The 45430-nt window shown below is 63.3% G+C and carries 43 protein-coding genes and 1 pseudogene; 18 read left to right on the forward strand and 26 right to left on the reverse strand.

What is annotated here, in order from left to right; translation table 11 throughout:
• Window positions 1–263: 263 nt before the first annotated feature.
• The gene (locus A3M7_RS0134270; RefSeq protein ID WP_027543953.1) at window positions 264–1298 is read right to left on the reverse strand and encodes an IS110 family transposase; all 1035 of its coding nucleotides are present in this window, start codon (window positions 1296–1298) and stop codon (window positions 264–266) included.
• Between the two features lie 207 nt (window positions 1299–1505).
• A complete protein-coding gene (locus tag A3M7_RS0134275; RefSeq protein ID WP_027547960.1) occupies window positions 1506–1940 on the reverse strand; it encodes a potassium channel family protein in 435 nt (144 codons plus the stop codon).
• Between the two features lie 68 nt (window positions 1941–2008).
• Between A3M7_RS0134275 and A3M7_RS0134280 the strand changes: the two genes are divergently transcribed.
• Window positions 2009–3352 carry a DUF2254 domain-containing protein gene (locus A3M7_RS0134280; protein WP_027547961.1) on the forward strand — a complete coding sequence of 448 codons (1344 nt, stop codon included), beginning with the start codon at window positions 2009–2011 and terminating at the stop codon, window positions 3350–3352.
• A 136-nt stretch (window positions 3353–3488) separates the two neighbouring features.
• Here the strand turns inward: A3M7_RS0134280 and A3M7_RS51395 are convergent, their stop codons facing one another.
• Window positions 3489–3878, reverse strand: coding sequence for a hypothetical protein (locus A3M7_RS51395; RefSeq protein WP_198033865.1), 390 nt, complete (start codon window positions 3876–3878; stop codon window positions 3489–3491).
• A 636-nt stretch (window positions 3879–4514) separates the two neighbouring features.
• Here A3M7_RS51395 and A3M7_RS0134290 point away from each other — a divergent pair.
• The 3 genes from A3M7_RS0134290 (at window position 4515) to A3M7_RS0134300 (ending at window position 9254) form a co-directional block, all read left to right on the forward strand.
• Window positions 4515–5660 (forward strand): fructose-1,6-bisphosphatase, encoded by a 1146-nt coding sequence (locus tag A3M7_RS0134290; RefSeq protein WP_027547962.1) that lies wholly within the window; start codon window positions 4515–4517, stop codon window positions 5658–5660.
• Window positions 5661–5750: 90 nt separating this feature from the next.
• Window positions 5751–6938: a 6-phosphofructokinase gene (locus tag A3M7_RS0134295; RefSeq protein ID WP_027547963.1), complete on the forward strand. Its 1188-nt coding sequence runs from the start codon at window positions 5751–5753 to the stop codon at window positions 6936–6938.
• A 639-nt stretch (window positions 6939–7577) separates the two neighbouring features.
• The gene (locus A3M7_RS0134300) at window positions 7578–9254 is read left to right on the forward strand and encodes a Spy/CpxP family protein refolding chaperone (protein WP_245284379.1); all 1677 of its coding nucleotides are present in this window, start codon (window positions 7578–7580) and stop codon (window positions 9252–9254) included.
• A gap of 129 nt (window positions 9255–9383) precedes the next feature.
• Here the strand turns inward: A3M7_RS0134300 and A3M7_RS0134305 are convergent, their stop codons facing one another.
• On the reverse strand, window positions 9384–11105 hold the full coding sequence (locus A3M7_RS0134305; protein ID WP_027547965.1) for a SulP family inorganic anion transporter: 1722 nt from the start codon (window positions 11103–11105) through the stop codon (window positions 9384–9386).
• A 111-nt stretch (window positions 11106–11216) separates the two neighbouring features.
• On the opposite strand from A3M7_RS0134305, the gene A3M7_RS51125 reads away from it, so the two are divergent.
• Window positions 11217–11471, forward strand: a complete 255-nt coding sequence (locus A3M7_RS51125; protein ID WP_256374906.1) for a Spy/CpxP family protein refolding chaperone — start codon at window positions 11217–11219, stop codon at window positions 11469–11471.
• Window positions 11472–11609: 138 nt separating this feature from the next.
• On the opposite strand, the gene A3M7_RS0134315 is transcribed toward A3M7_RS51125, so the two are convergent.
• From A3M7_RS0134315 to A3M7_RS0134320, 3 genes are all read right to left on the reverse strand, one after another.
• The gene (locus A3M7_RS0134315; protein WP_027547966.1) at window positions 11610–11870 is read right to left on the reverse strand and encodes a hypothetical protein; all 261 of its coding nucleotides are present in this window, start codon (window positions 11868–11870) and stop codon (window positions 11610–11612) included.
• A 46-nt stretch (window positions 11871–11916) separates the two neighbouring features.
• On the reverse strand, window positions 11917–12120 hold the full coding sequence (locus A3M7_RS49150) for a hypothetical protein (RefSeq protein WP_156937063.1): 204 nt from the start codon (window positions 12118–12120) through the stop codon (window positions 11917–11919).
• A gap of 380 nt (window positions 12121–12500) precedes the next feature.
• Window positions 12501–13367 carry a L,D-transpeptidase gene (locus A3M7_RS0134320; RefSeq protein ID WP_027547967.1) on the reverse strand — a complete coding sequence of 289 codons (867 nt, stop codon included), beginning with the start codon at window positions 13365–13367 and terminating at the stop codon, window positions 12501–12503.
• 370 nt (window positions 13368–13737) lie between these two features.
• On the opposite strand from A3M7_RS0134320, the gene A3M7_RS0134325 reads away from it, so the two are divergent.
• The 3 genes from A3M7_RS0134325 to A3M7_RS0134340 all read left to right on the forward strand — a co-directional run bounded on the left by A3M7_RS0134325 (window position 13738) and on the right by A3M7_RS0134340 (window position 17604).
• Window positions 13738–13935: a hypothetical protein gene (locus A3M7_RS0134325; RefSeq protein WP_027547968.1), complete on the forward strand. Its 198-nt coding sequence runs from the start codon at window positions 13738–13740 to the stop codon at window positions 13933–13935.
• Window positions 13936–15058: 1123 nt separating this feature from the next.
• Window positions 15059–16198, forward strand: coding sequence for a substrate-binding protein (locus A3M7_RS0134335; protein WP_027547969.1), 1140 nt, complete (start codon window positions 15059–15061; stop codon window positions 16196–16198).
• A gap of 26 nt (window positions 16199–16224) precedes the next feature.
• A complete protein-coding gene (locus tag A3M7_RS0134340) occupies window positions 16225–17604 on the forward strand; it encodes an adenylate/guanylate cyclase domain-containing protein (RefSeq protein ID WP_245284381.1) in 1380 nt (459 codons plus the stop codon).
• Window positions 17605–17757: 153 nt separating this feature from the next.
• Here A3M7_RS0134340 and A3M7_RS0134345 read toward each other — a convergent pair whose 3' ends face one another.
• The 9 genes from A3M7_RS0134345 to A3M7_RS0134385 all read right to left on the reverse strand — a co-directional run bounded on the left by A3M7_RS0134345 (window position 17758) and on the right by A3M7_RS0134385 (window position 27448).
• The gene (locus tag A3M7_RS0134345; RefSeq protein ID WP_027547970.1) at window positions 17758–18621 is read right to left on the reverse strand and encodes a sugar phosphate isomerase/epimerase; all 864 of its coding nucleotides are present in this window, start codon (window positions 18619–18621) and stop codon (window positions 17758–17760) included.
• Window positions 18621–19811, reverse strand: a complete 1191-nt coding sequence (locus A3M7_RS0134350) for a dihydrodipicolinate synthase family protein (RefSeq protein ID WP_027547971.1) — start codon at window positions 19809–19811, stop codon at window positions 18621–18623. Before A3M7_RS0134350 ends, A3M7_RS0134345 begins: the two co-directional genes overlap by 1 nt.
• Window positions 19812–19946: 135 nt before the next feature.
• On the reverse strand, window positions 19947–21098 hold the full coding sequence (locus A3M7_RS0134355) for a Gfo/Idh/MocA family protein (protein WP_027547972.1): 1152 nt from the start codon (window positions 21096–21098) through the stop codon (window positions 19947–19949).
• Window positions 21095–22492, reverse strand: coding sequence for a hypothetical protein (locus tag A3M7_RS0134360; protein WP_027547973.1), 1398 nt, complete (start codon window positions 22490–22492; stop codon window positions 21095–21097). The genes A3M7_RS0134355 and A3M7_RS0134360 overlap by 4 nt, the downstream gene beginning before the upstream one ends.
• 6 nt (window positions 22493–22498) lie before the next feature.
• Window positions 22499–23344, reverse strand: a complete 846-nt coding sequence (locus A3M7_RS0134365) for an ABC transporter ATP-binding protein (RefSeq protein WP_027547974.1) — start codon at window positions 23342–23344, stop codon at window positions 22499–22501.
• A 151-nt stretch (window positions 23345–23495) separates the two neighbouring features.
• Complete coding sequence (locus tag A3M7_RS0134370) at window positions 23496–24488, reverse strand: ABC transporter substrate-binding protein (RefSeq protein WP_027547975.1); 993 nt, start codon at window positions 24486–24488, stop codon at window positions 23496–23498.
• 56 nt (window positions 24489–24544) lie between these two features.
• Window positions 24545–25354, reverse strand: coding sequence for an ABC transporter permease (locus A3M7_RS0134375; RefSeq protein WP_027547976.1), 810 nt, complete (start codon window positions 25352–25354; stop codon window positions 24545–24547).
• Window positions 25355–25692: 338 nt separating this feature from the next.
• A complete protein-coding gene (locus tag A3M7_RS0134380) occupies window positions 25693–26352 on the reverse strand; it encodes a TetR/AcrR family transcriptional regulator (protein ID WP_027547977.1) in 660 nt (219 codons plus the stop codon).
• Between the two features lie 247 nt (window positions 26353–26599).
• Window positions 26600–27448: a VOC family protein gene (locus A3M7_RS0134385; protein WP_027547978.1), complete on the reverse strand. Its 849-nt coding sequence runs from the start codon at window positions 27446–27448 to the stop codon at window positions 26600–26602.
• A 224-nt stretch (window positions 27449–27672) separates the two neighbouring features.
• Here A3M7_RS0134385 and A3M7_RS0134390 point away from each other — a divergent pair, with 224 nt between their 5' ends.
• Entirely contained in the window at window positions 27673–28566 is an 894-nt protein-coding gene (locus A3M7_RS0134390; protein WP_027547979.1) for a sugar kinase, read from the forward strand.
• Window positions 28567–28584: 18 nt separating this feature from the next.
• On the forward strand, window positions 28585–29493 hold the full coding sequence (locus tag A3M7_RS0134395; RefSeq protein WP_027547980.1) for a ribokinase: 909 nt from the start codon (window positions 28585–28587) through the stop codon (window positions 29491–29493).
• Between the two features lie 160 nt (window positions 29494–29653).
• Here the strand turns inward: A3M7_RS0134395 and A3M7_RS0134400 are convergent, their stop codons facing one another.
• The gene (locus A3M7_RS0134400) at window positions 29654–30874 is read right to left on the reverse strand and encodes an NAD(P)/FAD-dependent oxidoreductase (protein ID WP_027547981.1); all 1221 of its coding nucleotides are present in this window, start codon (window positions 30872–30874) and stop codon (window positions 29654–29656) included.
• 226 nt (window positions 30875–31100) lie between these two features.
• Between A3M7_RS0134400 and A3M7_RS0134405 the strand changes: the two genes are divergently transcribed.
• Together A3M7_RS0134405 and A3M7_RS0134410 are read left to right on the forward strand one after the other, a co-directional pair.
• Window positions 31101–31895, forward strand: a complete 795-nt coding sequence (locus tag A3M7_RS0134405; protein ID WP_027547982.1) for an enoyl-CoA hydratase/isomerase family protein — start codon at window positions 31101–31103, stop codon at window positions 31893–31895.
• The gene (locus A3M7_RS0134410; protein ID WP_027547983.1) at window positions 31892–32500 is read left to right on the forward strand and encodes a histidine phosphatase family protein; all 609 of its coding nucleotides are present in this window, start codon (window positions 31892–31894) and stop codon (window positions 32498–32500) included. Before A3M7_RS0134405 ends, A3M7_RS0134410 begins: the two co-directional genes overlap by 4 nt.
• On the opposite strand, the gene A3M7_RS0134415 is transcribed toward A3M7_RS0134410, so the two are convergent.
• From A3M7_RS0134415 to A3M7_RS0134430, 4 genes are all read right to left on the reverse strand, one after another.
• Window positions 32460–33800 (reverse strand): TRAP transporter large permease, encoded by a 1341-nt coding sequence (locus tag A3M7_RS0134415; RefSeq protein WP_027547984.1) that lies wholly within the window; start codon window positions 33798–33800, stop codon window positions 32460–32462. The two genes, A3M7_RS0134410 and A3M7_RS0134415, sit on opposite strands and share 41 nt — an antisense overlap.
• On the reverse strand, window positions 33797–34375 hold the full coding sequence (locus A3M7_RS0134420) for a TRAP transporter small permease (protein ID WP_027547985.1): 579 nt from the start codon (window positions 34373–34375) through the stop codon (window positions 33797–33799). Before A3M7_RS0134420 ends, A3M7_RS0134415 begins: the two co-directional genes overlap by 4 nt.
• 153 nt (window positions 34376–34528) lie before the next feature.
• Entirely contained in the window at window positions 34529–35536 is a 1008-nt protein-coding gene (locus A3M7_RS0134425) for a TRAP transporter substrate-binding protein (protein WP_027547986.1), read from the reverse strand.
• 61 nt (window positions 35537–35597) lie between these two features.
• Entirely contained in the window at window positions 35598–37316 is a 1719-nt protein-coding gene (locus A3M7_RS0134430) for an IlvD/Edd family dehydratase (protein ID WP_027547987.1), read from the reverse strand.
• A gap of 173 nt (window positions 37317–37489) precedes the next feature.
• Between A3M7_RS0134430 and A3M7_RS0134435 the strand changes: the two genes are divergently transcribed.
• Window positions 37490–38170 carry a GntR family transcriptional regulator gene (locus A3M7_RS0134435; RefSeq protein ID WP_027547988.1) on the forward strand — a complete coding sequence of 227 codons (681 nt, stop codon included), beginning with the start codon at window positions 37490–37492 and terminating at the stop codon, window positions 38168–38170.
• Window positions 38171–38196: 26 nt separating this feature from the next.
• On the opposite strand, the gene A3M7_RS0134440 is transcribed toward A3M7_RS0134435, so the two are convergent.
• On the reverse strand, window positions 38197–38583 hold the full coding sequence (locus A3M7_RS0134440) for a hypothetical protein (RefSeq protein ID WP_198033866.1): 387 nt from the start codon (window positions 38581–38583) through the stop codon (window positions 38197–38199).
• 72 nt (window positions 38584–38655) lie between these two features.
• The gene (locus tag A3M7_RS0134445; protein WP_027547990.1) at window positions 38656–38919 is read right to left on the reverse strand and encodes a GlsB/YeaQ/YmgE family stress response membrane protein; all 264 of its coding nucleotides are present in this window, start codon (window positions 38917–38919) and stop codon (window positions 38656–38658) included.
• Window positions 38920–39112: 193 nt separating this feature from the next.
• On the opposite strand from A3M7_RS0134445, the pseudogene A3M7_RS50835 reads away from it, so the two are divergent.
• The 3 genes and pseudogenes from A3M7_RS50835 to A3M7_RS50845 all read left to right on the forward strand — a co-directional run.
• Window positions 39113–39292 (forward strand): annotated as a pseudogene (locus tag A3M7_RS50835) (transglutaminase N-terminal domain-containing protein); the annotation flags it as partial.
• Between the two features lie 269 nt (window positions 39293–39561).
• Window positions 39562–39798, forward strand: a complete 237-nt coding sequence (locus tag A3M7_RS50840; RefSeq protein WP_245284382.1) for a transglutaminase family protein — start codon at window positions 39562–39564, stop codon at window positions 39796–39798.
• Window positions 39799–39804: 6 nt separating this feature from the next.
• Complete coding sequence (locus A3M7_RS50845; RefSeq protein WP_245284383.1) at window positions 39805–40017, forward strand: hypothetical protein; 213 nt, start codon at window positions 39805–39807, stop codon at window positions 40015–40017.
• A gap of 46 nt (window positions 40018–40063) precedes the next feature.
• Here A3M7_RS50845 and A3M7_RS0134455 read toward each other — a convergent pair whose 3' ends face one another.
• Complete coding sequence (locus A3M7_RS0134455) at window positions 40064–40804, reverse strand: hypothetical protein (RefSeq protein ID WP_245284384.1); 741 nt, start codon at window positions 40802–40804, stop codon at window positions 40064–40066.
• Between the two features lie 619 nt (window positions 40805–41423).
• Window positions 41424–42248, reverse strand: a complete 825-nt coding sequence (locus A3M7_RS0134460) for an NAD(P)-dependent oxidoreductase (RefSeq protein ID WP_027547992.1) — start codon at window positions 42246–42248, stop codon at window positions 41424–41426.
• A 91-nt stretch (window positions 42249–42339) separates the two neighbouring features.
• Here A3M7_RS0134460 and A3M7_RS0134465 point away from each other — a divergent pair, with 91 nt between their 5' ends.
• On the forward strand, window positions 42340–43308 hold the full coding sequence (locus tag A3M7_RS0134465) for an SMP-30/gluconolactonase/LRE family protein (RefSeq protein WP_027547993.1): 969 nt from the start codon (window positions 42340–42342) through the stop codon (window positions 43306–43308).
• Window positions 43309–43496: 188 nt separating this feature from the next.
• On the opposite strand, the gene A3M7_RS0134470 is transcribed toward A3M7_RS0134465, so the two are convergent.
• Window positions 43497–44927, reverse strand: coding sequence for an aldehyde dehydrogenase family protein (locus A3M7_RS0134470; protein WP_027547994.1), 1431 nt, complete (start codon window positions 44925–44927; stop codon window positions 43497–43499).
• Between the two features lie 303 nt (window positions 44928–45230).
• Between A3M7_RS0134470 and A3M7_RS47580 the strand changes: the two genes are divergently transcribed.
• Window positions 45231–45430, forward strand: a 200-nt coding sequence (locus A3M7_RS47580) for a helix-turn-helix domain-containing protein (protein WP_156937065.1), incomplete at its 3' end; no start/stop codon positions are given.

Here is a 45430-nt window from a genome sequence, read left to right on the forward strand (position 1 = left end):
TACTCATCTGTGGACGCCCCGCGAGATGCAAGCGATTTTTGAAGAAGATCGGCACGTAGTCGGATGCTGCCATCTGTCCGGCCTCTGATGGTGCAGCGATGAAGCTGCGGGCCCGTATGGGAGTTCGCAGACCGGAACCAAATCATAAAAGCGTGCTCTGGGCACGATGAGTACGCCTGGTTCTTCCGGCCTCGTCTCGCCGACTGTTGCGCCATACTCTCCTTCGACCGACTACACCTCCGACGACCTCAGGTCCGCCAGGATCACGCCTTGGCTGCGACCGGAGCCCTGTAATTCTCCTGCTTGATAAGTAGCGCCCAGACGATCCGCGCCATCTTGTTGGCGAGGGCGACTGTTACCAGCATGCGTGGTTTGCGAGCCAGCATCTGTTCGAGCCACGAACCCCTTGGCGCACCGCGTTTGCTTGCCTGTTGCACAACCGCGCTGCTGCCGATGATGAGGAGGCGCCTAAGCGTGCGTTCGCCCATCTTGGATGTCGCACCGAGCTTCTGCTTGCCGCCTGTCGATCTTTGAAGAGGCGTGAGACCGAGCCATGCCGCGAAGTCACGGCCTTTGGAAAAGGTCTCGGCCGGCGGTGCTAGAGCGGCGATCGCGGTGGCGGAGATTGGGCCAATGCCAGGAATGGTCATCAGCCTGCGCGATACCTCGTCTTCGCGAGCGCGCCGAGCGATCTCCTGGTCGAGATATGCGATCTTGCCATTCAACTCGGCGAGCAGGTCTAGCATCACTCGTAACATGGGGCGGGCCGCTTCGGGAAGTGAACTGGCCATAGCTTCTTCTTCGATGTGGTCGGTAAGTTTCGCCACATGTGATGGCCCCTTGGGCGCGATCCAACCATACTCCGTGAGGTGTCCTCGGATCGCGTTGATGAGCTGGGTTCGTTGCCGCACTAACAGGTCACGGGTTCGAAATACCAAGCCCGCAGCCTGTTGCTCCTCGCTCTTTACGGCAACGAACCGCATGCTCGGCCGCTGCGCGGCTTCGCAGATCGCCTCAGCATCAATCGCGTCGTTCTTTTGTCGCTTCACAAATGGCTTTACATACGCGGGAGGGATCAGCCGAACGCTATGGCCAAGCTGCGCGAGCTGCCGAGCCCAGTGATGAGCTCCTCCACATGCCTCTAAGGCTACTGTGCAGATCGGCTGAGCCGCGAAGAAATCCAGCAACTTTCCCCGGCTGATCCGTTTGCTGAATAAAGTCCGTCCTTTCCCATCCGCGCCATGAACGTGGAAAACATGCTTGGCGATATCCAGACCGATTATGCTAACCTCTGCCACGGACGCCTCCCTTAAGTGGTGCTAAACACCTCCACTTTGGCACATCGATGCCGTCGGCGGGGCGTCCACCCCATCATAAAGCGAGCTTGATTGGTGCAGGCTTGCCCAATGTCCGCTATGCCCTGGTAGCGATCAAATCCCGCACCGCCGCGAAACGACGCGATGGGCCATGAGCAGACATCGGATCGTCAGTTCACCTGAAATGCGCTATCCGGAGTCCGCGATGTCGGAACTAATCTTCATTGTTTTTTGCAGTACTTCAAAAATGACAGCCGTCGACCACCCAAACATTAGAGCACCGTTCATCGCCGTTATGGGACCAAGCAGCTTCCAGTCCTCCACCGGGGTCACGTCGCCATAGCCAAGTGTCGCGTAATTTACGAATGCGAAATACACGAGGTTTGTGCCGGCAGGCGCAGCGTCCACAATCGAGTAGGCCAGTGACCAAACAAACACTTCGAGAACATGCGCCCCCATTAAGACCGAAACGGTTGCGATCATAGTGAAGATTAGGAGCAGGGACGGATGGGGACTTTTTGTAGCCGATGCTCGTGCCGCGCTCACCACCGCGGTCATCACCATCGCATGGATTGTAATGTTACAAACACTGACGATGCCGCCTATCAGAAATTGGATTAGCATGACTAACGCCACCTTGGTAAGTTGGCAGAAGACCCGAATTGGCATACGCCAGCTTGAAAATGTGAGCAATGCCGCGTTATGCTTCCGAGGGGCTGCGGAACGAAATTGGTCCAACCGCAGGCAAATTGAAGGCGCGCGGTCTGATGCCTCTCTGGTTGGTCCCAATGATATACGCTGCTGCGAGTTTCTTCATTGGGATTACCCTGCCGCGACTTGAGCAGGCATACTTTCCATACCATTCCGGCATTTCCGTTGCCTCGGCTCAGGCATTCCTTTCGGCTGTCGCTTCCGGCATGATCACGCTCACCGGTATCGTGTTTACAGTCGGCTTGGTCATGGTGCAGTTCAGTGCCATTGCATACTCACCGAGGCTCGTTCTCCTTTTAGCTCGCGACCCAAGGCTATTTCATTCGCTAGGTGTGTTCATCGCCACGTTCACCTATTCTCTTTCAGTTCTGCTCCATGTCGATCGCAATGGGTCCGGGGTCGTGCCGCTGCTCTCCGGCTTCGCGGTCGCGGGGTTGCTTTTGCTCAGCATGCTTCTATTTTCCGCGCTGATGAAGGGCTTGAGCGACCTCCAGATCACTAACGTGCTTCACGTAATCGGCGATACAGGTCGCGAGGGCATACGCGAGATGTTTGATCACCTCGATGAGAAAACGAAAAATCGATCAAACCGCGCACAAGAGACGTACAATGTCTCTGACTTGGGTCCGGTTGTCCAAACGTTAAGGTATTTCGCCGCGCCGCGCACGATTGTTAAGTTCGATATCGACGACTTGGTTCGCCAGGCTCAAAAGGCGGCAGCCGTCATCGTGATGGCATGCGGGGTCGGCGATACCCTCGTCGAAAATACACGGCTGTTGCAGGTTCATGGGGCTAAAATTGCGCTGCCCGAAAGCGACCTCATGCGGACCATCCACTTTGGGTTTGAACGGACGTCCGAGCAGGACCCGAAATATCCCATCCGGCTTCTGGTTGATATTGCCATCAAGGCGCTGTCGCCGGCGATCAACGATCCGACTACGGCGGTCCAAGCTATCGACCAGATCGAGGATTTGTTGCGTCGGCTGGGAGGGCACGATTTGGACGCGGGGTATGCCCGCGATGCGGACGGCGTTTTGCGACTCATTTTCCCGATGCCATGGGAGGACTATCTGGTGTTGGCATTCGATGAAATTCGCCACTACGGTGCGGATTCGGTGCAGGTGATGCGCCGCCTGAGGTCGGCGCTCGTGGGGTTGGTCGATTCGGTGACGGCCGACAACAGGATCAAGGCGGTGCAGCAATATATCAAGCAACTCGATTCGACTGTCGATCGCTCAGATCTCGCTACGGATGATCAGGAAACGGCGCGCCAGGAGGATCGGCAGGGACTCGGCCTATCGCGCCGACAAAGAACTTCGTCTTGATCAGAGATGTCCGGTCCCGGGTCAAAAGTGTCGGTTTGACCCCAACGCCAGCCACTTCCGGTCTTCCGCGAACAACGGACATACCGCTGCGTCGCGATGATGGACGCTTTGGGCCCGAAGCTGACGTAGGAGAGCTTCATTGATGCTCGTCAAGGAACCGACCTACTGGACGTGACCATATTGGAATGGCTTCAGCCGCACCGATAAAGAAGTGGCCGTCGCTTCCAAACGATGGAAACACTCGCAACTCCGCATTCCCGCCCACTGCTGTAAACGCCTCGTGCATTCGTTTCGCCAAGTCCGGGCCAAAGTATGTGTCGTTCTCCGCGTAAATCCACAGCATTGGGATGCGGGACGTCTTGCCGAAACTGCGCGTTGCTTCGACGAGCTTGTCGGGCGCGCAATTGTTGTTCGGCTTACCATCAACTCGTCCGCCTCGACCTGCCGCAAAGGTAATGATCGCTTGCACCGACGACGGGTTCAGGCTGGGCGATGGCTCCCCATCCGCCACCGGATTGGCCAACAACGATGGCCTTCCCCGGCGCAACTGCCGCTTCCTTCCGCATGAAGTCGATCACCCACTGATCAAGGGTCGCAATCATCAGTCCCGGCCCGCGGAAATTGGGCTTGTCACAACTCCCAACGTCCGCGAAGTAGAGGCCAAATAGGCCTCGCTCCGGCTGGTCGGTTGACACGGAACCGTATCTCACCGGGGAGACTACGAAGTAACCCTGTCGTGCAAACCAAGGCGCCGCGTCGCGGTACTCGATTGCTGGGAAGAAAGGCCGCTGCTGTGGGTCGCCAGAAATGCCGTGATTCATGACGAGGAGAGTATATGGGCCTCCGCCGACCACCACGGTCATCACCAAGGCATGAATTGTGATGTTACAAATACTAACGATCCCGCCTACCAGAAATTGGATCAGCATGACTGTCCCTGCGAAATCGGGTGTGGTCCCAAAACTAGCATAGCGGTGCAGCGCAGCAAATAGTGACGCATGGTCCTAAGGCAAAACTCTGCATGATCCCGGCAACCGGATGAACGGGGTGCGTGGAACCTATCGGAGCGACGGACGTTTTTGTCCGCGAATGAGCAGCGCCGTGCCGGCGCAGCAAGCGCCGAGGCTTGAGGCGCTGAGCTGCGCCGATCGGAGATTTGCTCATGAGACTCACTCTTTCAGTCATCAAAGCTGACGTTGGCTCCGTTGGCGGGCATACGAAACCGTCTTCACGCATGATGGCGACTGTCGAGGGCGAGGTTGCCAAGGCGATCTGCAATGGTCTGCTGATCGACGGTTTCATCTGCCACACCGGCGACGACATTGCGATCATCATGACGCACACACGGGGCGAAGGAAGCTCCGAGGTCCATCAACTCGCCTGGAAGACGTTCCTCGCGGCCACCTCGGTCGCGAAAACATCCGGGCTCTATGGCGCTGGCCAGGATCTTCTCGCCGACGCGCCTTCCGGGAACATTCGCGGCGCCGGCCCAGGCGTCGCCGAGCTCAGCTTCGACCACAGCCTCTCCGGCGTGCGACCCGCGGAGTCCTTCATGGTGTTCGCGGCCGACAAATGCGGCCCCGGCGCCTACAACCTGCCGCTCTATCTCGCCTTTGCCGACCCCATGTACTGCGCTGGGCTGATGCTGCCTCCGATGATCAAGGGATTCCGTTTCCATCTCATCGACATGGACAACACGGCCGGCGACAGCCTGCTCGAGCTCGACGCACCCGCCGACAGCTACCACATTGCCGCCCTGCTTCGCGACAACGAGCGCTTCGGCATCGATCGCATCATTTCTCGAACCCATGGCGAGGTCGTCGTGGCCGTTTCGGCACAGCGCCTCCACGCGATCGCAGGCAAGTACACCGGCAAGGATGATCCAGTCGCGATCGTCAGGAACCAGGGGATTTTCCCAGCTCCGGAGGAAATACTCTCGCCGTTCGCCAAAGCGCACTTCGTGGGCGGCGATGCACGCGGCTCGCATGTGATGCCGCTCATGCCGGTGCCACTCAACACGCCCGTGACCGGCATGTACTGCCTGCCGATCGTTTCTTGCGTCGGCTTTTCGATCGACAGCGAAGGCCGCTTTGCCGAGTCCTACACCGATTTCTTCGACAACCCGGCATGGGATGAGGTCCGCCGGCGCGCCCAGCGCAAGGCCATCGAGATGCGCAGCCAGGGCTGGTCTGGCGCCGCCATGCTACCCTATTCCGAACTGGAATATGGCGGCTTCCGCGACACCGTGTCCGGACTGCTGAAGCGTTTTCGACTGCGCGACGACCGCAAGCCGGAAGCGGCCGAGTAGCGACCGCCTCCATTCAGAAGCGGGAGCGACGTTCACCGTTCAATCGACAGATGCAGGCGCTATGACGACATGCCGATCCGGGAGGTGGACATGGCAAAAAAACGCATCGGCATTCTCACGGGCGGCGGCGACGTCGCCGGCCTCAATGCAGTCATCAAGAGCGTGACCTATCGCGGCAGTGAGGACGACATCGAGGTTGTCGGTCTGCGCCGTGGTTGGGAGGCCCTCACGCACCTGAACCTCGACGACCCAAACAGCAGGTCCCACTACGTCATCCCGCTGAACCGTGAAAACACTCGAACCATCGACCGGCGCGGCGGCACCGTGCTGCACTCGAGCCGCGTCAATCCCTCCAAGATAAAAAAGCTGCCCGATCATCTCGTCGGCAATGAAGTCCCGGTCTCGCTGAGCACGAACGGCGGCATCGCGACAAAGACATGGGACCTCACCAGCCGGGTGCTCGCCAACCTTTCGGGGCTTGGCATCGAACACCTGATCGCCATCGGCGGCGACGACACGCTCAGTTATGCGGCCAAGCTCAACGAACTCGGCGTCAAGATCATCGCCATCCCGAAGACGATGGACAATGACGTCCGCAACACCGAGTACTGCATCGGCTTCTCGACCGCGATCACCCGCGCCAGCGATGCCATCCAGCGGCAGAGAACCACCGTCGGGTCGCACGAGCGAATTGGCATTTTCCGCGTCTTTGGCCGCGATGCCGGATTTACGGCACTCTACACCGCGTATGCGACCTCGATACGGTGCGTCATACCGGAGTATAAGGTCGACCTCGACAAGCTGATCCAGTTGCTCATCGAGGACAAGCGCGCCAATCCAAGCAACTACGCGCTGATCGTGCTCAGCGAGGGAGCTCAGTGGGAAGGCTACAAGCTGCAGGAATACGGCGAGCCTGACGCCTACGGTCACCGCAAGAAGGCCAACGTGGCGGAATCGCTTGCCGACGAGATCAAGCGGCGCACCGGCGAGGAGACGATCACCTCCGATCTCACCTACGATTTGCGATCGGGCGATCCGGACTTCATCGACAAGCTTGTGGCCCTGACTTTCGGTAACATGGCCTACGATGCCATGCTGGAAAGCAAGACCGGCCTCATGTCGGCGCTGGTCGAGGGCCGCTACGACCTCGTGCCCATCCCTGACGCCAAGCTCGGTCCGCGCAAATTGGACGTTGCGAGCAGCTACAACACGGAGCGCTACCGCCCGATCTACGCCAACAAGCAGGGGCTGCCGATCTTTCTTAACCGCGCGTCTTAGCGTGCCGGACCGGGCGAGCCAGCAGTAAGTCCGACCAATGTCCGTTCTGCCGCAGAAAGCGGAAGTCAATTCGGAGGGCTCACGCTGACGGCCGCCAAGCTGGTCGAACCCGCCCTGGACGAGTTCTATGCCATGAGCGGCGAGCAGAAGGCGCGCTTCAACGCACTGCAACAGGTCGCAAGCCCGTGAGGGCAGCGCTCGTGACCACCGTCCTGTGCCGTTCGATGTAGGTGCGCAGCACCTCGTCCAATTGCCCCTGCCCGCAATTGGCTCAAGCTGGACAGCCGCTTGAGGTCGACTGGGCGCTGGAGCAGTTCGCCACGACCCTGACGCAGGATTTCTCCTGACGCTGCCTGCGTCGGAAGATCGCAATGCCGGCGGCGGCCAACAACGAACGATTCCGCCCCCCGCGCGTTGAGAGTCGTGGGCGGTTTCGAGCTGGGAGCGACGATCATGCGTCCCCGTGGCGTTTGCGTGACGGCATTCTTGGTTGGCGTCTCGATGCTGGCGACGAGCGTTGGCGCGTCCGCCCAGGGACCCGGACACGGAAGAGGTGGACCAGCGGGGCCGGCCGCAGCGCCGGCGGCTCGGCCGGCAGCACCACCACCTGCCATGGCCCGTCCGGCGGCGCCGCCAGCCATGGCGCGTCCCGCCGCGCCGGCATTCCATCCCCCGGCCATGCCGCAGCGACCGGCCATGGCGCCGCATCCGGCGCCGCACTTCGCCGCACCGCCGCCGCGCCCGACTCCCCACTTCGCTGCACCGCCGCAGCGGGCTGCCCCGCACATAGCGGCACCCCGGCCTGAATTTCATCGGGCGCCGGCAGCGCCGCAACGTCCGGCCATGGCACCGCGGCCGGCGCCGCATATCGCCGGCCCCTCCCGTCCAGGCGCAGCACCGGCCGTAAGCGAGCGGCTGTCGCGACGGGAGCAGATCGATCAGCGCGCGCAGCAGCATCAGCAACAGATCCAGCAGCGCCAGCAGATGGTACAGCAGCGGCAGCGCGAGATGCTGTCGCGCCAGACCGCGGACCGCCAGACCCGCATCGATCGCCTGCAGCAGCGCGTGCAGCAATTGCAATCGCAGAAGCCGGAAGGCGCGCGGGCGCAACGCGAGCAGCAACGGATGCTCCAGACGCAGAACCGCCTGCTGCAGCGCGAGCAGCGCACGCAGCAAGTTGATCTGGCGCGCCAGCAGCGGCTGGGACTGCAGGCTCCCACTGCAACCGCAGCGGCGGCCGCCGCGCGCGCCGCCGACCGCGGGCGGTTTGCCGCGCGCTTCCGCGAGCAGACCACTGCGCAGACCCAAGCGGCCCTCGTCGCCCGCCAGAGCGGCTGGTATCCCCGGCAGGCCTGGCGACACCGCCATCCCGCGGTGTTCGTGGCGTGGCTTGGGCCCGTGTTCTGGCCGTACGCCTACTCCGACATTTTTGACTACACATTCTGGTCCTACGCGTACGAGCCCGGCTATTGGGCGTACGCCTATGACGACTTCGTCGACACTGTGTTCTGGGGTGGCGACAGCCCCTATTCCGCCTATGCCAGCATCGACCCGTATGACTATCCGCAAGCCGGCGGCGGCTCCCGCGCGCGCCCGCGCGCCAGTGTGAGCCCGCAAACGCTGCAGCAATTGTGCGGCACACCGGACAAGGGCGTCACCGCCTGGCCGCTTGCCGATATCGCGCGGGCGGTGCGGCCGACGCCGGAGCAACGCGCGCTGCTCGACGAATTGAAGACCGCGGCGACCAGCGCTGCCGGTGTGTTCAAGGACTCCTGCGCGGAGACTTATGCGCTGACTCCGCCCGGCCGGTTGCGGGCGATGATGAACCGCGTCAACGCGACGCTGGAAGCGGTCAAGATCGTGCGGCCGGCGCTGGAGAATTTCTACAACTCGCTTAGTGACGAGCAGCAGGCCCGCTTCAACGCGCTCGGCCCCAATGTCGCCGACCGCTCGCCGCAGCAGCAGGAAGCCGGTGCCCAGGAAGCCCGTGCGGAGAGCTGCGGCGATCCGAAGTCCGGCCTGACCCAGTTGCCGATCCAAAGGATCGAGGCCGTGCTCCACCCCGCGGGCAAGCAGAAGGAAGCGCTCGACCGTCTCAGCGAAGCGACGACGAAGGGCGTTGAGGGCCTGCAGGCGGCCTGCCCGAACGATGTGCCGCTGACGCCGGTCGGACGGCTGGAGGCGATGCAACGCCGGCTCGAGGCCATGCTGACGGCCGCCAAGCTGGTCGAACCTGCCCTGGACGAGTTCTATGCCACGCTGAGCAGCGAGCAGAAGGCGCGCTTCAACACGCTGCAGCAGGTGGCAGGCCCTTGAGCGCGGCGCGTCCTGTGCCGCTCGAGGTGCGCACCGTCACTGATTGCGCGCTTTGCAAAAAGCATATTCGCATTAGGGCCGGAATCGGAAGTCAATCGGCGTTTGTATTCAAGCCCGGCATGCCAATTCCTAACGTTTGGCCTGGTCCTCCCAGTCCACCCACTCCACATCATTGATTTCCAGGTAACTGGAAACGGCTGCGCCAATGGTTGGGAAAAAATATTGCTCGCCAAGCTGCGAGAACAGTCCAAATCTCTTCAGCTTGTCCTTGACTGGATCTTTCAGTTCGGCAAAGCAGAACTCGATACCCTGCGCGTGCAGCGCCTCGTCCAATTCGGCGACTGTATCGCCGGCGGAAACGTCCACGCTGGTGACAGGCTCCGCCGCAACGACCAGCCAGCGTACCGGCGTCGGCGATTTCGCCACGGCGTCCAGTACGCGCTCTTTGAAGAATTCGGCGTTGGCGAAGAACAGCGGCGCATCCCACCGAAACAGGACCAGCCCGGGGATTTGGCGTGCATCCGGATATCTTGTGATGTCGTGATAACCTTTGACGCCATGGGCGCGACCCAACACGGCGGAGTGTGGGCGCCAACCGTCCCACAAGAACTCGGCGATGGCGATTGCTATTGCCAGACCAATTCCTGGAATCACTCCGAGCACCGCCACGCCGACAAAGCAGACCATCGATAGCCAAAACTCCCACTGCTGAATCCGATAGATTCGCTTGAGGTCGGTGACCTCGAACAAGCCGATCGCGGCGGCGATTACGACGGCCGCCAATGCAGCGGTGGGCAGATGCTGAAGCAGGTTTGGTGCCACCAGCAGAAGGACGGCGATGGCAAGCGCGCCGACGACGCTGGTTAGCTGGGTACGGGCGCCGGCGGCTTCTGCAACGGGAGTGCGCGAAGCGCTGCTGCTGATCGGGAAGCCCTGAAAAAAGCCGGTTGCCAGATTGGCCGCGCCAAGCCCCACCATCTCCTGGTTGGGATCGACATGAGTGCCCAATCGTGCGGAGTAGGCGCGCGAAAGCACGCTGGTGTCAGCGAACGATACCAGCGCGATTGCGCAGCCGCCGACCAGTACCGGGACGATATCGCCGTAGGTGATCCAGGGGATCGCGAAACCCGGCAGGCCCTGCGGAAGAGGACCCAAAACCGCCACGCCGAAACGAGTCCCAAGATCAAGCACGCCGACGATGGCGGTCGCCCCAACTACTGCAATCAGAATGCCCGGCAGCCGCTTGTTGTTCTGGAGCAGCAGGATGACCATCAGCGTGCCGAGCCCAATCCCGAATGCGACCCAGTTTGTCTTTCCTTCAAGGATTGCAGCGGCGATCGCCCATAGGCTTCGTAAAGGTCCTTCGCTCCCGATCGAGAAGCCGAAGAGCTTTGGCAGTTGGCTGATCAAAACGGTCAATGCAATTCCGTTCATATAGCCGTACCTTATCGGCTTGGAGAGCAGCTCGGTGACGAAACCCAGGCGCGCGATGCCGGCTAGAATGCATACCGTCCCCGAAACGATCGCCATCATCGCAGCGAGCGTTGCGGCGCGAAGAGGATCGCCAACAGACAGTGGGGCGACGACGCCAAGGATGACAGCTGCCAGCGCCGAGTCAGGGCCCAGCACGAGGATGCGGCTGGGGCCAAACAACGCGTAGACCAACAGCGGTACGATCGTTGCGTACAGACCGGCAATGCCAGGCAAGCCCGATGCTGTCGCGTAGGCAATTCCAACCGGGACCAGCATCGTCGCCAGAACGAGTCCGGCGAAGATATCGCGCGGAAGCCACGCCGCCTCATATCGGCGGAGGGTTTCGATTGCCGGCAGCCAGTCGGTCCAATGCTTCATTGGCGGTCACTTCCAGACCCGGCCGGGCTCGTTGGCCACGCTCACGCATTGGCCGCGCTTGGCCCAGCCAGAACCCAGTCTAGGCTGCTGCGTCCCCCGGCAGGTGGAAAAATGTCACATCTCCGCTCATTCGCGCCAATTTTGCCAGGTCCGCGGCATGTCCGTTCTGGAGTCATTCGCGACCGGGTCGAGCCAGCAGGAAGTCCGACCAATGTCCGTTCTGCCGCTGAAAGCGGAAGTCAATTCAGAGGGGCCATGCTGAGGGCCGCCAAGCTGGTCGAGCCCGCCCTGGACGAGTTCTACGCCATGCTGAGCAGCGAGCAGAAGGCGCGCTTCAACACGCTGCAACAGGTCGCAGGGCCGTGAGGGCGGCGTCGCATTCTCTCGTTGCAATTGCGCAGCGGCCGAACGACGTGGGGTGACGTAATCGCTCTGTCGCAACGCTCGACGAGAACACGCGTGTCCGGGCCGCGGTTCCCTCTGAGAAGCGCGGTGGCACGGGATTCAGCCGGCAGCCTCGTTCTGACCGCACGCTGCGGAAATCGTCTTCTGCCCAGCCTCGTTCGTGGTTGTGATCGCTTGCGACCGCTCCATCTCGTCCGAGCCTGTGGCGTTGCATTGCTGGAAGTATGAAGACAACTCGAGATCGGCCAGGTGATCCCAGTATTCTGCTTCTGCGAGCAGCTTCCATTTGTTCATGCTGTTGTATGCTGCCTGTTGACGGCACAGCGAACCCATCGCACGCAAGCGTTGCACCTTCTCCACTGCGAACCTCCTTCGCGCTTGTTTGCTTACAGGCGCATTTGTGTTGTCACAGCTTTGCAGATTGAATTGACGAGTGATAGTCCGGTGTTTGACGGTCAATCGATGACAGCGCAATCGTCTGACTTTTCAGCGAATAGTCGGGCTGAACGACGCCGGCATCGGCGGCAGCAAAAGACGCGGCGCGGCAAAACTCGCTGGCCTTGCCACGCCGATCACAACAATGGCCCCGACGATTGCTCGTCGGGGCCATTCAAGATCATCAGGCAGGGGTACATCCGCCGGGCCTGATGATCGTTGATGCACCGATTACCACATCCGATCTGGCACAGAGTGTGGCGAGGCTGCGGCATCGGGGTGATGACATTCTGCTTGAAAGCCGATGGCTGTCCACCTCTCGTTGGTGGTACTCCTATCAGTTCGCCGTCGGATGCGTCGCACGGACCGATTTCCGGCCAAATCCAACGGGGCACAGCACCGACGTGGCGTGCTTCTTATCTCGTTAACCACATGTCCGGCATTCGGCCGAGAGCCGCCCAATGCGGCGGAGGGCCGAAGATCCGAGATGGGCCAGAAGCTGCGACTTGAATTGCCTGCTTGTCCTCAGTTGCAGGCCGAGGACGGAGGACTGAGTTACTGGGCCTCGGCGATCTTCGGTCCAAGTGACAGCATCTGCGCGTTGGCTGCCGCGGGCCGGTTCGGCGGCGATGCCGGGTCCGGCGATCGGAAGGCGGCGTCGGGCGTCGCTCCCTGGGATGGTCGACGGGCAGCGGTTGCCGGAAGCACGATCACTTTCGCTCCGACTTTCACTCGCTCATAGAGGTCCACGACGTCTTCATTGGTCAGCCGGATACAGCCGGACGAAACCCGCTTCCCGATCGTATCGGGCTTGTTGGTGCCGTGAATTCTATATTCGGTCTCGCCCAGATACATCGCCCGAGCGCCGAGCGGGTTGCCGGGACCGCCTGCCATAAACCGCGGCAAATAAGGCTGACGCGAGACCATCTCCACAGGCGGGTGCCAATCCGGCCATTCTGCTTTACGAGCCACAGTCTGCTCACCGGACCATGTGAAACCTTCGCGGCCAACACCGATGCCGTAGCGCAGTGCCTGCGTGTCGTTCAGAACGAAATAGAGGAATGTGTTCCTGGTATCGATGATCACGGTGCCCGGCGTCTGGTGGCTGGCGTAGCCAACCACCTGCCGGACAAATGCTCCGGGACCTTCAGCCGCTTTTGGCGGTTCGACCAGAGGCGCCGGGGCCGGAATCGGAGCCGGAGCTGGCGCTGGCGCTGGTGCATGAACTGGAGCTGCCACGTAAACCGGGGTTGACGATGCCATCGCTTGGGGTGCGGACGGCTTCCGTATCGGTTGCACGCTCGCCGGGCGAGACAGCAAACCGTACCCCAATGCAGCGACGGCCACGACGCCAATTGCAACTCGCCCGGCCATTGGGAGTGCGAGCGCCCCTGCCTTTCCACGTTTGGCCCGCTTACTCATATCTTTTCTTTCCCCAGGTCATCATGCCTGGAAGAGGTACCCGGCAAAATTTAAGAAACCTCGAAGCGATTTCGCGCAGACGGGAACCGCCGGCGATGGTTAACGCCGGACTCTTGTTCGGCAACATAGAAATCGGGCAGAGCGGACACGCGCAGCGCTTTCGTTAACGCTTTGGGTCAGAAGCGCCAGCCTGGACCTTAGCCGATGACTTCCGGTCTAGCACCAACTTCGGAAGTTCTCTCGCGGCGAGCAAAGTGGCGCGAAGGGCCAATTGCGGACAACGCAAACCGATGAGTTGTTAGATACGATCAATCTGTGATCTGTATGAGGATGTGCGTGAGCGTGACCATCACCTCAAGGATCAAGGCTCGTGAACGCGAAGTCTTTTGCCAAGCTTATTGGAATGGTCGCTATATCCGTGGTGGTGGCCACATTGCTTCTCGGCGGGAGCAAGGATGCGAACACCTTTGGTTTTGTTGGTCTCTTGGTGGCAACCTTCTGGGGGATACCAGCCATCGTTGTGGTCACGCTGTACCGTTATGTTGAAAATCGCGATCATGATCGGTGACCTCTAAAGGTCTGCTACGGTCATTCGCGACCGGGTCGAGCCGGCAGCAAGTCCGATCAGTGTCCGTTTCGCCACCGAACGCGGAAGTCCATGAGGCCGCGCCGACAGCCGCCAAGCTGGTCTTGCCCCGCCAAGGACGGGTTCTACGCCACGCTGAGCAGCGAGGCTGTGGCATCGGGGTGATGGCATTCTGCCTGAAAGCCGATGGCTGCCCACCTCAGCATTGGTGGTACTCCCCCAGCTCGCCGCTCCGCACGAGTTGGCCGCGTCGCAAGACGTGCACCCACGCTGACCTATATTGAGTCCGTCATCTGGCGTCATCGTCGCTGAACCTTTGCGGGATTTCCGGGACCAATCTTTATAGGCTGCGAGGACGACGGCTTTCTGCCGTGAACCGGCCCGACCATAGTGAAGTGACAGTCTGATTTTTTTTGCGCTGCATTTGCGCAAGAGAGGTCCGTTATGGACCAAACAGCTGGCAGGAAAGTCAGTTGCCATGCCCCACAGTGTCATTCGCCGGATGGCGCCACTGCCGCATTCTCATTGTTGCGATGCTCTGTACCGCTTGCACTCTCCTGTTTGCGAGCGAAGCCAGCGCTCAATGTACGGCGCGAGACGTCCTGCAGAACCAACTAAGGCTACAGCTGGGTTTCGGACTTGCGGCGGCGGAAGTCGGGCCACAGCTGAGGCGTCAATATTTTGACCAGCCGATCGGTGAGTTTCTCATCATCGGAATGGAGCCAATCAGGACGTGGACGGGCGCCCCCGTCATCTTGAACGTAGCCAATGGCGGAGCGGGACTCATTGTCATCGGCCAGGATGGCAGCGCCGACGCACGGATCTCAGTGTCATCCCGTTTTGCATTCGTGCGGACCAATGAAGCCGCACCTGCCGAGGAGCAGGAGACCGTAGCACTTATCGATCGCTGAATTTCCAATCGCTGAATTTTTGGGTGTGTGCAGCGGCACAGCCAGGATCGCGCCTGAAAACTTGCGTCGTTTCATCGAGCAAGAAGTTGTCGGCCGTCACAAGTTTGCCGAGACCGAAAGACGCTTCGGGTGGACCTCGCGTCGGTATAGCCGCACCTCGGCTCGCGGGCACAAAGCTCAGGGGAGTATCTGCCATGACACAAGCGTCCATCAAAGTCGGCATGATCGCGGAGGAGACCGGAGCGCTTTCATTCATGGGCCGCGCAAACGCCAACGTGGCAAGGATGGTGGTTGACGAGATCAACGCCAATGGCGGTCTGCTGGGCCGGAACATCGAACTCTACCTCGAGGACGGCGCAACGACCGACGCAGTCGCGGAGGCCAAGGCGGCCAAGCTTGTGTTGCAGGACAAGGTGGATGTGATCTTCGGCGGCATCTACAGCTCCACGCGGCAGGCCATCAAGGGCCCGGCCGTCGTGAAGGGCAGGACGCTCTACGTCTACCCCGAGCAATACGAAGGGCAGGAATGCGACCCGCTGATCTTCTGCACCGGCCCGGTGCCGGCGCAGCAGCTCGACCCGCTCATCCCCTGGCTGATGCGCAAGACCGGTGCCAGGACATTCTACCTGCCGTCCGCAGACTACATCTGGCCGCACGTGATGAACGAGAGGGTCCGCCAGCTCGTCACCGCCAATGGCGGCAGCATCGTCGGCGAGGAATACCATCCCCTCGATCACATGGAGTACGACGAGACAGTTGCCAGGATCATGTCGAGCGGCGCGGACGTGGTGTTCAACACCATCGTTCCACCCGGGGTCGTGCCCTTCTTCGCGCAACTCCATAACGCCGGTTTTCAGGACCGCGGCGGGCAGTTGATCTGCACCTATTTCGACGAGAACCTGCTCGGCCTGCTGCCCGCGCCGCATGTGGAAGGCCTCTACGGCTGCCTCGACTTCTACCAGAACGTCAGCGATCCCTTCAGCAAGACGCTGCTCGGCGCGTACGACAAGCGCTATCACGGCAAGGAGCAGTTCACGGGCGGCAGCGCCTGCTCCGGCCTCTACCGTGGGATCAAGCTCTGGGCGGCGGCCGTGAACGAGGCCGGCTCGCTGCGCCAGGAGGACGTCATCGCTGCGCTCGATCACGCGGGGATCGCCGAGGGGCCGGGTGGTCCGGCGGAAATGGTACCCGGCCAGCACCACGTCCGCATGAACATGTATATCGCCCAGGCGAAGAGCGGCCGTTTCGAGATCGTCGAGAGCCTGGGGGCTATCGCGCCGGACGAGGCGATGGTGCCGTCCGTCGCGGAGTCCGGCCGAAGACCAATGGCGTAGTCAGCCCACCAGCTAGGGAGCGTGAGATGAATGTCCGGTCTCCAGTCAACGAGAGTCTCCTGAGCGAGCGTCTCGCCGCGCTCGAAGCGGCAAGAAGCTGGCCACCGAATGTTCTGCCGGAGCTCGAGCGCTTCATCCGGACCGCCGACGATTATGATCTTCTTCGCGTCAACCCCATCCAATACGGCGGCGCCGTCCGCATGTCCGAGGCGGACGCGATCGAGCTGTTCGTGCACGCCGCCAAGGTGGGCCTGTTCGATATGGACTGGCTGCTGATCTGCGCCTATTGCCCGCAGGTCGCCGGCAGCTTCCGCGAGCTCGACCAGGTCCATCCACGCTTTCAGTGTGCGTTCTGCAACGCGATCAACGATGTGGCGCTGGACGACTACATTCAGGTCGCATTTACGGTCTCGAGCGGCGTCCGCGACATCATATTCCGCCATCCCGAGAGGCTGTCGGTCGAGGATTTTTACCTGCGTTACAACTTTTCCAAGGGCTTCATCGCTCCGCATGGAATGACGCATCAGCAGCTCGTTGCCGCGCTCTCACGGGGATTCGCCGATATCGAGGCTCATGAGCACCGCAGCTTCGACTTCGATGTCACAGCTGGCCGTTTCGAGGTGCTGGATTTGAGCCACAAGCTGCTTCTGGTCTTCTTCGCGAACGGGGAGCCGGCAGAGCCGCAAGGGACGCTGGTCCAACTCGAGTCGGGCCGCTTCCATGTGCCGGACCGGCCGACGGCACCGAAAGACATGGTCCTCGGCGACGGACGCTTTTCGTTCCGGCAGACGGCCGATCTCAGCCCAGGCAAGCACACCATCCGGATCGAGAACCGCACCGACGATCGCGGTCGCTTCTGGTTCGTCCAGTATCCCCCAGGTTTCGCGCCCCATCTGGTCGAGTATGAACCGTTTCTTTCCGGCAAGCGGCTGCTGCTCACCCCGAGCTTCCGCGAACTCTACAAGGCGCAGCTGGTGGATGAGGGCGAGAGCCTCAATATCTCGGACATGACTTACCTGTTCACCGATCTGAAGAAGTCGACCCCTCTGTATGAAAGCGTCGGTGACGTGAACGCGTATTTTCTGGTTCGCCAGCACTTCGAGATCTTGAACAGGATCATCCGAGAACGATCCGGCGCCATCGTGAAGACGATCGGCGACGCGGTCATGGCCGGCTTCGAGCGTCCCCAGGACGCCGTTCACGCCTCCATCGAGATGGTCGAAGAGCTGTCGCGATTCAATCGGACCGCTTCGCGGCCGCTGGGCCTCAAGGTCGGTGTCCACAGGGGCCGGGCGATTGCGGTGAATCTCAACGACCGGATCGACTATTTCGGGCAGGACGTGAATATCGCCGCCGCGTGCAAGGTCTCGCCGATGTCAACGAAGTCTGCATCAGCGCAACGGTGATGGAGGCACCGGGCGTCGCCGACATCGTCAAATCACGCTCGGTGTCGTGCAACTACGAGAACCTGAAGGGGGTCGGTCAAAAGATGGAAGTCCATCGCATAACAATCTCGCCGACGCAGGCGTGAACGACCGCAAGGGCGCCGCTCGCGGGGCCTACACCACCGTCCTGTGCCGCGCGATGCAGGTGCGCAGCACCTCGTCCATGGGCTTGCCCCACCAGTCGTTGGAGAAGATTTCGATCTCCGAATAGCCGGCAAAACCCTGCGCTTCGACTGCTTTGCGCACCGATTTGATGTCGATGACGCCGTCGCCCATCATGCCGCGGTCGTTGAGGATGTCCCTGGTCGGCACCAGCCAGTCACAGACGTGGAAGGCAAGCAGGCGATCCTTGCCGGCGCGCGCGATCTGGCTCATCAGCTCCGGGTCCCACCAGATGTGATAGACATCGAGCGCGACGCCGAGCATGCCGCCGCGGCCTGGGTCGAGCCGGTCGCAGATGTCGAGTGCTTGTTGTGTCGTATTCACACAGGCGCGGTCGGCGGCGTAAGCCGGATGCAAGGGCTCGATCGCCAGCGGCAGGCTTGCCTGCCTGGCGTAGTCGAGCATCTCGGCCAGCGCTTCCTCGACCTGCCCGCGCGCCGCCACGAGATCCTTCGAAGCCTCGCTGCCCGGCCGCGAATATTGCGGCAGGCCGCCGACCACGAGGACGATGCAGGATGCGCCCAGCGCCTTGGCCTCGTCGACGCAGCGCCGGTTGTCGTCACGCACCTCGGTGCGGCGCGATGCGTCGGAGGTGAACATGCCGCCGCGGCAATAGCCTGACAGCTCGAGCCCGGCATCGCGCACCGCGCGGGCGGCGCGATCGAGACCGACGGCAGCGACCTGGTCGCGCCAGGGATCGATGGCGCGGATGCCATGCTTTGCACAAGCGTCAATGATCTCGACGAGGTCACCCTGCTTGCGGACCGTTGCCGTGTTCAGCGACAGCCAGCGGTGGTCGGACGAAAAATCGCGCATCAGGATTCCAGTCCGTGCGAGGCCAGCACGGTCTTCATCCGCCGCGTCGCCAGTTCCGGATTGGTGAGGAGACCGGCCTGGTCGGCCAGCCGGAACAGCTCGGCCAGATGCAGCATCGAGCGCGCACTCTCTTGCCCGCCCACCATGGTGAAATGATCCTGATGGCCGTTGAGGTACGCCATGAACACCACGCCGGTCTTGTAGAAGCGCGTCGGCGCCCTGAAGATGTGGCGCGACAGCGGCACGGTCGGCCCCAGCACGTCGTGGAAACCGGCCTCGTCGCCGGCAGCGAGCCGCGACAGCGCGTAAGACGCCGCCGGCGCGATCGCGTCGAAGATGCCGAGCAGCGCATGCGAGAAACCCTGCTCGTCGCCGGCGATCAGCTCCGCATAGTTGAAGTCGTCGCCGGTATACATCTTGATGCGCTTGTCGAGACGACGGCGCATGTCGATCTCGCGCTGCTTGTCGAGCAGCGAGACCTTGACGCCATCGACCTTGGCGGCGTTGTTGTTGATGATGGCCACCGCAACATCCATGGCCTTGTCGAGATCCTTGGTACCCCAATATCCCGTCAGTGCTGGATCGAACATGTCACCGAGCCAGTGGATGATCACGGGCTCGCGGACCTGCGACAGCACACGGTTGTAGACCTTCGCGTAGTCGTCGGCGCCGCGACCGAGCTTTGCCAGCGCGCGCGACGCCATCAAAATGATGCGGCCGCCGACCTTCTCCACCGCCGAGACCTGCTCCTCATAGGCGCGGATGACATCGTCGATGGTTTTGGCATCCTCCACCGCGAGATGGTCCGTGCCGGCGCCGGAGAACACCAGCGCATTGCGACGCTTTGCAGCGCCGACCGAGCGCGTGATCAGCTCCAGCGAGGTCGGCCAGTCCAGCCCCATGCCGCGCTGCGCGGTGTCCATGGCTTCGGCGACGCCGAGGCCGAGGTCCCAGACGTGCTCGCGGAAGGCGATGGTCTTGTCCCAGTCAACAGATGCGGAAAGCCACGGGTCATTGTCGGCAAAGGGATCGGCCACCGTGTGCACGGCCGAGAATGCGATGCGGTTCAGCGGTCCCTCGAGCTTCGCCGGGAACGTTCGCGAGGCCGCGAGCCGGTAGGTCTCGATGGACCGGTCGGCTTTGGGCAGCTTCAACGATAGGGATGACATCGGCAGGACGGGCTTGTTCATGATTTCAGACCTCTCCCCGTCATTGCGAGGAGCGAAGCGACGAAGCAATCCAGGCTGTTTCCGTGGAGACACTCTGGATTGCTTCGCTTCGCTCGCAATGACGGCTTGTAAACATCGAGACTTATCCAATCGACATCAGGCCTTGATCGGGGCGACGTCGATCCAGCGCCGCTCCTTCCAGCTCTTCAGCGCGCATTCGGCAAGCTGCACGCCCTTGGCGCCTTCCAGCAGCGTGAACTTGTAAGGAGCGCCCTCGTAGACGTGACGGATGAACATCTCCCACTGCTCCCTGAAGCCGTTGTCGTAGGAGACATTGTCCGGCAGCTTCTGCCAGTCGCCGTAGAAATCGTGCAGCCGCTTCTCGTCGGGATTCCACACCGGCCTCGGGGTCGCCTGCCGCGCCTGGATCATGCAGTCCGACAGGCCCGCGACGGCCGAGCCGAGCGTGCCGTCAACCTGGAAGGTGACGAGGTCGTCGCGATAGACGCGCGTGACCCAGGACATGTTGATGTGGGCAATGACGCCGCCCTCGAGCTGGAATGTGGCATAGGCGGAATCGTCCGCAGTCGCCTTGTACTTCTTGCCCTGCTCGTCAAAACGCTCCGGGATGTCGGTGTTGCCGATGCAGACCACGCTCTGGACGTTGCCGAAGAGGTTGTCGAGCACGTAGCGCCAGTGGCAGACCATGTCGAGGATGATGCCGCCGCCGTCCTCGTCGCGGTAGTTCCAGGACGGCCGCTGCGCCTCCTGCCAGCCGCCCTCGAACACCCAATAGCCGAACTCGCCGCGCACCGAGAGGATGCGGCCGAAGAAGCCGGAGTCGCGCAGGAAGGCGATCTTCTTGAGGCCCGGCAGGAACAGCTTGTCCTGCACCGTGCCGTGCTTGACGCCCTTGGCGTTGGCGAGCTTGACGACCTCGAGGGCCTCCTCGAAGTTCGTCGCGATCGGCTTCTCGCAATAGACGTGCTTGCCGGCATTGATCGCCTGGGTCAGAAGGCCCGGACGCGCCTGCGTGGTCGCGGCGTCGAAGAACATGGTGTCGTTCTTGTCGGCGAGCGCAGCGTCGAGGTCGGTGGTCCAGCGCGCGATGTTGAACCGCTTGGCGAGGGCCTCGACCTTGTCGGCGCTGCGGCCGACCAGGATCGGATCCGGCATCACGCGGTCGCCGTTCTTCAAGCGGACGCCGCCCTGGTCGCGGATCGCGACGATCGAGCGGATCAGATGCTGGTTGAGCCCCATGCGGCCGGTGACGCCGTTCATGATGAGGCCGAGGCGTTGGGTGGTCATGCCAATTGCTCCTGAAGTGATTTTGGCTGTTCGAGCGGGCCGAGCGCCGACCAGTCCGGATGGACCGACGTCGCAAAGCCCGTTGCGTTGAGCGACCCCGTCAGGAGATCGCCGTCGTGAATTTTGAGCCGGATGCCGTGGCCGGCATCGGCATAGAGATCTGGATGTGCGGCCGCGAAGGCCTGGGCTTCCGCGGCGGGCGTATCGCCGAAGCCGTCGACGTAGTGGTGGCCGTTGCGTTCGGCATGGGCGATGCCGAGGAAGGCGCCGAGCGCGAGATCCTGCTGCACGGCAAGGCCGGCCTGGCAGGTCAGGTCCTCGCCGGTCACGAAGAACGTCCCTCCGTCCGCACTCCACTTCGCCGCGCGCGTCGCGTTGACGACGGACTTGTAGAGCCCCTTGCAGGATTTCGAGGAGATGCCGTGATAGCCGAGTGCCCGAGCGGCAGGGAAGGCATCGTAGGAATCGTCGGCCTCATCGATGATGAAACCGCGCGCGGCGAGCGAGCCGAGCGGCGACTGACGTGTGATATCACGCGGCATCGGCTGCTCGATATAGAGCAACCGCGAAGCGATCGGTCCAAGGCCCGGGTCACGATCGAGCCGATCGATCAACGCCTGAAGCGCCGCGAGATCGGCGTACTGCTCGTTCGCATCGAGCGTCACCTTGTAGCCGTGTCCGAGCGTATCGAGCTCCTTGCCGATCCGCGCCAGCCGCGCTGCGTCGCCTGCGGGATCGCCCGACAGCTTCAGCTTGAAGTAACGCGCGCCGGCGTTCTCGTGAGCGTCGGCGACGCCGCCCTTGCCTTCGACCGTATCGTCGAGGCCGACGGTATGCCTGATAGCAACCCGCGGCAGCGGCTTGCGGCCGGCAAGAAACGTTGTGATATCCGTTTCCTTCAAATCAGGCGACAGCCGCGCATCGATGCCGGCAATGTTGCCGGCCATGCCGTCAAAGAAGTTGGTCTCCACGGCACGCAGCACCGCATCGAGGACCGCCTTGTCGACCTCCGCAGGGCCGTAAGCCGCAGCAAGCGCCGGAATGTTCTTCTTCGCACAGGTCGCAATCTGTGCGCCGATGCACGACGCATGCAGGTCGAACGCGGTCAGATATCCGGTCCGCGCCAAATAAAGGCCGCGCGCGATCTGAAGCGAGCGGCGCAGACCGTCGACCGTCTGCGCCGGCGACAGCTCCGGCCGCTTGTCGAACCATTTCGGCACCAGCAGTTCGGCACTGGCGCCGACCGCGGTTCCCCTGCCCTCGACATCGATCTCGACCCGCACGAACAGCTGCGGCGTCGCGTGAAGCGTGATCGCGCCAAAGCGGAACGGCCGCGCGAACTGCACGGGTCGTTCGAAGAAGGCGATGTCTCGCAGCTTCAGGCGCGGCGCCATGGGTCGTTAATCCAATGCACCTTGTGAGAAGAAGTGCTTGCGGATTCGCTGCACCAGCTCGGTGAAGACCGGATCGGCCATCACGTCGAGCGAGCGCGGGCGCGGCAGCGGCACGTCGTAGATCGCGGCGATCGCACCGGGTCGCTCGGTCATGACCAGCACGCGGTCGGCGAGGAACACGGCCTCCGGAATCGAATGCGTGATCAGCAGCACGGTCTTCTTCGTTTCGCGCTGGATCCGCATCAGCTCGACATTCATGCGCTCGCGCGTCAATGCATCGAGCGCGCCGAACGGCTCGTCCATCAGCATGATCTTGGGATCGTGCACCAGCGCACGGCAGATCGAGGCGCGCTGCTGCATGCCGCCGGAGAGCTGCCAGGGCAGCTTCTTCTCGAAACCTTCGAGCCCGACCAGCTTCAAGAGCGCCTTGGCGCGGTCGAGATATTTTTGGCGCGGCAGCCGCTTCATGTCGATCGGCAGCATCACGTTGGACAGGATGTTGCGCCATGGCAGCAGCAGCGCGTTCTGGAACACGATGCCGACATTGCCGTGCGGCTTCGTCACCTTCTCGCCCTCGACCAGGATCTCGCCTGACGTCGGCGGCAGCAGCCCGGAGATCAGCTTGAGCAGCGTGGACTTGCCGCAGCCGCTTGGGCCGACCACGACGAAGAACTCGCCCTCGTTGATGTCAAAATCGAGCGGCCGCAGCGACGGCACGTCGCCGTCGCGCGTCCGGTAGGTCTTCGACACGCCGGACAGCTTGATGCCCGACGCCTCGCCGGCAGCCCGGTCGCTCACCAGTCTCAGATGCGCGGCCGGCTGCGCGTCGATTGGTTTGGTCGCGGGATTCATCGCACCCCTCTCGGCCCGTCGTCCCGGCGAACGCCGGGACCCATACGCCGTGCCGGCGCGTTTGGGCACGCGGCGAGAGACCTTCCGTAACAAGCATGGACGGTGGTTATGGGTCCCGGCCTTCGCCGGGACGACAGGGGATATTTGTCGCTCACGAGCCACTCTTCGGCAGATAATCGTTGGTGTAGAACGCCTTCGGGTTGTCCTTGGCCTTGGCATCGAGCCCGCCATATTCGACCAGCAGATTGACGGTCTCGGTCATGTTCTGGTCGGTGACCTGGAACGGCCGCTTGGTCTTGGTCTCCGCGGTCCGGTAGAGCGGAATGGTCAGCTCGAAGCCCTGCGTCAGCGTGTCGATCTTGCCGCCCTTCGGATTGGCATCGAGGATCGACTGCGCCGCCGCCTTCGGCTCCTTCTCGGCGGCTTCGACCGCCTTGGTCGTCGCCGACATGAAGCGGCGGACGAGGTCGGCATTGGCCTTCACATAGTCGGCGTTGGCGATGATGCCTGACGACACCATGTTGATGCCGTAGTCGGCGAACTTGATCGGATAGACGTCCTTGCCGGTGGCGTCCTTGATCTTCATCGACTGGTCCATGACGTAGCCGAGCAGCAGGTCAGCCTGGCCGTTGATGACGGCGTTGAGCTTGGTCTGGCCGTCCCCCGCCACCGTCTGGAAGTCGCTCTCCTTGAGGCCGGTCTTCCTCAGGAACAGCGGCCAGATCTGGGTCATGGAGTCCGCCGGCGTGATCGCCACCGTCTTGCCCTTGATGTCCTCGGGCTTCCTGATGTTCTTGTCGACGAAGCCCATGGCGGACATCGGTGAGGTCTGAAGCAGCACACCGGTCGCGACCACCGGCGCGCCCTTGATGGCGGCGCGCATCATGGTGGGCACGTCGACATAGCCGAAGTCGGCGGTCTTGGCGGCAACGGCCTGCGTGGTTGCAGCCGAGCCGCGGCCTTCCTGGATTTCGAGGTCGATGCCTTCGGTAGCATAAATGCCCTTGGCCTTGCCGTAATAGAACGGCGCATGCTCGCCATAGACGTACCAGTTCAGCATCAGCACGACCTTGTCGGCCGCCTGCGCCGGCATGGCCGCGAACGCCAGCAGCGCCGCTGATGCAGCCCCTATCCACCGCTTCATCGTCACTCTCCCTTGTCGTTGTTGTTTCGGCCGTTGGTGGCCGTTCGTTGCTTCGCTTACGCAGCGAAAATCACGTCCTCGCGCTGGCTGACATGCCAGGGAATGACCAGCTTCTCGATCCGGTCCACGATCCAGAACAGGATCACGCCGAGCAGCGCCAGGATCACGAGGGCTGCGAACATCGTCGGCAGGTCGAACGTGCCGATCGAGCGCTGCATCACGTAGCCAATGCCGGAATTGGAGCCGACGAACTCGCCGACGACGGCGCCGACCACCGCGAGCGTCACCGACACTTTGAGGCCGGAAAAGATCGCGGGCAGCGCATGCGGCAGGTTCACCGCGCGGAACACCTGGAAGCGGCTGCCCTGCATGGCGCGCGCGAGATCGACCATGTCAGGGTCGACCGATTTGAAGCCCTGCACCGCCGAGACCACCACCGGGAAGAAGCCGAGCAGGAAGGCGGAAATGACCTTGGGAATGATGCCGAATCCGAACCAGACCACGAACAGCGGCGCGATCGCGATCTTCGGCACGGACTGCGAAAACACCAGCAGCGGATAGACGTAGCTCTCCACCGTCTTCGACCCCGCGATCAGCATCGCGACGGGAATGCCGAACAGCGCCGAGAGCAGGAAGCCGCAGACGGTCGCATAGGTGGTCGGCCAGGACTGCCGCAGCAGTTCCGGCCATTCGGTGCGCAGCACGGCGACGACATCGAGCGGAGCCGGGATCTGGTAGGCGGGAATCCTGAACACCCGGATCGCGAGATCCCAGGCCACCACGATGAAGACCAGGAACAAGAACGGCCGAACCCAGGCCGCGTTCAGCACCTCGGACACCGCACCTTGCTGCTTCGGTTCGGCCAAATTTCACTCCCGGCATTCTTCTTCATTCTGGGGAGAAATTAACTCGTTGGATAAATACTGTCCAGAGCTTTCCCTGTGACGTTTTGCGCGGGGGATTCCGGCCATTTAGGCCTGGGATCGCCGATGGAGGTGTTCTTGGTGGAGTAATCCGGCGCCACACATTCGGTGTCGTCCCGGCGAAGGCCGGGACCATAACCACAGGAGAAAGTTTGGCGAAGACTGGTCGTTCGGGATTAGCACCGCGCGCCGTCGATAGATCACGCGGTATGGGTCCCGGCCTTCGCCGGGACGACGATGGGGAGGGATATCGGGTCAAGCGAAGCGGCGAAGCCGCAGCTCTACGCCGTCTGCACCACGCCCGCGCGCTTCTTCGGGGTATTGACGATCTGCAGCAGATCCACCGACCGCCCCGTCAGCGCGGCGAGCACGAGGCCCGCCATGTGCGCGAGCCGCTCGTCCTTGGCCTCCTTGGCCAGCAGATCGCGGCCGAAGATCACGCTCAGCGTCGCCGAGTTCGAGAGATAGAAGAAGCTGAGCGCCGCGATCGAGATGTAGAGCTGCACCGGATCGACCGCGACCTGGAAGTCGCCGCTCTCGACGCCGCGCCGCACCACGGTGCCGATCATCTCGACGAAGGGCGAGTGCATCGACTTGACCTTGGTCGAGCGCTTCAGGTGCTTTGCGCGCGCGAGGTTCTCGGTCTGGAGCAGCGAGAGGAACTCGGGGTTGCGCAGGAAATAGCCCCACGTGAATTCGATCAGGCGGCGGATCGCCTCGGGCGGATCGAGATGTTCGAGATCGAGCCCGCGCTCCTCGCTGCGGATCTTGTCATAGGCGCCTTCGAGCACCGCGAGATAGAGCTCGTCCTTGTTGCCGACGTGGTAGTACAGCATGCGCTTGTTGGCGCCGGCCTTGGCCGCGATGCGGTCGACGCGCGCCCCGGCAAGCCCGTGGGCGGAAAACTCCTGCTTGGCGGCTTCGAGAATACGCAGCCGCATCCCCTCGGGATCGCGCTGCCATCTCAGATTTCGCTTTGCCTTCGCCTTCGCCAAACCGGTTGCTCGCTGGGTGCTGCCAGGATGTCCTGTAACACGCGCGCGCGGGTTTGAGAACGTTTCGTCATTCCGGGGCGCGCCCTCTTGGGCGCGAGCCCGGAATCCATCGTGCAGCGGGGTACGTGGATGAATGGATTCCGGGCTCGCCGCTCCGCGACGCCCCGGAATGACGGAGGAGAGAGAGGCGGCTCTAATCCACCGGCTTCGGCGAGCGCTCCAGGAGCACCGTCTGGATCCCGCAGGTGCCGTTCCGCACCGTCATGATCCGCGTGCCCGGCTTGCGGCCGTTGCGCACCTCGGTGACGTCGAGGCCGGCGGCGATCAGGCGGGCGCGCGTGGCGTCGATGTCGGCGACCCGCCAGCTCAGGCCCCAGAGACGGTCATGCGCGGAATCGCCGCCCGCCACGGGACGGCGCACCACCTCGACGATGAGGTCGCCGCAGCGGAAGAACATGAGCTGGCCCCAGTCCTGGTGCGAGCGGTCGAGCGCGAGATCAAGCCCGAGCCGCGCGCCATAGAGCGCGGCGGCACGCTCGGAATCCTCGGTGGTGATCACGACGTGGTCGAGCGCGTCGATCGGCGCGATGTCGGTCGCGACCGATCGGGGGCGTTCCTCTGCAAGCTCGAGGAAGAACATGCGCACGCCGCGCGTGAGTTCCGTGGCGGCGCGCGTGCGTTTCCAGTGCAGGACGGCCTCGGTGACAGCGTCGCTGCTTTCGACCTCGGCGACCGGATCGGGCTTGAGCGCCACCCGCTCCAGCCGCCGGTGCATCCGGCTCATGTCTGCGACACGAAAGCACAGGCTGGCGAGCACGCCCTCTTGGTCGTCGAGCAGCGCGCGCATCCGGTCGGCGGTGACGCTGAAGCCGCTCGGCGCCATCAATTCGATCGTCATGTTCTCGAGGGTGAACAGCACCCGGTCGGCGCCCTCGCCGGAATTCTGCCAGGCCGGCGCGCGTCCCAGGAGCGTCTGATACGCCGCCTTGGCCGCACCGATATCCCGCACCAGAGCGACGACGTGATCGAGGCCGGTGATCATGCTCCCTCCCTCCCGACGGGGCCGGAACCGAGCGTCCTGGGGGCGTCGGTTCTGCCCGGGCAACGCTGGCCCTGCCACGGTCGTATTCCGGCCCCATACTGACCTCAAGCGCCTATCGCCATGACTCTGCAAATATTTTGGCTCTGCGAATGTTTTTGGCTCCCGCCGAAGCGGTGCTAAGGTAAGCAGCCGGCCGGGACCACCCAGCGCATCACGGACAAGCAATGCAGGCTCTCTTTATCGGACAGACCTATATCGACGTCGTCTTCATCACCGACCACATGCCGACCGGCGACGAGAAGCACGTGGCCTCGGACTACGCAGTGTCCTTCGGCGGCAACGCGGTCACGGCGGCGTTCTGCTGCGCCAAGCTCGGCATCGTGCCCGATCTGATCGCCACGGCGGCCAATGACTGGCTGGGGCGCATGTTCCAGGACATGTGCGCGAAATACGCGATCTCGCTGCATGCGCGAAAAGTGAACCAGTCTTCGCTGTCCTTCATCATGCCCAAGGACGGCAAGCGCGCCATCGTCCGCTGCCGCGACGATTCCCACATCCATCCCTTTCCGATCCTCAATCTCGGCAATTGCCGCGCGCTCCATATCGACGGCCACCAGCCGGACGCCGCGATCCACTATGCCAAGGTTTGCCGCGAGGCCGGCATCCTGACCTCGCTCGACGGCGGCGGCCTGCGCACCAACACGCACGAGCTGCTGGAATTCATCGACGTCGCGATCGTCGCCGAGCGGCTATGCGAGCAGATGGACCTGACGCCTGAGAAGATGCTGGACTACCTGAAGAGCCGCGGCTGCAAGATCGGCGGCGTCACCATGGGTGAGAAGGGCCTGCTCTGGTACAACGAGACGGGCACGGTCGAGATCATGCCGGCGATGCCGATCCCGCGCGAGCGCGTGATCGACACCAATGGCGCCGGCGACGTCTTCCACGGCGCCTATGTCTATTCCTACCTCGCCCATCCCGGCAAAAGCTGGCGCGAGCATTTCGACTTCGCCCGCGCCGCCTCGACCTTCAAGATCCAGCGCCTCGGCAACGAGGCCGGCCTGCCGACCCTTGTCGACATCGCCAAGGTCAGGCACGAGTTCGAGGTCAAAGCCTAGTCTTCGGAGAGGTTCAAAATGGGGCGCGTCTACGTCGCCGGAAGCATCAACATGGATGTGGTGGCGACGGCCGACCGCCATCCAAAGGTCGGCGAAACCGTCGCCGGCCAACAGGTGCTGTATTTCCCCGGCGGCAAGGGCGCCAACCAGGCCGTCGCGGCCGCGCGGCTCGGCGCGCGGACCACGCTGATCGGCCGCCTGGGCAAGGATTCATTCGGCGCCGAGCTGAAGGCCTTCCTCGGCGGTCAGGGCATCGATCTCGGATATCTCCAGGAGACGGCGCAGGCGCACACCGGCACCGCCATCATCACGGTCGCGGCGGCCGACAACACCATCGTCGTTATTCCCGGCAGCAATGCGCTGGTCAGCGCGGATGACGTCAGTATCGTCCCGCTTGTCAAAGGCGATGTCGCCGTCAGCCAGTTCGAGATTCCGCTCCCCACGATTGCCGCCTTCTTCCGGCGGGCGCGGGCGGCGGAGGCGACGACGCTGCTCAACCCGGCGCCGGCGCAGAAATTCGGCCGCGAGCTGCTTGAGCTCGTCGACATCCTCGTGCTCAACGAGACCGAGCTCGGCTTCCTCGCCGGCACCGAGCTCGCCGACAGCGACGAGGCCGCGCGGATCATCGACGTGGCGCGGCAGCTTCAGGCGCGCGCGGACCAGACCATCTGCGTCACGCTCGGCAAGCGCGGCGTGCTCGCCCTCGCCGGCCAGGAGGAATTTTCAGTGCCGGGCCGCGTGGTGAAGGCGGTCGACACCACGGGCGCCGGCGATTGCTTCGTCGGCGCGCTGGCGGCGCAACTCGCCGACGAAGTTCCCCTGCGCACGGCGCTCGCCTTCGCCAACGCCGCGGCCTCGATCAGCGTGCAGCGCATGGGTGCCGGGCCGTCGATGCCGACGGCCGCGGAAGTGGCGGCGGTGATGTAGAGTGCTTCCTTTCGCCTCTCCCCGCTTGCGGGGAGAGGCCGGAATTTGCGAGAGCAAATTCCGGGTGAGGGGGAGTCTCCGCGAGTCCGACTGTCACCGCCCCTGCGGAGAGCCCCCCTCACTCCGACCCTCTCCCCGCGCGCGGGGAGAGGGAGCAACCTCACGCCAGCGCGCTCTTCAGGTCAAAGCTCTCATCTGCGGCCTGCTCCGGGGTGATCGAGCGGTCCATGCCCTGCAATCTGCGGCCGAACATGTGATCGCCGGCGCGGTTGATGGACTCGATGCCGACCAGTCTGTCGCCCCTGTAGCAGAACGCCGAGAACGCCTTCCTGGCGGGGTCGCCGCGCAGAACGACGCGGTCGTAGCCGGTGGTGAGGCCCGCGATCTGGAGCTTGTCGTCACCCTGATCGCTCCAGAACCAGGGATGGCTATCGTAAGGCTTGCTGTCGCCGGTCAGCCGCGCCGCGAGGCAGCGGGCGTGGTCGGTGGCGTTCTGCACCGATTCCAGCCGCAGCGATCCGCCGAAGCGCGGGCTTGCGAACAGCGCGCAATCCCCGATCGCCGAGATGTCGGGATCGGCCGTCGCGAGATATTCGTCGACGATGATGCCGGCTGCGACCGGCAGCCCCGCCTCGGCCGCGAGCTCGATGTTCGGCAGCACGCCGACGCCGACCACGACGAGGTCGGCGGGCAGATGCCTGCCGTCGCTCAAGGAGACGCCGGTGACCTTGCCGCCCTCGGCCTCGATGGAGGTTGCCTGCACGCCGAGATGAATGCGGATGCCGGCCTCGCGATGCCGCGCCTGAAAATACTCCGACACCTCCGCCGTCACCGCGCGCGCCATCACGCGCGGGGCGAGTTCGAGCACGTCGACCTCCAGCCCTTTGATCCGGGCCGTCGCCGCGAATTCCAGGCCGATGAAGCCGGCGCCGATCACCACCACCCGCGTCTTCGACGCCATGATCTTTCGCAGCGCCTCGCTGTCGTCGAGGATGCGCAGATATTTGACATCGGGCAGGTTGGCGTTGGGCAGATCGAGCAGCCGGTTGCGCGCTCCTGTCGCCAGCACGAGGTGGCCGTAGGGAAGCGTCTCACCCGAGGCGAGGAGGACCTTGCGCCCGGCGCGGTCGATCGACACCGCGCGGCCGGCGATCAGCTCGATCTTCTGGTCCGCATAGAATTTCTCCGGCCGGAACATCAGGCTCTCCGGTCCGGCGGACCCCTTGATGTAGGCCTTGGACAAGGGCGGCCGCTGATAAGGCATGTGCGCCTCGTCATTGATCAGGCAGACGCGATCGGAAAAACCGGCCTGCCGCAGGGATGCCGCGACCTGGTAGCCACCATGGCCGGCGCCGACAATGATCACCGGACCGCCAGTCATTGGAACAGCCCACTTCCGGAGACACGAGCGTGACCCATGTCGTCTCCTCTCACGCTGATATTGGCTTGGCTAGCCTAGGAGGAGCCGGCGCTCGTGTCCGTCCCTCAACAAAGGCGGCCCTATTTGAGCCTATCGTTTCGCCCAGCGCAAGGGCGGCGCGCGGGGATTGTCTCCCCTCGCCTTCTGCGATTTAGTCGCACGAACCACCTCATGCCGGGGATTTCCAATGCCAGCTCCCACCTCCCACCCCGATGATCCCGCCCTGCTGCGGATCGACGGTCCGATCGCGACCATCACGCTCAACCGCCCTGCCGCGTTCAACTCGATCGACCTGGCGATTGCACAAAAGCTCGAACAGCTCGCGTCCTATCTCGAAGGCGACGATGCCATCAGGGTCGTGGTGATCGAGGGCGAAGGCCGCGCCTTCTCGGCCGGCGGCGATTTGCAGACGATTGGAGCTGCGGCCGAAGCGGGCACGGTGACGCCGGTCGTCGGCGAGCTGCTCAAGCATTATCACGCCTTCATCGAGACCATCCGGCGCATGCCGAAACTGTCGCTGTCCAGCGTCCATGGCTCGGCCGCCGGCGCCGGCATGGGCCTCGCCTTCGTCACCGATCTCTGCATCGCCGCGGAGGACGCCAAGTTCACGCCGGCCTATGCCAAGATCGGGGTGTCGCCGGACGGCGGCTCGACGGTCGGCATCGTCGGCACGGTCGGAGCCCGCCGCGCGCTCCAGATCTTCCTGTCCGAGGACAATTTTACCGCGCAGCAGGCCCACGAATGGGGCCTGGTCGCCAAAATCGTTCCCGCGACCGGGCTGAAGGCGGCGACGCGGCAGCTCGCCGAGCGTCTCGCGCAGAACCCGCCTGCCGCGATCGCCGGCACCAAGTCGCTGGTCTACCAGGCTGCCACGACGCCGGTGAAACAGCAGCTCGACGCTGAGGAGCACAGGATCGTCTTGGCGATGAATACGGAGGAGTTTCTGCTCGCCGTGAAGAAATTCACGAGCAAGTCGAAGTGACCGTACCGGCACGCGCGTTCTACGGCCTTCGTCACGGCGCGACCGACTGGAATCGCGAGGGACGCTTCCAGGGCCGCACCGACAATCCGCTGAACGAGGACGGTCTGCGGCAAGCGCATGAGGCCGTGGACATGCTGCGCGGCGCCGGCATCAGCCGCATCGTCGCAAGCCCCCTGGTCCGCGCGTCGCGAACGGCCGAGATCATCGCGGCTGCGATCTCGGTGCCGCTCGCGATCGACGACGGCATCATCGAGTTCGACTTCGGTAGCTTCGAAGGCCTCCCCGTTCGCGACCTCATGATCAAGCACGGTGTCAACTCGGCGACGGGCCTCGTCTCGATCCTGCCGGCCGATGGCGAGAGCTGGGACGCCATGACCGAACGGTCGCTGGCTTGCGTCTCCGCTTGGCTCGACCGCCACCCCGACGACAATCTGCTGTTCGTCTGCCACGACGCCGTGATGCAGGGCATGGCAAACGCGCTGTGCGGCAGCTATTTCAAGAACAGCCACGGCACGCCGTTCCGTTACGTGCGCGAGCAGGCGCAATGGCGGATCGAGCAGGTCGCTATTGCGGGCAGATATAGCCCGTCCCCGCCGGCGACTTGAAGCAGCCGACCGACTCCGGAAGCACGTGCCGCGGCAGCCACAGCACGACGCTCGGGAAATAGATCGCGAACGCGATCGTCCCCAGGAACACCACATAGATCGGCAACGCGGCGCGCAAGGCCTTGGCAAAGCTGATGCCGACGAATTTCGAGGCCATCAGCAGCACCAGGCCATAAGGCGGCGTGATCAGGCCGAAGGCGAGCGTGGCGATCAGCACCACGCCCATATGCACGGCATTGATGTCGCCCGCCTCCGTCAGCGTGTTGACCAGCGGCATGAAGATGATGATGGTCGGCACCGGCTCGATGAAGTCGCCGACCACGGTGAACAGCAGCACCATCAGCAGCATGATCAGGTGCGGATCATGACCCGCGATCGAGGTGATCACTTCTGCGATGTAGCTCGCGCCGCGCAAGTAAGCGAGCATCCAGCCGAAGGCGTTGGCGGCGCCGATGGTGATCAGCGGCAGCGAGAAGATCAGCCCGGCGAGGCAGAAATCATAGGGGATCTTCCTGAAGTGGCCGCGGTTGAGCGCGGGGATGACCACAAGGACGATCCAGACCACGGCGACGACGCCGGCCTCGGTGGGCGTGAACCAGCCGGTCAGGATGCCGCCGAGCAGGATCACCGGGATCATCAGCGGCAGGGCCGCATCGCCCGCCGCGAACACCACTTGCCGCAGCGGCGCGCGCGGCTTGCGCAAGCCGGAAGGGCCGAAGAAATAGCAGTAGATCATCAGGCCGAAGCCGATCATCAGACCCGGCACGACGCCCGCCATGAACAGGCCGGCGATCGAGACGTTGCCGACGGCGCCATAAACCACCGCCGTGATGCTCGGCGGCACCAGCGCTGCGATCGTCGAGGCGGATGCGATGATCGCGGCGATGAAGGCGGGCTCGTAGCCCTCGCGCTTCATCGGGCCACCCAGCGCGCGGCTCATCACCGCGACGTCGGCCGTGGTCGAGCCCGACATCTCCGAGAAGAACATGCTGAAGACGACGACCACCTGCGACAGCCCGCCCCTGATATGCCCGACCAGCGACACCGACAGGTTCGCGATCCGCACCACCACATTGGCCGAGCTCATGAGCTCGCCGACCAGCAGGAAGAACGGGATCGCCAGCAGCGCCTCGGAATCGACGCCGTCGAAGATCTTCTGGATGATGGCGGCGAGCGAGACGTCGGACAGGATCGCGCCGATGAAGACGCCGGCCATCAGCGAGAACGGCACGGGCACGCCGAGATAGCCGAAGAAGAGGAAGCAGAACGTCATCAACGACAAGACGACAGGTGCGCTCACGGCTGCGCCCTCATTTGTACGTCGGTAACGACGGGCGCTGCGTCCTCGTCGGGCGGCTCGGGATGGTCAAAGCCGTTGCGCAGGCCGTTGACGAGCTGCTCGATGGTGAAGAGGCCGATCAGCACGCCCGAGAGCGGGATGATCGCATAGAGCGAAGCGATCGGCGTGCCCGACGGCAGGCGAAAACTACCGAAGCCGCGCAGATAGTTCTGGTAGCCGTACCAGATCAGGCAGAAGGCGACGCCGAGCACGACCAGGCGGATGATGACTTCGACGATCAGCCGCGGCGTTCCATGCATCGCCTCGGAGATCGCGGTGAGATAGAGGTGATCGTTGCGCCGCGTCGCGGCCGCCGTGCCGACGAAGATCGCGTAGATGAACAGCGTCGAGGTGACTTCCTGAAGCCACAGCCAGGGATGGCCGATGGTGCGGGTGACGATGTCGGCGGTGACCGACAGCGAGAAGCCGAAGCACAGCACGCCGCAGAGAATCATCAGCGCAAGCTCGAGCCAGTCGAGCCCGCGCCATTTCAGGTGGCGTTGGCGCTGAACGAGCAGTTTGTCGGCGATGGCCATTGTTGCTCCCGTCGTCCCGGCGAAGGCCGGGACCCATAACCCCAGGCCGTTATGATTAAAGCGAGCTGACAGCCATCCTGCCCAAAGCACCGCCGCGGAGTATGGGTCCCGGCCTTCGCCGGGACGACTCGTGGGGGCGCCTGCGCGGGCGACCTAGTTGATCGACCGGATCAAATTCTTGATCTTCTCGGCATGCGGGCCGAGCTCCTTGGCGAGCTTGTCGAGATAGGGATCGGCGATCGTCGTAAAACTCTTCTTGTCGACGTTGTCGACAATCTTGACGCCCATCTTCTTCAGCTTGTCGGCCGCGGTGCGCTCGAGGTCGAACGCCTTCTGCGGTTCCTTGGTGCTGATCTCGTTGGCCGCCGCCTGCACCCACCCCTTCTGCTCCGCCGACAGGCCCTGCCAGAGCTTGTCGGAGATGAACACGAGCGCGTTGTTGGCTTCGTGCTCGGTGATGTTGAGGACCGGCGCGACCTCGTAGTGCTTGTTGACGAGGTAGACGTTGATGCTGTTCTCGGCGACGTCGACCACGCCGGTCTGCAGCGAAGTATAGACGCTGCCGAACGGCATGTGCACGGTCTGGGCGCCATAGGCCGGGAACATCAGGTCTTCGGTCGCGGTCGCCTGGACGCGGACCTTCAGGCCCTTGACGTCGCCGACATTGTGGATTTCCCGCCTGCTGTACATGTGGCGTACGCCCTGCGAGCCGGTCGCGATCACGTGCAGGCCCTGCGTGGTCTCGTCGATCATGGTCTTGAGCGCTTCGAACACGCGGGGATCGGCGAGCCCCTTGACCACGTGGTTCTCGTCGCGGAACAGGAAGTGCAGCGACATCACGCCGGCCTGCGGCGAGATCGTCGCGGTGTTGGCCGAGGAGATGATCGCGAATTCGACGTCGCCGGCTTTCACGAGCTGGAGCACCTGCGGCTCCTGCCCGAGCTGCGCGCCGGGATACTGGTCGATGATCATGGTGCCCTTGCTCAATTCCTTGAGCTTGTCGGCAAAGAGGTCGCCCGCGATCGAATAGCCGGTGTTGCGCGGCTGGTCGTAGGCGAAGCGATAATGCTTCACCTCCTGTGCCCCGGCCCCGGTGACGAACAGCATGGCGGACAGAACCGCCAACCCATGTAAGAATCTCGGCATGGATCGTGCAATCATCGTTTCCCCCTGTTTTATCGCCCGCCGCTTGAGCGGTCTGGGCGTTCGTTCGGGTGGTTGGTCACCCCTTCTCGGTCTGCTTCCCAGTCCTCTGCATGAAATCGAAATCGCAGCCCTCGTCGGCCTGCATAATGGTCTCGTTGAACAGCCAGGCGTAGCCGCGCCGCGCCTCCTCGGGCGCCGCCGCCGGTTTTAATGCCGCGCGCCGCTGCTCCAGCTCGGCGGCATCGACCAGCAGCTCGATGCTGCGCTTGGCGACATCGAGCCGGATCATGTCGCCGTTCTTCACCAGCGCCAGCGGCCCGCCGACGACGGATTCCGGCGTGATGTGCAGCACGATGGTGCCGAACGCCGTGCCGCTCATGCGCGCATCGGAAATGCGCACCATGTCCTTGGTGCCGCCGCGCGCGAGCTTCTTCGGGATCGGCAGATAGCCCGCCTCGGGCATGCCCGGCGCGCCCTTCGGGCCGGCGTTGCGCAGCACCAGCACGTCGTCGGCGGTCACGTCGAGATCGGGATCGTCGACCCGCAAGGTCATGTCCTCGACGGATTCGAACACCACCGCCCGTCCCGTATGCTGCAGCAGCTTCGGGCTTGCGGCGGATTGCTTGATGACCGCGCCGCGCGGGGCGAGATTGCCGTGCAGAACGGCGAGGCCGCCTTCCTTCTTGATCGGATTGTCGCGCGGACGGATCGCGTCCTGGCCGGGCACGTCTTCCGCATTCGCCGCGATATCGCGCAGCGTCTGACCGGTGATGGTCTTCGCGTCGAGATCGACCAGATCGCCGAGCTGCGCCAGCAGCTTCGGCACCCCGCCGGCGTGATGGAAATGCTCCATGTAGTGCTCGCCCGACGGCTTGAGATCGACCAGCACCGGCACCTCGCGGCCGATCTGGTCGAAGACTTCGAGATCGAGCCGGTGCGGCGAGCGATGCGCCATCGCCGTCAGATGGATCAGGCCGTTGGTCGAGCCGCCGATCGCCTGGAGCACGACCTGCGCGTTCTTGAACGACGCCGGCGTCAGCAATTCGCTCGGCTTCGGCCCCTTGGTCTTGGCCATCTCGGCCGCAACCCTGCCGCTCGCTTCCGCAAGACGGAAACGTTCGGCATGCGGCGCCGGGATCGTCGCGCTCATCGGCAGCGACAGGCCCATGGCTTCGATCATGCAGGCCATGGTGGAGGCCGTGCCCATCACCATGCAGGTGCCGACCGACGGCGCAAGACGGCCGTTGACCGCCTCGATCTCGGCGTCGTCGATGTCGCCGGCGCGATATTTCGCCCACAGCCGGCGGCAGTCGGTGCAGGCGCCCAGCACCTCGCCCTTGTGATGGCCGACCACCATGGGGCCAACGGGGATGACCACGGTCGGCAGGTCGGCGCTGATCGCCGCCATCACCTGCGCCGGCAGCGTCTTGTCGCAGCCGCCGATCACGATCACCGAATCCATCGGCTGCGCCCGGATCATCTCCTCGGTGTCCATCGCCATCAAATTGCGCAGGTACATCGAGGTCGGGTGCGCGAAGCTCTCGGCGATCGAGATGGTCGGAAACACGAACGGCATCGCGCCCGACAGCATCACGCCGCGTTTCGCGGCCTCGATGATCTGGGGCACGTTGCCGTGGCAGGGATTGTAGTCGCTATAGGTGTTGGTGATGCCGACGATCGGGCGCTCCAGCGCGTCGTCGGAATAGCCCATGGCCTTGATGAATGCCTTGCGCAGGAACAGCGAGAAGCCGGCATCGCCATAGCTCGTCAGACCCTTGCGCAAGCCACTCGTCATCATGCCACTCCATTCACCTTGCCATTGTCGTACAGTCTGCCCCTCGATTGTCAATAAGATAGGCGTCCATCTGGCAGTTTCTGGATTGTCGCACCGCCAAACGACCGGATTATTGACAATCTGAGCCTTCCCTGCTCCACAGGACAGACCGGCACGGGCCGGAGGCCGAGGGGATGCCCGAGAATCACACCGCAGACAGCATGACGGTCCGGCGCGACGATCCGGACGACGTGGTCGCGCGGCTGGAGGAGGACATCATCTTCGGCCGGCTCGCGCCGGGCGCGCGCCTGACCGAGGACGCGCTGATGTCGGCTTACGGCACCTCGCGGCACTTCGTGCGGCAGGCGCTGGTGGATGCCGAGCGGCGCGGCATCGTTCGCCGCGAGAAGAATGTCGGCGCCACCGTGCGGTTCTATTCGGCTGACGAGGTCCGGCAGATCTACGAGGTCCGCGAGATGCTGACCCGGCAGGCGGCGCTGATGATCCCCCTGCCCGCACCGCAAGGCCTGATCGACGAGCTGACCGCGCTACAGCGGCAATATTGCGCGAAGGCGGACATGCAGGATCTGCGCGGCATCCACGAGGCCAACGACGCCTTCCACCTCGCGCTGTTTTCCGCCTGCGGCAATCCCTATCTGGTGCGCTCGCTCCAGGACTACATGAACCTGACGCTGCCGATGCGTGCCAAGAACCTCGCCGACCGCGAGGGCCTCGCACAGTCGCGGCGCCAGCACGAACTGATGATCGAGCTGTTGAAGGGCCGCGACAGCTGGGCGCTGGCGCAACTCTGCGTCGATCACATGCAGTTCAGCAAGTCGGATTATCTGGCGCGGATTGCGGGGGAGACAACTTAAGCCCCGGTATGGCAGCCGCGCGCAGCTCAATACCGCCTCAGCAGTCCTTGCTCCACGCTGGTCTCGCCATAATCGGCGCAGGCCCTTTTCGGGTTCTTGATCAAATCCGTCCGCACCCGCCTGAACGCCTTGCGCGCCGCCTCGAACACTTCGGGACGGAATTTGCCGGGATCGTAGCTCTCGCCATCACGGGCCTTGATGGCCGCAGCATAGGCGTCGATCATGGCCATCGCGGCCTCAGGACTGCCGAGCAGCCGGGCGCCGAGTTGAACGCCGCCGGCACCATCAACCTCGTAACCGTCGCATCGTTGCTCCAGCACTACGGATGCGGTGACGAGCTGGTCGAGGAACATCGCTTCGGCATCGCTGAGCATGGCGGCTTGCGCCGGTCCTGATAGGATCATCGCGAGCATCGCGACGACTGTCAGCACGATTTCCACGATCGTGTTGCTTGCGGTCACCACGCGGCAGAACATTTGGATTGCTCAGGCGCGCCCCTGACGACCCATGAAAAGGCCGTACAGAAACAGAAGGATGATTGCACCGACCACGCTTCCGATGAAGCCGGCGCCCTCCCCGAACCGGTACCATCCCACGGCCTGGCCGAGCCAGGTCGCAACGAAGGCGCCGACAATTCCCAGCACCGTGGTCAAAATGAACCCTTTGGGCTCGGACTTATCGCCGGGCATGATGAACCTCGCAAGCAGTCCGACGAGAAATCCGATGATGATCGTCCAAAGGATGCCCATGTCCATCGCTCCATTCGGTCAATTCGAAATGTCAAACGTCTGAAGGAATGCGTGATCGCTTGATGGGCCAGACGATGCCGGGAATGACGTTGATCTAGATCAATGGGCCAAAGCAGCCGAGCCGAAAGCTGGAGACCGCTCTTCCTGTGTGAGACGGCGCTCAACGAGCCCGCAACGCGAAGCGGAATGATGCATGGCGATCATCGGCGAGATTACGCACACGACGACCTATCGCTATGCAAAGCCGGTGACGTTCGGCACGCACCGGGCCATGTTCCTGCCGCGGCGTGGGTCCTCGACCCGGCTGCTTCGCTGGTCCGCCTCGACCAGCCTGCCGTCAAAGGTGCATTGGGTCACCGACTCCCGCTCCAATGCCGTCACCGTGATGGACTTCAGCGAGCCCGGCAGCGAGTTGACATTCACCTTCAAGGTTCGCGGCATCTATTTCGGCATCAAGGGGCTGGAGACGTTTCCGCTGGAGCCGCGGGCCGAGGAAATCCCCGTGCAGTATACGCCGGACGATGGACCGATCTTGCAGGATACCTGCGTCCGCATGCCGACGATCCAGACGGCAGCCATGCGGCATGGACCAAAAGCTTCGTTGCCGGCGATCAGGACCGGACTGCCGACCTGCTGCGCCGGATGCTGGGCACGTTTCGCAGCGACTTCAGCTATCGCGGGAGAGACGCGGAAGGCACCCAGTCCCCTGTCGAGACGCTGCGCACGAAATCCGGCACCTGCCGGGACTTCGCCTGGCTCATGATCGAGACGTTGCGCCGCCTCGGCTTTGCCGCGCGCTTCGTCAGCGGCTATCTCTATGATGCAGCGCTCGATGGCGGCGCCGTGGGGATGACCGGCTCCGGCGCCACCCATGCATGAGTGCAGGTGTTCCTGCCCGGCGCCGGCTGGCTCGATTACGATCCAACCAACAGGCTGAGCGCCGGCTTCGACCTCATCCCGGTGGCCATAGCGCGGCACCCGGGGCAGGCCGTGCCGCTGGCCGGCTCGTGGTACGGCGATTCCGGCGACTACCTCGGCATGTCGATCAATGTTGCCGTTCACAAGCTCGGCGAAATGCTCGATCCTTCGGAGGGATAGGCCACAGGCGCTGCGTTCAAACGTCCCAAGGCCGGGCGAGGGCCAGTCAGTGAGAGAAGACGCGCGTGCCAGGAGTCCACGGCCGCTGGCTTCCGACTGGACTGGCCCCGATCTCCCAGCCCGCGCCACCCCACAGGGCGTCAACCACGCCAAGATCGCCCGCGCCGTCACGGACGAAGAAGAGGTTCGGAACGGAGCTGGTCTGCAGCGCCCCGCTTTCGCCGTTGGCCTGCTGCTTCAGGAGACACCAGATATCGGCAAGCTTGCTCTCGGCGCGTGGGCCCAGCTCACCGAGGATTTGCACGGCACTCGAGGATTTATTCAGAACATGAGTCTGCAGAGACGTAGCGTCCGTGGCTTCGACTTTCACGGCGAACCGGCGCGCAAAGGTGGCCCCAAGCCACGAAATCTTGACAGCCGCGGTCGGCGCAATGTCTTCCCTGAAATGCTCGCTCGCAACGAACGATTCGGAACCGGGAATGGCGGCCGTCGACGGGGGATCGAGGGGTTCACCGGGCTTGCGCTTGAGCGAACATTCGATCCTGGCGCGGGGAGCAAGCGACGCCGAGCTGCCGCCATCAGACTTGTTCTCGTCGGCACGCGCACTGAAACTGGATGCCGCCAGAACAATAACGAGCCACGTGTTGAGCGCTAAGCGGCGCATTGTTTGGCGTCCTTGAATTGCCGATTCAAGAACAAGGTAAACTGTAGATTGCGGCTGTAAATCGAGGATTAGGTTTCTGGTTAAGCTTAAAGCAAGGAACTTATTTGAGAGAAATGCAAACAATCTCCGGAACCATGTGCGCCACCCGGCCGCAGCGCGCAACGTAGCCGGACACCTCCAAAGAGGAACTGACGCGCGCCCCTTCTACTTGCCTGCCAAGCGCGCGACAACCTTATCAGCTGGAGGAACCTGCGAGCCCGGTTCGGACACTGGCTGCGTCGAGATCCGGCAGCATCTTGCCTGTGCGTGAAGCGGATCGCTCCACATCCAGCGCACACGCCAGGCAGGATTGTAGGCGTAGGCCGGGATGCGCCAGAACCAGATGGATTCGTAGACGCTATCTCCGAATTGCCCGACATCTGGGCGTGGCGTTGGCCAGGAGGCTGCTGCGACGAGGACGACCGTCAACACCGCGGCCCCCGACAAAACTATCTTGCGCATCTTGCTTCCACAATCGCTGGAATGAAAAGGCGGTCACTTCCGCGTAAGGCAATGCATAGAAGAAACGCTCACATGTTCCGACAATAGAACGCCTATTTCCAAAAACGGAAATCCGGAACTCTACGGTGTGGACGCAGACGTTAGTCGCAAGGGCCCTTCAGACCTGCTGCACAAGCGAACCTCTGCCGGCTCCGGAAAGCGGAGCCGGCGAAGCGCAGGTACGTTCCTGCGAGCATCGACGCTACCGCTTGGTCCAGTCGATGATGCGGCTCGCATCGCCGTCGAACTCGTTGCTGCAGAACGCGCCGCCCTGGTAGTGGTCGCCGATCGGATCCGGCTTCAGCTTGGCTTGCTCCGCCATCGCGTGCGCCACGTGATCCTCGGAGCGGCCGGTCGGGCGGTAACCGAATTCGTAGGCGCGGTGGTTGTCCCACCAGGCGCGCTCGTTCAGGGAGGCGCCGTAGAAGACCTCGAAATGGATGCCGGGATGTTCGAGCCCGATGCGGCAGAGCTGCACGAGGTCGTCGGGCTTCAGCCAGATCGAGAGCCGGCGCTGGTCGAGCGGCATGTCGCCGAAATTGCCGATGCGAAGGCACGTCACCTTCAGGCCGTGCTTGTCGGCGTAGAGCGCGCCGACCGCTTCACCGAACACCTTGCTGACGCCGTAGCGGCCGTCGGGGCGCGGGGTGACGTCGGTGCCGATCTTGTGATGGCGCGGATAGAAGCCGACGGCGTGGTTGGACGAGGCGAACACCACGCGCTTGACGCCCTTGCGGTAGGCGGCCTCGAACAGATTGTAGCCGCCGATGATGTTAGCCTGGAGGATGTCGTTCCAGGGGCCTTCGACCGAATAGCCGCCGAAATGGATGATGCCGTCGACGCCCTCGCAGATCGCCTCGCACTGCGCGAGATCGGCGAGATCCGCCGCTTTGAACTTTTCGTTCGCGCCGAGATCGGCGGGCGGCTTGATGTCGGAGAGCAGGAGATCCGGATAGATCGGCGGCAACAGCTTTCGCAGGCTCGTGCCGATTCCGCCCGAAGCTCCCGTCATCAAAATACGCGGCATGTCTTCCCTCGCCTGTGGTGACCGATTTGCGGCCGTAGATAACTGATGCTAGCAGACTTGGACAGAGGGAACGCAACAACGAGACCTGCACATGAACGATGCATCGTCCCACACTCAAGGCTGGCGGCCGGCGACGTATTACCCCGATCCGGCGATAAAAGCACTCGATCCCCGCTTCGAAAAATACTGGCTGAAGCTTTCCGCCGTGGAACGTCTGGCCACCGGCCTGCGCTGGGCCGAAGGGCCGGTCTGGTTCGGCGACGGGCGGTATCTGCTCTGCAGCGACATCCCGAACCAGCGCATCATCAAATGGGAGGAGGAGACCGGCGCGGTCTCGGTGTTCCGCAAGCCCTCCAATTTCGCCAACGGCAACACGCGCGACCGCCAGGGCCGGCTCGTCACCTGCGAGCATGGCGGCCGCCGCGTGGTGCGCACCGAATACGACGGCAGCATCACCGTGCTGATGGATTCCTTTGGCGGCAAGCGGCTGAACTCGCCGAACGACGTCGTGGTGAAGTCCGACGGCTCCGTCTGGTTCACCGATCCGACCTTCGGCCTGCTCGGCAATTACGAGGGCTACAAGGCGGAGCCGGAGATCGACCCGAACGTCTACCGATACGATCCCGCAACGGGCAAGGCGACCATCGTCGCCGAGGGCGTGCTGGGGCCGAACGGGCTGTGCTTCTCGCCGGACGAGACAATCCTCTATGTCGTGGAATCGCGCGGGGTGCCGAACCGCAAGATCCTCGCCTATGACGTCTCGGCGGACGGCACCACCATCTCCAACAAGCGCGTCTTCATCGACGCAGGTTCCGGCACGCCTGACGGCATGCGCTGCGATATCGACGGCAATCTCTGGTGCGGCTGGGGCATGGGCGATCCCGAACTCGACGGCGTCGTTGTGTTCGCACCCGACGGCGTCATGATCGGCCGCATCGCCCTGCCCGAGCGCTGCGCCAATCTCTGCTTCGGCGGCGTCAAGCGCAACCGCCTGTTCATGGCGGCGAGCCAGTCGATCTACGCGCTGTATGTGAACACGCAGGGCGCGGTGGGGGGATAGGCGCTCCTCTCTCCTCCGTCATTCCGGGGCGCGCCGTCTTCGGCGCGAACCCGGAATCCATCGTGCGCAGAGTCCGCTGCCAAATGGATTCAGGGCTCGTCGCTTCGCGACGCCCCGGAATGACGCGACGAAAAAACGCCGGAGCGGTTTCCCGCTCCGGCGTTATGTTCTCGTTCAAGCGATAGAGCTTACGCCGCGTTGAAGCCGGCGACGGCCTTCACCTCGAGGAAGTCCTCGAGGCCGTACTTGCCCCACTCGCGGCCGTTGCCGGACTGCTTGTAGCCGCCGAACGGCGCGGTGCGGTCGTTGGGCACGCCCTGGAGGTTGACGTTGCCGGCGCGGATCTGCCGGCCGACGCGCTTGGCGTCCTCAACCGAAGCGCCCGAGACATAGCCCGCGAGACCATACGGCGTGTCGTTGGCGATCTGCACGGCCTCAGACTCGTCCTTGGCGCCGATGATGGTCAGCACCGGCCCGAAGATTTCTTCACGGGCGATCGTCATCTCAGGGGTGACGTCGGCGAAGATGGTCGGACGGACGTAGAAGCCCTTGTTGACGCCCTCGGGCAGGCCCGGGCCGCCGGCGACGAGCGTTGCGCCCTCGTCGATGCCCTTCTTGATGAGGCCCTGGATCTTGTCCCACTGGCCGCGGTTGACCACGGGGCCGATGGTGGTGCCGTCGGCACGCGGATCGCCCGCCTTGGTCTTGTCGGCGACCGCCTTCGCGATCGCGGCGACTTCCTTCATCTTCGAGGCCGGCACGATCATGCGCGAGGGCGCGTTGCAGGACTGGCCGGAGTTGTTGAACATGTGCATCACGCCGCCGGTCACCGCCTTGGTCAGGTCGGCGCCTTCGAGGATGACGTTCGGCGATTTGCCGCCGAGCTCCTGGCTGACGCGCTTCACGGTCGGCGCGGCGCGCTTGGCAACGTCGATGCCGGCGCGGGTCGAACCGGTGAACGAGATCATGTCGATGTCGGGATGCTCGCTCATGGCGGCGCCGACCTCGGGGCCGAGGCCGTTGACGAGGTTGAACACGCCCTTCGGCACGCCGGCTTCATGGAGGATTTCCGCAAAGATCAGCGCCGAGGTCGGGGTGAACTCCGACGGCTTCAGGATCATGGTGCAGCCGGCGGCGAGCGCGGGCGCGACCTTGCAGGCGATCTGGTTGAGTGGCCAGTTCCAGGGCGTGATCATGCCGACCACGCCGATCGGCTCGCGCAGCACCATGGCGGTGCCGACCGGCTCCTCGAAATGATAGTTCTTGAGCACGTCGAGCGTGGTCATGAGATGGCCAAGGCCGGCGCCGGCCTGCAGCTTCTCCGCCATCGGCAGCGGCGCGCCCATCTCGTCGGAGACGGCAGCGCCGATCTCCTTGAGGCGGCCCTTGTAGATCTCGATGACTTTGGTGAGCAGCGCGACGCGCTCCTCGCGGCTGGTCTGGGAGAACGTTGCAAAGGCGCGCTTGGCGGCGGCAACGGCCTTGTCGACATCGGCCTTGGAGCCGAGCGCAACCTCGTACATCGCCTCTTCCGTCGCCGGATTGACCACGGCGGTGGACTTCTTGACGGCGGGATCGACCCAGGCGCCGTCGATGTAGAATTGCATGCGATTGACCATCGTTAACCTCTTCTTGGGGGCATGGTGGGGGCGTTTCGGCAGGCATCCTTGCACGAAAGCGCCGGCAATTGAACCCGCCATATGCGGGGCCAGCGTTGCGGCGGACGGAGGGTATATGAGCCGATGGCGGGAACGAGGCAAGGTGGCAACCGACGTCGTCCTGGCGAAAGCCACGACCCATTACCACCAACCTTGGTTGGCTTGCTCAGGCATCGACCGCCCGTCGCCTACAATCACTGCCGCGGCGTATGGGTCCCCTGAGTTCACAAACGAAGTGCAACACTTCCAACTGGAGGTGTTNCCATGGGGCGGACTTACAAACAGCTCTCCCTTGACGATCGATGCGAGATTGCCCGCCTTTCGGCCAATGGCAACTCGGTCGGGCAAATCGCGGCAGCTTTGGATCGCCCGCCATCAACGATCTCTCGGGAGCTGAGGCGGAACCGTGGCAGGCAGGTCGGCTACAAGCCAAGCTATGCTCAGCAGCAGACCCGGGCGCGGCG

The organism is Bradyrhizobium sp. WSM2254 (assembly GCF_000472645.1).
GTDB classification, from domain to species: domain Bacteria; phylum Pseudomonadota; class Alphaproteobacteria; order Rhizobiales; family Xanthobacteraceae; genus Bradyrhizobium; species Bradyrhizobium niftali.

What these genes read in the sequence shown, in the direction of transcription:
- A3M7_RS0134275 (WP_027547960.1), bottom strand. Translation starts at nt 1,940, where the DNA reads ATGCTAATCCAATTTCTGATAGGCGGCATCGTCAGTGTTTGTAACATT.
- A3M7_RS0134280 (WP_027547961.1), top strand. Translation starts at nt 2,009, where the DNA reads ATGCCGCGTTATGCTTCCGAGGGGCTGCGGAACGAAATTGGTCCAACC.
- A3M7_RS0134290 (WP_027547962.1), top strand. Translation starts at nt 4,515, where the DNA reads ATGAGACTCACTCTTTCAGTCATCAAAGCTGACGTTGGCTCCGTTGGC.
- A3M7_RS0134295 (WP_027547963.1), top strand. Translation starts at nt 5,751, where the DNA reads ATGGCAAAAAAACGCATCGGCATTCTCACGGGCGGCGGCGACGTCGCC.
- A3M7_RS0134300 (WP_245284379.1), top strand. Translation starts at nt 7,578, where the DNA reads ATGGCGCGTCCCGCCGCGCCGGCATTCCATCCCCCGGCCATGCCGCAG.
- A3M7_RS0134305 (WP_027547965.1), bottom strand. Translation starts at nt 11,105, where the DNA reads ATGAAGCATTGGACCGACTGGCTGCCGGCAATCGAAACCCTCCGCCGA.
- A3M7_RS51125 (WP_256374906.1), top strand. Translation starts at nt 11,217, where the DNA reads ATGTCACATCTCCGCTCATTCGCGCCAATTTTGCCAGGTCCGCGGCAT.
- A3M7_RS49150 (WP_156937063.1), bottom strand. Translation starts at nt 12,120, where the DNA reads ATGGCCCCGACGAGCAATCGTCGGGGCCATTGTTGTGATCGGCGTGGC.
- A3M7_RS0134320 (WP_027547967.1), bottom strand. Translation starts at nt 13,367, where the DNA reads ATGAGTAAGCGGGCCAAACGTGGAAAGGCAGGGGCGCTCGCACTCCCA.
- A3M7_RS0134335 (WP_027547969.1), top strand. Translation starts at nt 15,059, where the DNA reads ATGACACAAGCGTCCATCAAAGTCGGCATGATCGCGGAGGAGACCGGA.
- A3M7_RS0134340 (WP_245284381.1), top strand. Translation starts at nt 16,225, where the DNA reads ATGAATGTCCGGTCTCCAGTCAACGAGAGTCTCCTGAGCGAGCGTCTC.
- A3M7_RS0134345 (WP_027547970.1), bottom strand. Translation starts at nt 18,621, where the DNA reads ATGCGCGATTTTTCGTCCGACCACCGCTGGCTGTCGCTGAACACGGCA.
- A3M7_RS0134350 (WP_027547971.1), bottom strand. Translation starts at nt 19,811, where the DNA reads ATGAACAAGCCCGTCCTGCCGATGTCATCCCTATCGTTGAAGCTGCCC.
- A3M7_RS0134355 (WP_027547972.1), bottom strand. Translation starts at nt 21,098, where the DNA reads ATGACCACCCAACGCCTCGGCCTCATCATGAACGGCGTCACCGGCCGC.
- A3M7_RS0134360 (WP_027547973.1), bottom strand. Translation starts at nt 22,492, where the DNA reads ATGGCGCCGCGCCTGAAGCTGCGAGACATCGCCTTCTTCGAACGACCC.
- A3M7_RS0134365 (WP_027547974.1), bottom strand. Translation starts at nt 23,344, where the DNA reads ATGAATCCCGCGACCAAACCAATCGACGCGCAGCCGGCCGCGCATCTG.
- A3M7_RS0134370 (WP_027547975.1), bottom strand. Translation starts at nt 24,488, where the DNA reads ATGAAGCGGTGGATAGGGGCTGCATCAGCGGCGCTGCTGGCGTTCGCG.
- A3M7_RS0134380 (WP_027547977.1), bottom strand. Translation starts at nt 26,352, where the DNA reads ATGCGGCTGCGTATTCTCGAAGCCGCCAAGCAGGAGTTTTCCGCCCAC.
- A3M7_RS0134385 (WP_027547978.1), bottom strand. Translation starts at nt 27,448, where the DNA reads ATGATCACCGGCCTCGATCACGTCGTCGCTCTGGTGCGGGATATCGGT.
- A3M7_RS0134390 (WP_027547979.1), top strand. Translation starts at nt 27,673, where the DNA reads ATGCAGGCTCTCTTTATCGGACAGACCTATATCGACGTCGTCTTCATC.
- A3M7_RS0134395 (WP_027547980.1), top strand. Translation starts at nt 28,585, where the DNA reads ATGGGGCGCGTCTACGTCGCCGGAAGCATCAACATGGATGTGGTGGCG.
- A3M7_RS0134400 (WP_027547981.1), bottom strand. Translation starts at nt 30,874, where the DNA reads ATGACTGGCGGTCCGGTGATCATTGTCGGCGCCGGCCATGGTGGCTAC.
- A3M7_RS0134405 (WP_027547982.1), top strand. Translation starts at nt 31,101, where the DNA reads ATGCCAGCTCCCACCTCCCACCCCGATGATCCCGCCCTGCTGCGGATC.
- A3M7_RS0134420 (WP_027547985.1), bottom strand. Translation starts at nt 34,375, where the DNA reads ATGGCCATCGCCGACAAACTGCTCGTTCAGCGCCAACGCCACCTGAAA.
- A3M7_RS0134425 (WP_027547986.1), bottom strand. Translation starts at nt 35,536, where the DNA reads ATGATTGCACGATCCATGCCGAGATTCTTACATGGGTTGGCGGTTCTG.
- A3M7_RS0134430 (WP_027547987.1), bottom strand. Translation starts at nt 37,316, where the DNA reads ATGACGAGTGGCTTGCGCAAGGGTCTGACGAGCTATGGCGATGCCGGC.
- A3M7_RS0134435 (WP_027547988.1), top strand. Translation starts at nt 37,490, where the DNA reads ATGCCCGAGAATCACACCGCAGACAGCATGACGGTCCGGCGCGACGAT.
- A3M7_RS0134440 (WP_198033866.1), bottom strand. Translation starts at nt 38,583, where the DNA reads ATGCTCGCGATGATCCTATCAGGACCGGCGCAAGCCGCCATGCTCAGC.
- A3M7_RS0134445 (WP_027547990.1), bottom strand. Translation starts at nt 38,919, where the DNA reads ATGGGCATCCTTTGGACGATCATCATCGGATTTCTCGTCGGACTGCTT.
- A3M7_RS50840 (WP_245284382.1), top strand. Translation starts at nt 39,562, where the DNA reads ATGCTGGGCACGTTTCGCAGCGACTTCAGCTATCGCGGGAGAGACGCG.
- A3M7_RS0134460 (WP_027547992.1), bottom strand. Translation starts at nt 42,248, where the DNA reads ATGCCGCGTATTTTGATGACGGGAGCTTCGGGCGGAATCGGCACGAGC.
- A3M7_RS0134465 (WP_027547993.1), top strand. Translation starts at nt 42,340, where the DNA reads ATGAACGATGCATCGTCCCACACTCAAGGCTGGCGGCCGGCGACGTAT.
- A3M7_RS0134470 (WP_027547994.1), bottom strand. Translation starts at nt 44,927, where the DNA reads ATGGTCAATCGCATGCAATTCTACATCGACGGCGCCTGGGTCGATCCC.